52 protein-coding genes and 1 pseudogene are annotated in these 56,906 nt (G+C 38.5%); 31 read left to right on the top strand and 22 right to left on the bottom strand.

Annotated elements, in window-relative coordinates:
* On the bottom strand, nt 1-222 hold a 222-nt coding region (locus EZ444_RS25050; protein WP_455430285.1), incomplete at its 3' end, for an ISAon1 family transposase N-terminal region protein.
* A 573-nt stretch (nt 223-795) separates the two neighbouring features.
* On the opposite strand from EZ444_RS25050, the gene EZ444_RS25045 reads away from it, so the two are divergent.
* From EZ444_RS25045 to EZ444_RS25035, 3 genes are all read left to right on the top strand, one after another.
* Complete coding sequence (locus EZ444_RS25045) at nt 796-1,308, top strand: DinB family protein (protein ID WP_131612540.1); 513 nt, start codon at nt 796-798, stop codon at nt 1,306-1,308.
* A 90-nt stretch (nt 1,309-1,398) separates the two neighbouring features.
* Complete coding sequence (locus EZ444_RS25040; protein WP_131612538.1) at nt 1,399-1,980, top strand: DUF4833 domain-containing protein; 582 nt, start codon at nt 1,399-1,401, stop codon at nt 1,978-1,980.
* Nucleotides 1,981-2,016: 36 nt separating this feature from the next.
* On the top strand, nt 2,017-2,211 hold the full coding sequence (locus EZ444_RS25035; protein WP_131612536.1) for a hypothetical protein: 195 nt from the start codon (nt 2,017-2,019) through the stop codon (nt 2,209-2,211).
* On the opposite strand, the gene EZ444_RS25030 is transcribed toward EZ444_RS25035, so the two are convergent.
* From EZ444_RS25030 to EZ444_RS25010, 5 genes are all read right to left on the bottom strand, one after another.
* The gene (locus tag EZ444_RS25030) at nt 2,200-2,514 is read right to left on the bottom strand and encodes a sensor histidine kinase (RefSeq protein WP_165503722.1); all 315 of its coding nucleotides are present in this window, start codon (nt 2,512-2,514) and stop codon (nt 2,200-2,202) included. The genes EZ444_RS25035 and EZ444_RS25030 overlap by 12 nt on opposite strands.
* Nucleotides 2,515-2,589: 75 nt before the next feature.
* Nucleotides 2,590-3,528, bottom strand: coding sequence for a sulfite exporter TauE/SafE family protein (locus tag EZ444_RS25025; RefSeq protein WP_131612532.1), 939 nt, complete (start codon nt 3,526-3,528; stop codon nt 2,590-2,592).
* 129 nt (nt 3,529-3,657) lie between these two features.
* Nucleotides 3,658-5,013: an MATE family efflux transporter gene (locus EZ444_RS25020; RefSeq protein ID WP_131612530.1), complete on the bottom strand. Its 1,356-nt coding sequence runs from the start codon at nt 5,011-5,013 to the stop codon at nt 3,658-3,660.
* A gap of 129 nt (nt 5,014-5,142) precedes the next feature.
* Nucleotides 5,143-5,766, bottom strand: coding sequence for an AlbA family DNA-binding domain-containing protein (locus EZ444_RS25015; protein WP_131612546.1), 624 nt, complete (start codon nt 5,764-5,766; stop codon nt 5,143-5,145).
* Between the two features lie 19 nt (nt 5,767-5,785).
* Nucleotides 5,786-6,271 (bottom strand): DUF4442 domain-containing protein, encoded by a 486-nt coding sequence (locus EZ444_RS25010; protein WP_131612528.1) that lies wholly within the window; start codon nt 6,269-6,271, stop codon nt 5,786-5,788.
* A gap of 79 nt (nt 6,272-6,350) precedes the next feature.
* Here EZ444_RS25010 and EZ444_RS25005 point away from each other — a divergent pair, with 79 nt between their 5' ends.
* The 8 genes from EZ444_RS25005 to EZ444_RS24970 all read left to right on the top strand — a co-directional run bounded on the left by EZ444_RS25005 (nt 6,351) and on the right by EZ444_RS24970 (nt 15,844).
* Complete coding sequence (locus tag EZ444_RS25005) at nt 6,351-6,656, top strand: phosphoribosylpyrophosphate synthetase (protein ID WP_131612526.1); 306 nt, start codon at nt 6,351-6,353, stop codon at nt 6,654-6,656.
* 65 nt (nt 6,657-6,721) lie between these two features.
* Nucleotides 6,722-6,916 carry a coproporphyrinogen III oxidase gene (locus EZ444_RS25000; RefSeq protein ID WP_131612524.1) on the top strand — a complete coding sequence of 65 codons (195 nt, stop codon included), beginning with the start codon at nt 6,722-6,724 and terminating at the stop codon, nt 6,914-6,916.
* 142 nt (nt 6,917-7,058) lie between these two features.
* Entirely contained in the window at nt 7,059-7,955 is an 897-nt protein-coding gene (gene hemF / locus EZ444_RS24995) for an oxygen-dependent coproporphyrinogen oxidase (protein ID WP_131612542.1), read from the top strand.
* Nucleotides 7,956-8,084: 129 nt separating this feature from the next.
* Entirely contained in the window at nt 8,085-10,700 is a 2,616-nt protein-coding gene (gene gyrA / locus EZ444_RS24990; protein ID WP_131612522.1) for a DNA gyrase subunit A, read from the top strand.
* A gap of 39 nt (nt 10,701-10,739) precedes the next feature.
* Complete coding sequence (locus EZ444_RS24985) at nt 10,740-11,816, top strand: tetratricopeptide repeat protein (protein WP_131612520.1); 1,077 nt, start codon at nt 10,740-10,742, stop codon at nt 11,814-11,816.
* An 85-nt stretch (nt 11,817-11,901) separates the two neighbouring features.
* Nucleotides 11,902-13,050 carry a tetratricopeptide repeat protein gene (locus tag EZ444_RS24980; RefSeq protein WP_131612518.1) on the top strand — a complete coding sequence of 383 codons (1,149 nt, stop codon included), beginning with the start codon at nt 11,902-11,904 and terminating at the stop codon, nt 13,048-13,050.
* 166 nt (nt 13,051-13,216) lie between these two features.
* Nucleotides 13,217-15,376, top strand: a complete 2,160-nt coding sequence (locus EZ444_RS24975; protein WP_131612516.1) for an FUSC family protein — start codon at nt 13,217-13,219, stop codon at nt 15,374-15,376.
* A 57-nt stretch (nt 15,377-15,433) separates the two neighbouring features.
* Complete coding sequence (locus EZ444_RS24970) at nt 15,434-15,844, top strand: organic hydroperoxide resistance protein (protein WP_131612514.1); 411 nt, start codon at nt 15,434-15,436, stop codon at nt 15,842-15,844.
* Here EZ444_RS24970 and bioB read toward each other — a convergent pair.
* Genes bioB through EZ444_RS24950 form a run of 4 tightly spaced genes read right to left on the bottom strand, consistent with a single transcriptional unit; the run spans nt 15,841 to nt 19,974 of the window.
* The gene (bioB, locus tag EZ444_RS24965; protein ID WP_131612512.1) at nt 15,841-16,851 is read right to left on the bottom strand and encodes a biotin synthase BioB; all 1,011 of its coding nucleotides are present in this window, start codon (nt 16,849-16,851) and stop codon (nt 15,841-15,843) included. The genes EZ444_RS24970 and bioB overlap by 4 nt on opposite strands.
* Nucleotides 16,852-16,863: 12 nt before the next feature.
* Nucleotides 16,864-18,213 (bottom strand): magnesium transporter, encoded by a 1,350-nt coding sequence (gene mgtE / locus EZ444_RS24960; RefSeq protein WP_131612510.1) that lies wholly within the window; start codon nt 18,211-18,213, stop codon nt 16,864-16,866.
* A 27-nt stretch (nt 18,214-18,240) separates the two neighbouring features.
* Nucleotides 18,241-19,359 carry a magnesium/cobalt transporter CorA gene (corA, locus tag EZ444_RS24955; protein WP_131612508.1) on the bottom strand — a complete coding sequence of 373 codons (1,119 nt, stop codon included), beginning with the start codon at nt 19,357-19,359 and terminating at the stop codon, nt 18,241-18,243.
* Nucleotides 19,360-19,362: 3 nt separating this feature from the next.
* Entirely contained in the window at nt 19,363-19,974 is a 612-nt protein-coding gene (locus tag EZ444_RS24950) for a WbqC family protein (protein ID WP_131612506.1), read from the bottom strand.
* A 77-nt stretch (nt 19,975-20,051) separates the two neighbouring features.
* Between EZ444_RS24950 and EZ444_RS24945 the strand changes: the two genes are divergently transcribed.
* Nucleotides 20,052-20,894, top strand: a complete 843-nt coding sequence (locus EZ444_RS24945; RefSeq protein ID WP_262711281.1) for a lysophospholipid acyltransferase family protein — start codon at nt 20,052-20,054, stop codon at nt 20,892-20,894.
* A complete protein-coding gene (locus EZ444_RS24940; RefSeq protein WP_131612502.1) occupies nt 20,894-21,907 on the top strand; it encodes a glycosyltransferase family 2 protein in 1,014 nt (337 codons plus the stop codon). The genes EZ444_RS24945 and EZ444_RS24940 overlap by 1 nt, the downstream gene beginning before the upstream one ends.
* A gap of 3 nt (nt 21,908-21,910) precedes the next feature.
* On the opposite strand, the gene EZ444_RS24935 is transcribed toward EZ444_RS24940, so the two are convergent.
* Both EZ444_RS24935 and aroQ read right to left on the bottom strand, forming a co-directional pair.
* Nucleotides 21,911-22,876 (bottom strand): M20/M25/M40 family metallo-hydrolase, encoded by a 966-nt coding sequence (locus EZ444_RS24935; protein ID WP_131612500.1) that lies wholly within the window; start codon nt 22,874-22,876, stop codon nt 21,911-21,913.
* A gap of 6 nt (nt 22,877-22,882) precedes the next feature.
* Nucleotides 22,883-23,302: a type II 3-dehydroquinate dehydratase gene (aroQ, locus tag EZ444_RS24930; protein WP_205945347.1), complete on the bottom strand. Its 420-nt coding sequence runs from the start codon at nt 23,300-23,302 to the stop codon at nt 22,883-22,885.
* 45 nt (nt 23,303-23,347) lie between these two features.
* On the opposite strand from aroQ, the gene xerD reads away from it, so the two are divergent.
* The gene (gene xerD, locus EZ444_RS24925) at nt 23,348-24,247 is read left to right on the top strand and encodes a site-specific tyrosine recombinase XerD (RefSeq protein ID WP_131612496.1); all 900 of its coding nucleotides are present in this window, start codon (nt 23,348-23,350) and stop codon (nt 24,245-24,247) included.
* Here the strand turns inward: xerD and prmC are convergent.
* The gene (gene prmC, locus EZ444_RS24920; protein WP_131612494.1) at nt 24,244-25,107 is read right to left on the bottom strand and encodes a peptide chain release factor N(5)-glutamine methyltransferase; all 864 of its coding nucleotides are present in this window, start codon (nt 25,105-25,107) and stop codon (nt 24,244-24,246) included. The genes xerD and prmC overlap by 4 nt on opposite strands.
* A 47-nt stretch (nt 25,108-25,154) precedes the next feature.
* Here prmC and ribD point away from each other — a divergent pair, with 47 nt between their 5' ends.
* From ribD to mnmA, 6 genes are all read left to right on the top strand, one after another.
* Nucleotides 25,155-26,207 carry a bifunctional diaminohydroxyphosphoribosylaminopyrimidine deaminase/5-amino-6-(5-phosphoribosylamino)uracil reductase RibD gene (gene ribD / locus EZ444_RS24915; RefSeq protein WP_131612492.1) on the top strand — a complete coding sequence of 351 codons (1,053 nt, stop codon included), beginning with the start codon at nt 25,155-25,157 and terminating at the stop codon, nt 26,205-26,207.
* The gene (locus EZ444_RS24910; RefSeq protein ID WP_131612490.1) at nt 26,204-27,061 is read left to right on the top strand and encodes an EamA family transporter; all 858 of its coding nucleotides are present in this window, start codon (nt 26,204-26,206) and stop codon (nt 27,059-27,061) included. The genes ribD and EZ444_RS24910 overlap by 4 nt, the downstream gene beginning before the upstream one ends.
* Nucleotides 27,061-27,675, top strand: a complete 615-nt coding sequence (locus tag EZ444_RS24905) for an IMPACT family protein (RefSeq protein WP_131612488.1) — start codon at nt 27,061-27,063, stop codon at nt 27,673-27,675. The genes EZ444_RS24910 and EZ444_RS24905 overlap by 1 nt, the downstream gene beginning before the upstream one ends.
* 46 nt (nt 27,676-27,721) lie before the next feature.
* Entirely contained in the window at nt 27,722-28,588 is an 867-nt protein-coding gene (locus tag EZ444_RS24900) for a nucleoside phosphorylase (RefSeq protein WP_131612486.1), read from the top strand.
* Nucleotides 28,589-28,676: 88 nt separating this feature from the next.
* A complete protein-coding gene (locus tag EZ444_RS24895; RefSeq protein WP_131612484.1) occupies nt 28,677-28,994 on the top strand; it encodes a hypothetical protein in 318 nt (105 codons plus the stop codon).
* 124 nt (nt 28,995-29,118) lie between these two features.
* A complete protein-coding gene (gene mnmA / locus EZ444_RS24890) occupies nt 29,119-30,210 on the top strand; it encodes a tRNA 2-thiouridine(34) synthase MnmA (RefSeq protein ID WP_131612482.1) in 1,092 nt (363 codons plus the stop codon).
* 6 nt (nt 30,211-30,216) lie between these two features.
* Here the strand turns inward: mnmA and EZ444_RS24885 are convergent, their stop codons facing one another.
* The 3 genes from EZ444_RS24885 to EZ444_RS24875 all read right to left on the bottom strand — a co-directional run bounded on the left by EZ444_RS24885 (nt 30,217) and on the right by EZ444_RS24875 (nt 32,521).
* Nucleotides 30,217-31,164: a bifunctional metallophosphatase/5'-nucleotidase gene (locus tag EZ444_RS24885; RefSeq protein WP_131612480.1), complete on the bottom strand. Its 948-nt coding sequence runs from the start codon at nt 31,162-31,164 to the stop codon at nt 30,217-30,219.
* Complete coding sequence (locus EZ444_RS24880; RefSeq protein ID WP_131612478.1) at nt 31,142-31,900, bottom strand: 5'-nucleotidase C-terminal domain-containing protein; 759 nt, start codon at nt 31,898-31,900, stop codon at nt 31,142-31,144. The genes EZ444_RS24885 and EZ444_RS24880 overlap by 23 nt, the downstream gene beginning before the upstream one ends.
* 108 nt (nt 31,901-32,008) lie before the next feature.
* Nucleotides 32,009-32,521, bottom strand: a complete 513-nt coding sequence (locus tag EZ444_RS24875) for a glutathione peroxidase (protein ID WP_131612476.1) — start codon at nt 32,519-32,521, stop codon at nt 32,009-32,011.
* Between the two features lie 227 nt (nt 32,522-32,748).
* On the opposite strand from EZ444_RS24875, the gene topA reads away from it, so the two are divergent.
* The 4 genes from topA to pbpC all read left to right on the top strand — a co-directional run bounded on the left by topA (nt 32,749) and on the right by pbpC (nt 43,961).
* Entirely contained in the window at nt 32,749-35,331 is a 2,583-nt protein-coding gene (gene topA / locus EZ444_RS24870; protein ID WP_131612474.1) for a type I DNA topoisomerase, read from the top strand.
* Between the two features lie 126 nt (nt 35,332-35,457).
* A complete protein-coding gene (locus EZ444_RS24865) occupies nt 35,458-35,862 on the top strand; it encodes a hypothetical protein (protein WP_131612472.1) in 405 nt (134 codons plus the stop codon).
* A gap of 88 nt (nt 35,863-35,950) precedes the next feature.
* Nucleotides 35,951-41,533, top strand: coding sequence for an alpha-2-macroglobulin family protein (locus EZ444_RS24860; RefSeq protein ID WP_131612471.1), 5,583 nt, complete (start codon nt 35,951-35,953; stop codon nt 41,531-41,533).
* A gap of 37 nt (nt 41,534-41,570) precedes the next feature.
* Nucleotides 41,571-43,961 carry a penicillin-binding protein 1C gene (pbpC, locus tag EZ444_RS24855; protein WP_131612469.1) on the top strand — a complete coding sequence of 797 codons (2,391 nt, stop codon included), beginning with the start codon at nt 41,571-41,573 and terminating at the stop codon, nt 43,959-43,961.
* A gap of 2 nt (nt 43,962-43,963) precedes the next feature.
* Here pbpC and EZ444_RS24850 read toward each other — a convergent pair whose 3' ends face one another.
* The 3 genes from EZ444_RS24850 to EZ444_RS24840 all read right to left on the bottom strand — a co-directional run bounded on the left by EZ444_RS24850 (nt 43,964) and on the right by EZ444_RS24840 (nt 46,071).
* On the bottom strand, nt 43,964-44,641 hold the full coding sequence (locus tag EZ444_RS24850) for a lysoplasmalogenase (protein ID WP_131612467.1): 678 nt from the start codon (nt 44,639-44,641) through the stop codon (nt 43,964-43,966).
* Between the two features lie 114 nt (nt 44,642-44,755).
* On the bottom strand, nt 44,756-45,067 hold the full coding sequence (locus EZ444_RS24845; RefSeq protein WP_131612465.1) for an RNA recognition motif domain-containing protein: 312 nt from the start codon (nt 45,065-45,067) through the stop codon (nt 44,756-44,758).
* A 152-nt stretch (nt 45,068-45,219) separates the two neighbouring features.
* Entirely contained in the window at nt 45,220-46,071 is an 852-nt protein-coding gene (locus EZ444_RS24840) for a dienelactone hydrolase family protein (RefSeq protein WP_131612463.1), read from the bottom strand.
* A 400-nt stretch (nt 46,072-46,471) separates the two neighbouring features.
* Between EZ444_RS24840 and spt the strand changes: the two genes are divergently transcribed.
* The 3 genes from spt to EZ444_RS24825 all read left to right on the top strand — a co-directional run bounded on the left by spt (nt 46,472) and on the right by EZ444_RS24825 (nt 49,855).
* Nucleotides 46,472-47,677: a serine palmitoyltransferase gene (gene spt, locus EZ444_RS24835; protein WP_131612460.1), complete on the top strand. Its 1,206-nt coding sequence runs from the start codon at nt 46,472-46,474 to the stop codon at nt 47,675-47,677.
* Nucleotides 47,678-47,747: 70 nt separating this feature from the next.
* Entirely contained in the window at nt 47,748-48,866 is a 1,119-nt protein-coding gene (locus tag EZ444_RS24830) for a hypothetical protein (protein ID WP_131612458.1), read from the top strand.
* Nucleotides 48,863-49,855 (top strand): NAD-dependent epimerase/dehydratase family protein, encoded by a 993-nt coding sequence (locus tag EZ444_RS24825; RefSeq protein ID WP_131612456.1) that lies wholly within the window; start codon nt 48,863-48,865, stop codon nt 49,853-49,855. Before EZ444_RS24830 ends, EZ444_RS24825 begins: the two co-directional genes overlap by 4 nt.
* Nucleotides 49,856-49,861: 6 nt before the next feature.
* Here EZ444_RS24825 and xseB read toward each other — a convergent pair whose 3' ends face one another.
* Genes xseB through EZ444_RS24810 form a run of 3 tightly spaced genes read right to left on the bottom strand, consistent with a single transcriptional unit; the run spans nt 49,862 to nt 52,434 of the window.
* Nucleotides 49,862-50,071: an exodeoxyribonuclease VII small subunit gene (xseB, locus tag EZ444_RS24820; RefSeq protein ID WP_131612455.1), complete on the bottom strand. Its 210-nt coding sequence runs from the start codon at nt 50,069-50,071 to the stop codon at nt 49,862-49,864.
* Entirely contained in the window at nt 50,046-51,446 is a 1,401-nt protein-coding gene (xseA, locus tag EZ444_RS24815) for an exodeoxyribonuclease VII large subunit (RefSeq protein WP_225874840.1), read from the bottom strand. The genes xseB and xseA overlap by 26 nt, the downstream gene beginning before the upstream one ends.
* Nucleotides 51,415-52,434 (bottom strand): S66 peptidase family protein, encoded by a 1,020-nt coding sequence (locus tag EZ444_RS24810; RefSeq protein WP_131612451.1) that lies wholly within the window; start codon nt 52,432-52,434, stop codon nt 51,415-51,417. The genes xseA and EZ444_RS24810 overlap by 32 nt, the downstream gene beginning before the upstream one ends.
* Before the next feature lie 343 nt (nt 52,435-52,777).
* Here EZ444_RS24810 and EZ444_RS24805 point away from each other — a divergent pair, with 343 nt between their 5' ends.
* From EZ444_RS24805 to EZ444_RS24790, 4 genes and pseudogenes are all read left to right on the top strand, one after another.
* Complete coding sequence (locus tag EZ444_RS24805) at nt 52,778-53,809, top strand: DUF6807 domain-containing protein (protein WP_131612449.1); 1,032 nt, start codon at nt 52,778-52,780, stop codon at nt 53,807-53,809.
* A gap of 32 nt (nt 53,810-53,841) precedes the next feature.
* Nucleotides 53,842-55,200 (top strand): 3-keto-disaccharide hydrolase, encoded by a 1,359-nt coding sequence (locus tag EZ444_RS24800; RefSeq protein WP_131612447.1) that lies wholly within the window; start codon nt 53,842-53,844, stop codon nt 55,198-55,200.
* Nucleotides 55,201-55,213: 13 nt separating this feature from the next.
* Nucleotides 55,214-56,572 carry a Gfo/Idh/MocA family protein gene (locus tag EZ444_RS24795; RefSeq protein ID WP_131612445.1) on the top strand — a complete coding sequence of 453 codons (1,359 nt, stop codon included), beginning with the start codon at nt 55,214-55,216 and terminating at the stop codon, nt 56,570-56,572.
* Nucleotides 56,573-56,718: 146 nt separating this feature from the next.
* Nucleotides 56,719-56,906: pseudogene (locus EZ444_RS24790) on the top strand (IS5/IS1182 family transposase); the annotation flags it as partial.

Genomic DNA, 56,906 nt, shown 5'->3' with positions numbered 1-56,906 from the left:
GGCTACTTTCTGGCCACGAATAGGAAAGTCTTGGATACCAACCTCTGGAAAGAATCCTTTGGATTCAAGATCCTTTTTATCATAACCCTCGGGGGCTATATTCTTCTCTTCAAGGTAGATGTTCAGCATCTTTTCTGCTTTATCTACTTGGGTTAACTCAAAATAATCCAGGATACCTTCCGGTAATAATAAACTGATCAGGGTTTGCTCGGCTTGACTCAAAATAAAAATTGTCGTTTGGTTTACAAATGCAAAAGAAAGAAATTATTTCCTTCCCCCCAAGAATTCCGCTTGATCCGAATTTACAGGGATGAGAGTAAGAATAATGCTTCTAAAATACGCTATAAATGCCATATCTTAGCCTAGAAACAAAATAAGATTAATTAACTAATTTACTAACGACCTAGACATGAAATCTAGCCTAACTATCTGATTACCAAAATTACAAAAGGTCTATAAAAAAAGAAAGAGGCACTCCATCCAGACGTTCCTCTATTCTAACCAAATATAAACCTGTATGAACGGGTTTTCTCTTTAAGTTCTATCAGAGTTGTTAAAACATCTGAGTAGAAGCTGTTGTTTCATTATTTAATAAGACAAATATACGGAGTTATTTCTATATAGTGTACATGATACACTATTGAAATTTCAATTTTATGACACTAAAATAATATTTGTCGCAAACAACCTCTTTTTTGACGCATTTAAGCCCGTTTTTCTCATTTAGTTAACGTAGATTTATTTTAATAATAACATGAAATTGTTACACTTATTACACCATTAAAGAATAAAACCATGAATAAGAATGAAATTGTTAAGGAATTGAAAAGTACAATAACAGAATTTCAGCAGTTAATTTCATCTTTTGATGAACAGCAGCTAAACGCTGTGCCTTTTGAAGGAAGCTGGACACCAGCTCAGGTTGCCCGGCATATCTGCAAGGCAAATTCAGGCTTCGCAGAGGCATTAAATGGCCCCGTTCAAGATACAGATAGAGCGCCAGATCAATCAGTGAAAACTATTGAACGTATTATGCTAGACTTTACAACAAAAATGAACGCACCAGCTTTTATACTTCCCGAAATGAAAGCGTACAATAAGGAACGTCTAATAAATACTTTGGAAGACATAAAGGTTGATGTAAGCAAAGCGGTTACCGATCTGGATCTTACGCAGACCTGCCTGTCATTTGAGTTGCCAGGACTTGGGCAAGTTACCCGATTGGAAGCCGTTTATTTTATGATCTATCATACACAACGACATGCACATCAACTGAAAAACATTAAAAACAAACATGCCGTAAATTAAAATAAGGTAAACCTAATGTAAAATAACCATCGTGCCATTAAGGTATGGTGGTTTTGACTTAAATTTGATCTCCATTAAAATGTAGGAAACATGAAATCTCTAAAATCTAACGCTCATCTTCTCATATTATCTTGGTTTTTCATTGCTTTATTTGCAAATGTTAGTGCTTATGCGCAAGCTGTTGAAACCGGAAATCCATCTCCATTAAAATTTCCTACACCACAGGGGATAGCCAATCAGCTTTTTTACCTTCAAAGGGATCCGAATACGAATACAATTATATGTGAATTGAATGTAAACAAGAACGGAGAGGTAATTGAAAAAGATCCTATAAAGGTATATTGGCTTAGGTACGGTGAAGAAGGGGAGAAAGAGGATTTAAGTTATATACAGCGGAAATTTGCTTACGGTATCCAGGCTAAAGCGATGGGTGATGATCAATATGAGCTAAGATTCGTTTCGCATAAAAATCTTCCCATGTATTTGATGAAATCTGCTGAAGATAAAAAATACCATGTTTACGTTACAGTAAACAAAAAGAAAATCCAGCTAGAGCGCATATTTCTTAGAATACAAGGTGGATCGTTCTGGTTACCTAACGTGAAGTATGTAGAATTAAAAGGAATCAATACCGCTAATAAAACCCCGATAATTGAAAGAATAAAAGTTTAGTTTTTACTATCTTTAAATAACCAAATATTTAAAGTCATGGAAAAAGAAGAGATTAAATCACTACTGGAGATTATAGATCAACAAGTTAGTTCTTCAATACTTGGCGGGATGGAAGAGACCTATGAGGAACTAGAAAGACTGGGTTACATAACCATAGTAAGAGATCGTGTGCAACACTCGGCATCCCTTACACCCGAGGGATTACATTATTTAGAGATGTTAAACAGGTAAGCTTACTGTAAATTTGCTGCCTTTGTTTTTAGCACTTTGAACCTGAATGCTGCCTCCGTGCTTTTCAATAAATTCTTTGCAAAGTACCAAGCCAAGGCCAGTACCAGTTTCATTATTCGTTCCAAGGGCAATCGATTTGTTGTCTATCGTAAACAGGTTTTCTAACGTTGTGTTATCCATGCCTATGCCATGATCAACAACTGTTATACTAATGAATTCCTTTGGTGAACTTTCATCTTTAATTTGCTCAGAAAGCACGTGTACCTCACCTAAATTTGGTGTGAACTTAATCGCATTAGACAATAGGTTTCTGTTAATACGCTTTGTTATTATAGGTTGAATAACAAATTTATTCTTTTATTTGATAAATAAAAGAGTTTACATCATCTTTCCAACTGTCATCCAGATAATACGGATACTTGACAGAATTACAATCACTGCAACTCCAATAAACATTTTTTTGATAGGTAATTTACCAACCAAGCGCGCAGCTATTGGAGCGGCAACTACTCCTCCGATGATTAGGCCAATAATGGATTGCCAGTGACTAACGCCCAAGATAAAAAAGAAGGTAATGGCACTTGCCATCGTTACAAAAAATTCAGTTAAACTAACGGTACCAATCACATATTTTGGGGTGCGACCTTTTGATATCAATGTAGAAGTCACCAGAGGGCCCCATCCACCACCACCAAAGGAATCTAAGAAGCCACCAGCGCCAGCAAGCCATCCTGCTCGCTTTACTTTTTGTTGCTTTGGCTTATGCTTAAAAGCATTGCTAAGTATTTTAATGCCCAGCAATAGTGTGTACACGGAGATAACTGGCCTGATCCATTGAGAAAAAGCCTCTCCAGCATAGCCAAGCAATACCGCTCCAACAATTGCACCCAGTACACCAGGAATTAATAAGGTTTTAAAAAGTTTCTTATTTACATTTCCAAAGCGGTAATGACTAAAACCTGATGCTCCACTAGAAAACATTTCGGCAGTATGAATACTACCAGATATCACTGCAGGACTTAAACCTCCAGATAGCAACAGGGTAGTAGATACTACTCCATATCCCATACCTAAGGCACCATCGACCAATTGGGCGAAGAAACCGACAGCGAGCATCCAAAAGAACTTTTCATCCATTTGAGCGTATACCCCTTGTCCTAAAGCGACTAAGGATTCGTACGTCAAATAAGAGTAAGCCGCATAACCTATAAATAAAACCGCAAGGATAAGCAAGCACAAATAAGCTATTTGGCGCCATTTTTTTTCTTGTGATTTACCGGGAATGGTTATTTCGATTTCGTTCTCTTGTAAGCCCATTATATATAATATCTATCTAATTAGTCGACAATATTAATTCAACTTTTTGAATAAACAAAATAATTCTACTAAAATAATAGACTTTGTCTTAGAATACTCGTTTAGCCGTGAATAGGGGACGTTTTTTCTTTAAGCGATTAGAACTCTGGTTTTCTTTTGAAATCGAATAAACAAAAGGGTAGAAGCGGTAAGTAGTCCGAAGGTTAGTCCATACCAGATTCCATCAACTCCTAAACCTAGCACAATACCAAGCAAGTAGCCCAAAGGTATACCAATCACCCAATAAGCAATAAAGGTAATGAGGGTAGGGATGTTCACGTCGCCAATGCCTCTTAAAACACCGAGACCGACCACCTGTGTACCATCAAATAATTGAAAGAAACCGGCTATAATCAGCAGATGTGCAGCAATATTAATTACTGCCATATCTTCTGTGTAGATATAAGGTAGAATGTTATTGGCCAAGATAAATAACAAAGCTGTAGCACACATAAACATAAGTATGACGTGGTAGCTGGCAATCGCAGATTTTCTTAGGTCAGTAAAGTTTTTCTTACCAAAGTTGTTACCAGTTTTAATGGTTGCTGCTGATGCAATACCGCTAGCCATCATATAGGTTACTGAGGCCAGATTAATAGCCACTTGATGTGCGGCTTGCTCTACAGCGCCAATCGTTCCGATTAATATCGCTGCACCGCTAAATGCACTAATTTCAAATGAATATTGTAATGCAACGGGAGCACCAATTTTTGCAATCTTTAGACTTCTTACTTTATCGATTAAGCCAAGGCGGAAACTTCTGGTGTATGCTGCGAAATATTTTGAACGAAGTACATAAATCGACATCACTATAGCCATTAAAGTACGGTCTATCAAAGTACTTAAACCAACACCTTTAACACCCATTGGCTCAATACCAAACATGCCTTTTACAAAGATTATACCCAGGATGACATTGAGCAGATTTCCCCATATAGAAACAAACATCGCTTGTTTGGTAAAGCCAAGTCCTTCAGCAAACTGCTTGAAAGTTTGGAATATCATTAGTGGAACGATAGATATGGCCAAGTAACCAAGATAAGGCTTAGCGTAAGCAACAACTTCTGGCGATTGCCCTATATGATCAATAGCTAACAAGGTACCGAAATGCACAAAGATATAAAGCAGAATAGACATTAGGATGTTTATGATCAAACTATTGGAAAGTAGTTTACCACATTCATCAAAATTTTTACGACCATTTTCTTGTGCAACGAGAGGAGTTAATCCATATGAAATTCCAAGGCCCAAAACCAAGATGAGCATAAACAAACTGTTTACCAGGGAAACGGCAGCGAGTTGAACGGTACCTGCAAAATGTCCGACAATTACACTATCCGCCAAATGCACTAGCGTATGCCCCAATTGAGACACCACAATAGGCATAGCAAGACGTAAATTATCAGAATAATAAGGTTTGTACCTCGTGTATAAGCTCTTCCACATTTTGGCAAAAGTCGGCTTTTTTGTGCTGATTTACGACTCTGTCGACCTTGTTTATTTCCGAATCCTACTTTAAAACGTTTAAAATAATATTGTAGATTATGAAATGAATTTAAGATGACACGACCTAACTCAAATCTCAGTGAAATATTCTTCCTTTTCGGAGGAATGAGGCCTGATTACACCACTTAAGATCAAACTTACAAGAATCTTTTGAGCTTGCCTGTACGAACTCCGGGTAAGTTTACTAAACTCTTTTAAAGTGATCCGACCTTTCTCTGCAAGGTATTCGAAAAGCGCTGCCTCTTGTTCCGTATAGGTAATCAGTTGTCCGGAAGTATCAGCACTCTTTTTAATGACATCTACAATGATTTTACTAGCAAGCAGACTTTTGTCCTTTACCCGGTAATACACCCACCATTTTTTATTTTCGTCAAGCGCATAATGGGGTTTGGTTTCGCTACGCGCAATACTCACAACAAGTACCAGTTTACCATCAATATGTACTTCTTCAAATTCAGGCTCAATAGCTGGTTTGCAAAACTGATGCGCAGATTTCGTAATCATATAACGCTCTTCGTCTTCTGATTTTACACCTTTGATACTACCATCATCGGCAACGCCGATTAACAGTTGTCCGCCTTTATTATTGGCAAACGCAACCAGACTTTTAGCTATTTTCTCATTGCTGGTAATCGTTTTCTTGAAATCCAACATTGTGCCTTCACCTTCTAAAATTAGTCTCCTGATATTCATCTGTGTACTCCTTAAAGCGTTAATAAGCGATACGCGATTGTTCTCCCTGATGTAAACTCCTGATATAAACTTCATTCATTACTGTAGCACAAAGTTCTCCCTCTGCATTGGTAATTTCCATTGGATAAGCCTTTACAAATTTGCCGTAGGTGTTTAAGGTTTCTATAGCTTCGTTCAGCATATCATCTGTAATGGTAATGGTAAAATACAAATGACCCCGACCGGGTTTTAAATATTGAATTGAAGCACTTTTAAGCCATACACGCACTTTAAAGCCGGCTCTTTGAAGGAGTTGGTCAAACAATAAAGCGTAAAATGGATCTGTTGCTGCATATATGGTTCCGCCAAAAATGGAACCGTTATAATTCTTATTCAATATGCTCTTTGCAATCTTCACATCAACCCCTCGAAAGCCCTTATGAAATTTACGAATCCAAATACGTTGGAACAATAAAGGTGGGTATAAACACAAGGCCCACTTAAGGGTTTTTTCTGATACAACCATGATGCTTAAAGATCAGAAAGATTATTGAACTATAAAATTTTATATATGATGATAAAGTAATTTTTTAGTAAATTAGGGTATGTATATATACGACACCCTTACCGCCGCAGTTGCTGACCTTGAAAAACGAGGTTATGAGTATGACTTTAACCTTTCAGCCGAATTTATTGAGTGCAAAGCGATAGATATTCAGTTGATGCCAGAAGAATTTGAAATAGACGAGTTTTACCGTTTTGAAGGGATGACAGATCCTGATGACAGTTCGGTAATTTATGCCATTTCTTCTCCCGTTGGTAATTTAAAAGGAGTAATCATTGACGCTTATGGCGCTTACGCAGAAAATATATCGCCAGAGCTTTTAGATAAGCTCAAGATGCATCACTGATTTTAAATTATTAAAACCTTTAAGGGATTTGAGTTGTTAAAAAGATGAATTTAAAACAGAACCACATGAAAAAACTAATTTTAAGCATAGCTGTTGTCGGTACTTTAACCTTAGCAGTTTCGGCATGTAATTCTACAAAGAGTGTCTCCGGTGGTACAGACACTATGAAAGTGGATACAACTATAAAGCCAGTTGATACCGTAATGAAGGATACGATAAAAACTCCGCCAGATACAACTAAAATGCCACCGGCACAATAAAAACAAACATTAAACGAGATAGAAAAGAGGTAGATCATCAGTGATTTTTACCTCTTTTTTTATGTCAAAACAATGTACTATCTACAATTTTTAGGAAGATCATTTTTTATTAAGGTTAACTTTGGGCTTAGTTTTAATGGAAATGGTGTTTAAAGATCAAGTAGTAGCGGCCTATCAAAAAATTCAGGATGAGATTTGCAGCAGTTTAGAACTGGCTGAGGGAAAGGCAAAATTTGAAGAAGAGGTTTGGAGCCGGGAAGGTGGCGGTGGCGGCAGAACCCGGATCATGCAACATGGAAGTGTAATTGAAAAGGGTGGTGTTAATTTTTCTGCAGTACATGGGAAATTACCAGATGCTGTTAAAAAAGCATTTAAAGTAGAAAATGATGAGTTTTTTGCCACTGGAGTTTCTATTGTGATGCATCCATCTAATCCCTTCGTACCGATCATTCACATGAATATTCGTTATTTCGAAATGGACGAGCAGACCCGCTGGTTTGGTGGTGGTATCGATTTAACTCCTCATTATGTTATAGATACTGATGTAAGATACTTTCATCATCTTTTAAAGCAAACCTGCGATCAGTTTGATCCTAATTTTTATCCGAAATTTAAAACCAATGCTGATGATTATTTCTTTATCAAACATAGAGAAGAAACGAGAGGCGTTGGCGGTATTTTTTACGATCGACTAAAGCCTGAAAATACGGGCTTATCCTTCGATAACTTATTGGCTTTCTCTGAAGCAGTAGGAAAAACTTTTATCCCCGTATATACAGAGCTGATTGAGCGCAACCGTGATCATGAATATACAGAGCAGGAGCAAGAATGGCAATACTTGCGCAGAAGCAGGTATGCAGAATTTAATCTGGTTTATGATTCGGGCACTAAATTTGGCCTGGAAACGAATGGTCGGATAGAGTCTATTCTGATGAGTCTGCCTCCAATGGCAAAATGGACATATAACCATCAACCTGTTTTAGGTAGCCCTGAAGCATACACGCAAAGTAGGCTCAAAAAGGGAATAGTATGGGCTTAATGGCTAAATAAAGCCAAAATTTCTAGGTTAAAATTTTTCCACAATGCGTCTTTATGGCGCATTTTTTATTAGATTCGCAAGGTTATAAGAATACCGCATTTAAATCGTTCTTAAGGAACATTACTATTTATGGCAGAAGATTTAGAAAATCAAGAAAACGACAAAATAATTAGAATCGATATTGACGAGCAAATGAGATCCGCTTACATTGATTATTCAATGTCGGTTATCGTATCAAGGGCTTTACCTGATGTGAGGGATGGATTAAAACCGGTACACCGTCGCGTGTTATACGGGATGCTTGATCTAGGGTTAGCAAACAATAAACCATATAAAAAATCTGCACGTATTGTTGGTGAGGTACTAGGTAAGTATCACCCACATGGTGATTCATCAGTATACAATACCATGGTAAGGATGGCTCAGGATTGGAGCTTACGTTATTTAATGGTTGAGGGACAAGGAAACTACGGTTCAATTGATGGTGACTCTCCGGCAGCAATGCGTTATACGGAGGCACGTTTCCAGAAGATTGCTGAAGACATGCTTGCTGATATTAATAAAGATACCGTTGATTTTCAACTAAACTTTGATGATTCATTGCAGGAGCCTACTGTGCTTCCGTCAAAAGTTCCAAACTTATTGATCAATGGTTCATCAGGTATCGCAGTGGGTATGGCTACAAACATGCCGCCACATAATATTACAGAAACCATCAACGCAACTATAGCTTACATTGAAAACAATGAAATCACTATAGCTGAATTGATGAAACATATTAAAGCACCTGATTTTCCTACTGGAGCCATTATTTATGGTTACAATGGTGTGCAGGAAGCTTTTGAGACTGGTAGAGGCCGTATTGTAATGCGCGCCAAAGCCGAAATCGAAACTCATAAAGACCGTGAAACCATTATCATTACTGAAATACCTTACCAGGTAAATAAAGCGATGATGATTGAGCGTACCGCTGAATTGGTTGGTGAGAAAAAGCTTGAGGGTATTTCAAACATCAAGGATGAATCGAATAAAGATGGTATCCGTATCGTTTATGAAATTAAACGTGATGCAAATGCTTCTATTGTTTTAAATAACCTATTTAAACAGACTGCTTTACAGACTTCATTTAGTGTAAATAATATTGCGCTTGTTAAAGGCAGACCGCAATTGTTAAACCTGAAAGATCTGATCCATTATTTTGTGGAACACAGACATGAGGTGGTTGTACGTAGAACTAAATTTGAACTTGCTGAGGCAAAGAAACGTGCACATATTTTAGAAGGATTACTAATTGCATTAGATCATTTAGATGAGGTAATCAAATTAATCCGTAGCTCTGATACACCAGAAGAAGCCAGACTGGGCTTAATGGAGAAATTCGGCCTATCTGATATTCAAGCAAGAGCTATCCTTGATATGACCCTTCGTAGGTTAACAGGACTAGAGCGTGATAAGATCAAAGAAGAATACAACGAATTGATGAAATTAATCGATTACTTACAATCTATTTTAGATGATGAAGGTAAACGTATGCAGATCATCAAGGATGAGTTGGCTGAAATGAAAGAGAAGTATGGCGATGAGCGTAGAACGACTATTGTTCACTCGGCAGAAGATATGAGCATGGAAGACTTTATTGAGGATGAAGAGGTAGTAATTACCATTTCTCATGAAGGTTATATTAAACGTACGCCAGCTACAGAATATCGTACTCAAGGTAGAGGTGGTAAAGGCTCTAAAGGAAGTGATTCAAGAAATGAAGATTTTATTGAGCATTTATTAATTGCCTCTAACCATAATTACATGTTGTTCTTTACCGAAACTGGTCGTTGTTTCTGGTTAAGAGTTTACGAAATCCCAGAAGGATCAAGATTAAGTAAAGGAAGAGCAATTCAGAACATCATCAACATTCCTAAAGAAGAAAAGATTAAAGCCTTTATTAAGGTTAAAAATCTGAAAGATCAGGAATATCTGGAAAACAACTACATTATCATGTGTACCAAAAAAGGAACGATTAAGAAAACCTCATTAGAGGCTTATTCGAGACCTAGGGTAAATGGTATCAATGCAATTAACATCAACGAAGGTGATCAGTTATTAGAAGCTAGCTTAACTACAGGTTCGAGCGAAATTGTAATGGCTTTACGTTCTGGAAGAGCTATTCGCTTTAATGAGGAGAAAGTTAGACCAATGGGTAGAACCGCTACTGGTGTACGCGGTGTAACACTTGCTCATGAAAAAGATGAAGTAGTTGGTATGATTGCTGTGGATGATCCAGGTGCAACGGTATTGGTAGTTTCAGAAAAAGGTTACGGTAAACGTACTGACATTGAAGATTACCGCGTTACTAATAGAGGTGGTAAAGGTGTTAAAACTATTAATGTTACTGAAAAAACTGGAAACCTTGTTGCCATTAAAAATGTTACTGATGCGGATGATTTAATGATTATCAATAAATCAGGTATCGTAATTAGAATTGTGGTAAGTGAATTGAGGGTAATGGGACGTGCAACACAAGGTGTACGCTTGATCAACCTGAAAGGTAACGACGAGATTGCTTCTGTAGCTAGAATTGAGCATGAAGAGGATGAAATTGAAGAAACTGAAAGCTATGTAGTATTAGACGGTGAGCCAGCAGGCGAGGGGGAGATTGAAGAAGAACCTACCGATGATACGACAGAGGCTGAGGAGAATGACGAAGAAGAAAGTGATGCTGATGAAGACACTACCGAAGAAGAGAAATAACAACAGATATCAATAATTGTCGAACATAAATATTAGAAAATGAAAAAAGTACTTTTAAGTATTTTGTTTGTAGGTGTTGCCTCACTTGCAAACGCTCAAAAAAGTGAAATTAGTGAGGCTAAAAAGGCATGGAATCTTTTAGGCATCACCTCAGGCAAAAACTTAACGGAGCATCTAAAAGTGCTTAATGGCGGATTGGCTCATGCTGATCTGGCTGTATCCAATGAAAAATCTAAAGATATAGCTGAAGGATGGGGTTATAGAGCGCTATTTGCTTCAAGAATCGCTTTAGTTGACTCTGTTGATTTAAAAAATGCTAAAGCAAAGCAGATCATTGCTGAGGAATCAATTGCTAAAGCTAAAGAGCTAGATAAAAAAGGCTCTGAAAAAGAGAATTTGGAGCAAGCCAAAGTGAATGTAGAGAACGCTGTTAGAAATAGAGCGATCTATGCTTATAAAAAGAAAGATTTTGCTACAGCATTAGAAGCTTTTAATGAAATCACTACTAAAAACCCAAATGATACAAGTATGTATGTTAATGCAGGTGTAACTGCTAAAGAAATACAGAACTATCCAGAAGTAATTAGGAATTTCAAAAAAGCAATTGAATTGAATTATCCTGATTCAAAAGTATTGTACTCTGAGGTGATCAACATTACCTTTGATAAACTTAAAGACACTACTTCTGGATTAGCTCTTCTTAGAGATGCAGCAGCAAAATATCCAGATGATTCATACTTTATTGGTTTAGAGACTGATCTTTACATCAAAAAAGGTGATATCGCAAAATCTCAGGAAATGCTTACAAAGCTGATCGCTAAGGATCCTAAAAATGCAATTTATCAGTATTTAATGGGTGATACTTATTACAAACAAGCTTTAGCTATTCAAACTCAGAGAAATGCTTTAGACGTGAAGAAAACTAAAGAATTCAATGAACTAGGTGTTAAGATGACAAAGTTTATCGATTTATCTGTTCCTTACTACAAGGCAGCTTTAGAGATCGATCCTAAAAATCTTAACGCGCTTGAGAATCTTAAAATCATCTATCTGTTTAAGGATGACAAAGTTAACTACGAATTAATGAATAAAAGATTAGAAGCGCTGAAGAAATAATTTTAGCATCAATAATTGATTAAAAAGAGGGGTAATTTTTATCCCTCTTTTTTTTTTATAAGTTTGTACCAAGAACATGTTTTGTATGAGTAAGATATCTTTTGTTTGCAGCGTATTTCTAGTTTCTATGAGTTACAATGTTGCTTTTGCCCAAAAAAGCCAGCTTCAAATTGCACGTAATAGCGTTGGTAAACTGCAAGTTGCCATCAACACGAAGCAGGACGCTAAAAAGCAGTTAAGTATACTAGGAGAGGGGGTTAAAGCTGCTGATGCCGCTCAAAATGACAAGAAGACGAAGAAATGGCCAGAAACATGGGCGTTGAAAGCGTATTTAAGTGCTTATGTTTCGATCATTGATAGCGATGAAGGAAATGCGGATAGGAATTACATTTATGCTGTACAAGCTATAGATTCTGCCAGAAGATTAGATAAATTTCAAGCCAATTACCGGTTAATTTCAGCGGCAGCTTACAACATCAACATCAGAAAGCAAAAAAAAGGAAGTGTTGCCTTCGCAAATGGCGATTATGCGACAGCTTACGAACTACTTAAGGAAGTGAGTGACTTTATCCCAAAAGATACTTCGCTAGCTATAAATACTGCATTGTCAGCGCTAAATATCCAATATTTCGATAAAGCCTTAGTGTATTTTAAACGCGCAAAGGAAAATGGTATAGTAAATCCATTGGTTTTCCAAAATATGGCAAACATCTATACTTCAAAATTTGAACATGAATTGGCCATACGTACACTTGAGGACGGCATTAAAGTTAATCCGTACAGCGTTTTTTTAACCAATGATTACATTAATCTATTATTGGATAATGAAAAGTACACTGAAGCGATGCGCGTAATTGAATCTACGTTAAAAGTAGAATCGAACAATAAATTGCTTTATTTTTTATATGGTTATTTGCAACAGCATAAAGCTAATAATAGTACAGCAGAACTAGCATACAACAAAGCGCTGGCGATTGATGAGAATTATTTTGATGCACTATATCAATTAGGATTGGTTTATGTAAATTCTGCAAATGAATCACTTAAATCCGGAAAAACTGAAAACCCTCAAAAATTCAAGTCTTTTATAAATAGAGCTGAAATCGCGTTACTACAAGCCCACGAGGTCAATCAAAACGACAAAGCTACTGTGCAACTGTTAATTGACATCTATACGCGTAAGAATAGATTGGATAAAGTCCAGGAGCTTAAAGGTAAACTCGAAGAGTTTTAAAGTACAAAACCCCTATTTGATGATTTAATATTATTAGTTTCATAATTAATATTATGTTAAGTAATAAATTATGATGGCTCCTTATTGCTATTGTACCCCAAAAAATGTTGATATTACTATATATAATGGTCAAGTAATTGATATGCATTAATTATAAATTTGCAGTATGTTAAATCGCCCAATCAGAAGTATTCATGATTTTTTACTAAGTACTTATTTTGCTGATGGATTGCGTATTACACTTGGCGTACTTTGTCCCTCGCTTATTATGGCACAATATGGTCATATTGAGTATGGTATGACACTGTCACTTGGCGCCTTATGTGCCAGTGTTGTAGATACACCAGGACCAATTCTACATCGCAGAAATGCGATGCTCGTTACAACTGGATTAATTACTTTGACTTTTATCATTGTCGGTCTAACCAACAGCAATGTCTATTTTACTGGAGTACTTCTTGTGCTTTTCAGTTTTATTTTCTCCATGTTCTTTTTATATGGATTAAGAGCTGCGTCTATTGGTACTGCTGTTTTGCTGATTATGGTTTTAAGTATCGATGACATCAGGCCTTGGCGGGAAGTTTTGTTTTCTTCAGCACTTATCTTTATTGGCAGCATCTGGTATACCCTATTGAGCTATTTTTTCTATAGGATCCGCCCCTATCGCATTGTACAGCAAACTTTAAGCGATTCTATTCATGAAGTAAGTCTATTTTTGAGAGCAAAAGCTAAATTTTACCATCAAAACATTGATTATGATGATAATTACGCCGATTTGTTGCAGCTTCAGGTCCTTGTTCATGAAAAACAAGATGCTGTACGTGAGATTTTATTTAAAACTCGGGAAATTGTAAGAGAATCTACGCCTGAAGGAAGGTTTTTGTTATTGGTTTTTGTCGATATGGTCGACTTATTCGAGCAAGTCATGTCAACCTACTACAATTACAAGCAATTGCATGAGCAATTTGATTCTACAGGTATTTTAAAGCACTATGAATCAGTTATTATAAAGATTGCTGATGAATTGGACGATATTGCTTTTTCGTTAAAAACAGGCGGGATTCCTAGTCTTCCAACTTCTCTTATTGAAGATGTAGAAACTTTAAGAAATGAGATTACTCAACTGGAGCGTAATAATACGGATGGTAAATATAATACCTTAGGCATTATTGCACTCAAGAATATAGAAGTCAACATTGAAAATATCCTGTCACGGGTTAAGACAATCAACAGTTATTTCAATAAGAAAGAAAAGAAAAACTTAAAACCCAGGGAAATAGAGGTTGAGAAATTTGTGACCAGACAAAGTATAGATCCTGAACTCTTCTATGACAATATAACCTTCAGCTCATCTACTTTTAGGCACTCACTTCGAGTGGCTATCGTAATGTTGATCGGTTTTATTGTAGCCAAGTCATTGGGATTTTCTCATAGCTATTGGATATTACTTACGATCCTGGTGATCTCCAAGCCTGGGTTTAGCCTAACCAAAAAGCGGAATTACGAGCGGATCATCGGAACAGTAATTGGTGCGTTTATTGGAATGGGCATACTGGTTTATATTAATGATAAAAACACGTTGTTTATTATTCTCCTCTTCTGTATGATTGGGGCCTATAGTTTTCAGCGCAAGAATTATGTGGTAAGTGTATTGTTCATGACACCATATATCCTGGTTCTATTTGACTTTCTGGGTATGGGAAGTTTATCCATAGCACGTGAGCGAATCTACGATACATTAATCGGTTCTGGTATTGCATTGATGGCCAGTTATTCGCTATTTCCTTATTGGGAACGTGAAAAGCTTAAGGAAGCAATGCTGGATACTTTAAAAGCCAACATGAATTATTTTGAACAAGTTGTACTGTTGTATACAGATGATACGCATAACCTGACCAATTACAAGGTTGCCCGTAAAGAAGTATATGTAACAACCGCCAATTTAGCCTCACTATTTCAACGCATGTTTTCGGAACCTAAAAGCAAACAAGTTTTGATGGCTGAGCTTCATCAGTTTACGGCATTAAATCACCACCTCTCCTCTTATATAGCTACCCTTTCCTTGTATAAAAAGGAACATGCTTTCATTGTTGAGGATTTTGAAACACTTAAACCTGTTATTCAAAACACGGATTATCTATTAAATATGGCTGTAGAGAACCTACAGGCAAACAACGGTATCACCAGTAACGTTCCTTTGATTAGGCGAAATATCAGCGATCCAGCGGAAAATCAAAATGATGAAGTGATGGTTGCTGAACAGATTGATTTGATTCAAAAAGTAGCTTATGACATCTTCAAGTTGTCAGAAAAAATCAAAATATAAAAAACTTTAAGCCTTTTTTAGCTGTTGTATCAGGAGTTACAAGAACAATAGAAAATTATGGAAAAGTTATATACAGCCTCGGTTACGGCTAAAGGTGGCAGGAATGGTCATATCAAATCAAGCGATGGTACTATAGAATTTGAGGTAAGAAAACCAAGAGAAATGGGCGGACAAGGCGGCGCAACCAATCCTGAACAATTATTTGCAGCGGCCTGGGGACCATGTTACTTAGGCGCTTTGGCAGCCGTTGCTGAGCGAGATGGTGTTGATGTTTCCGAAGCTACCGTAGAAGTACATGTTTCCTTTAATAAAGATGGAAACGCATTTTTTTTATCAGCTGATCTTGATGTTCATATTCCGGGTATCCCTACAGATGAAGCGCAAAAATTAGCTGATAAAGCAAATCATGCCTGTCCTTATTCTAAGGCCACTAAAGGTAATATTGAAACTAGAGTAACAGCTATTTAATTAGCTGTTACTTCTTCAGTTTTGTTAATGGTATTTTTTGGTCTACCATTCTTAAATGCTTCTCTTGTTTTCAATCCAAGCAATTCAAACATAGCCATATCATCTACAAACGCAGGATTTGGCGTCGTTAATAATTTATCACCTGCAAATATGGAGCTTGCTCCTGCCATAAAGCAAAAAGCTTGTTCTAAAGTACTCATTTCATTTCTTCCTGCAGACAAACGTACAACAGAGTTTGGCATAACAATACGGGCTGTAGCGATCATTCTAACCATATCCCAGATTGGAACACGTGGCTGATCTTCTAGCGGCGTACCTTTTACAGGAACAAGCGCATTTACTGGAACAGATTCTGGATGAACCTCCATATTGGCTAAAGTCTGCAGCATTGAAACTCTATCTTCAGGTGTTTCACCTAAACCGATGATTCCACCACTACAAACCGTTAGCTTTGCTTTACGCACGTTTTTAATGGTATTTAAGCGATCATCATAAGTTCTCGTAGAAATGATACGTTTATAATCATCTTCTGAAGTATCAATGTTGTGATTATAAGCATATAGGCCAGCATCAGCAAGTTTTTGAGCCTGACTTTCTGTTAGCATACCTAAAGTACAGCAAACTTCCATATCCATCTCATTTACGGCTTTAACCATGTCTATAACGCGGTCAAAATCACGGTTGTCGCGTACTTCTCTCCATGCAGCTCCCATACATAGACGTGATGCACCACCCTCTTTTGCTTTTACGGCAGCACTAACCACCTGACTTACCTGCATCAGTGGCTGAACCTCTAGATCTGTGTGGTAACGTGCTGCTTGCGGACAATAAGAACAATCTTCAGCACAGCCGCCTGTTTTAATAGAGATTAGAGAACTAACCTGTACCTCTGAATAGTCTTTATTTTCACGATGTATAGTTGCAGCTTCATAAACTAAGTCTAGAAAAGGCTTATGGTAAATAGCCGAAATTTCTTCTTTAGTCCAGTTGTGTTTTGTTGGTTGCATATAATTGGTTAATTAAAGTAAAAGTTTGCTTGCTAGTCCTAGCAAGAGTAAAAATCCAAAAACGTCTGTAAAAGTTGTAATAATTATTGAAGATGCAATGGCTGGATCGATTCCAACTCTTTTTAGGGCTAATGGAATGCCCGCACCAGTTATGCCTGCGATTAATAAATTGCCCGTCATCGCTAAAAAAATAACCAATCCAAGCATTGGATTGGAATCAAAATATAGTGCGAATAAAAACACGATGGCGCCAGTACAAGCCCCATTAATTGATCCTACGGTGAATTCTTTTAATACGGTTCTGTAAGCTTGGCTATCCGTTAGGTCGTATAAGGAAATCCTTCTAACCGTTACCGCCAATGCCTGTGTAGCTGCGTTGCCACCCATACCTGCAATAATGGTCATGTAGGCAGGCAACACCACGATTTGTTTTATGGTGTCGTCAAAATGACGTACAACAGAGGACGCTAAAAATGCTGTACCGAGGTTTAAAATAAGCCAAGGCAAGCGCGATTTTACGGCTTCGACCCAGTTACCACTTAGTTCCTCATCTTCAGATACTCCGGATATTTTCAGGAAATCTTCCGTATTTTCATCTTCCAGAACGTCAATAACGTCATCAAACGTAACCCGACCTAAAAGCTTATGATCCTTATCCAATACCGGAATACTGGTAATGTTATATTGGGAAATCAATCGGGCTACCTCTTCCTGATCCGTATCAGGGTACACCCAAGCTACTTCGGCCTTTACAAGCTCCGTAATTTTGGCATTTCCTTTCGCCTTAATGATGTCCTTTAAAGAAACGATCCCCTGAAAAACATTATCATTGTCTACGACAAAAATCGTATAGAATTCTTCAATTTCCTCACTTTGCCTGATGATTTCATCAATGGCATCCTTTTTTGTTAGGTTAAGATTGATACGGATAAACTCCGTATTCATCAAACCACCGGCGGTTTCTTCGTGGTAGCTGAGTAGATTTCTGATGCTCGAAGCATCATCCTCGCTCAGGTCGGCAAGAATCTCTTTTTGCTCGTGTTCTTCCAGCTGGGAAATGATGTCTGTTGCATCATCATAGTCCAGCTCTTCAACGATTTCAGTACGCTTATCCGGATGTAATTGTAGTAAAAGTTCTTCAGGGTGAGACTCTTCGTGCATTTCCGAGATCACCTCGGAAGCAATTTCTACATCCAGTAAATTGATGATTCTTTGCTGCTCTTCCGTGGTTAAATTCTCAAATAAAATGGCAATTTCGGAGGCGTGATACTCCCCCAGAATAACTTTTAGTTGTTCATCACCACCGCTTAAGGCAAGCTTAATTCTGGATACGTCCGTCTTATCTAGTTCGAAGGATTGCATGAGGCCGTAAAGGTAAGAATAACCATGTTATTTAAACCATCCTTTACGCCAGAAATATATGATTTGTAAAACAGCAATGAGGCCCATGATGATCATGGTGTACAAATAGCCATGTTCCTGATAAAGTTCGGGCATGTTTTGTGGCAATACTTTTCCAGTTACAGGATCTTCAATCGCAAAGTTCATCCCGTAAACACCTGCAATAAAGGTTAGCGGAATGAAAATGGACGAAATGATGGTGAGCACTTTCATAATCTCATTCATTCTGTTGCTAATGATGGACAGGTACATGTCAATATTGCTAGCTGAGATTTCTTTCAATGACTCGACCATATCAATGAGTTGTATACAATGATCATAGGCATCCCGGATATACATTTTAGTCTGATCTGGGATCAGTCGGCTGTCACTTCTCAGTATGTCATTCAATTTATCCCGCTCTGGCCAAACCACTCGTCTTACATTGATCAGGTTTCTTTTAACAAGCTGGGTATCGTACATTACGCTTCTGTCCGGCTTATCAAATAAACGATCCTCTATCAGATCTAATTCTTCACTCCATTCCCCTAATATTACAAAATAGGTATCGACAATAATATCCATTAAAGCATACATTAAGTAGCTGCTACCTGCAATGCGGATGTTTCCTTTTCCGGCGATTAACCTTGCGCGAACGGGATCTAAACAATCTTTGTACCCCTCCTGGAAGGTAAATAAAACATTTTCCTTTAAAATAAAAGAAAACTGGTCATTGTCCAGATTCTTTTGCTCATCAAAATGAAGCATCCTACTGATTGCAAAATCATAGGTGCCATATTCTTCGAATTTTGGACGTTGATATGGACGTGTAATGTCTTCTAAAACCAATTTATTGATTCCAAAATCAGCACTAAGTGTATCAAATAGATCAATGGATTTAAAGCCTTTAATTTCTATCCAGTAGTTAAACTCCTTATTCGCAACTATTTCCGTTAAGTTTTCAATATTATCCAATTCCTTAACTTCATAAAAATGTACATTATAGGTATGGAAGACAATAACAGGCTTTAAAGACTGTTCATCAATAAATACAACGCCTGGACTAGCGCCGACTGTTGGTATGGAGTAATGCTTACGTTTTCGCTTATGCTTTGCTGATTTGCTCATACATCATAAATATGATTTGGTTTGCGGGCCTTGATTAAACAACAGATCAACAATGCTTAAGTTTGGCTTAAAGCCTTCCCTGTCGTCGAAAACCTGGAAATAAGGTTTGAAATCTTCGGTATTTATGGCATTTTTAAAATGTATTTTTGCTCGGAAATCCAATGCCGGATCTATTTCCTTTACATATTCTGTGGTAAAACCAATAGTCGGTTCTTTTTTAAGCTGTTTAAACAACCATTGCAAAAGCTCAAGGTTATAATCAAACAAGTATTCAAATTTCTGATGGTAGAAACGCGAAAATTCATCTTCATAAAACTCAAAGTATGCAGAGTTCCTGTAGCAGCTCTCAAAGCTCTTCCAATGTAGCCTTTGCCAGTTAAAATCATTACTAATTTTAACATCTTTCATCTTAGTGTGTACGTTTGCGCCACGAATTACAGGAATTATTAAATCCAAATGGCCATTGGGTGAATATATTCTAGCACGGTTTCTATACGTTTGCTTGGGGAAGTGTTCTTCTTTTTCTAATAAAAAATTGTAATCAAAGTCTTTCAAACCAGAGAAGTAGCTAACTGGCGGAAGATAAAAAAGAGGGAATATAGCTGAACTTTGCATCTGATATTTTATGTTTGCATTCTCAATTCGCCAAATTAATGATAAAAAAAAGCTTTTCTTACATAGGAATATTTTTTTTGAACTTTTTATCCCTACTGCCCTTATCGCTGCTATATCCACTCGCAACTTTAGGGTATTACATCATATATTATATATATCCGTACCGCAAGAAAGTTGTTCACGAGAATCTTTCTAATGCTTTTCCTCAGAAATCTGAAGCGGAGATTGTAAGTATCGAAAAGAAGTATTTCAGATACCTCTGCAACCTTATGGTCGAGGTGGTGAAAATGAGTTCTATCTCCAGATCAGAACTTAAAAGGCGGGTAAAATTCAAGAATCTGGATCAGATAGAGCAGTATTTTAATAAAGGTGAAAGCGTTTTGGCATGTACAGGGCATTATGGCAACTGGGAATTATGTATGTTGGCTTTGGGTGCCGAATTATCGAAACCTGAGTATGTAATTTATAAACCTTTAAGCAACCAGATCTTTGATGCCTGGTTTTACAGGATTCGTACCCGGTTTGGCAATAAGTTCATTCCAATGCGTCAGACATTGAGGTCTTTAACTGCCGTTAAAAACGAACCAACTATGTTTTGCTTTGCCGGCGATCAAACGCCTGTAGGTCATGAGACTCATTATTGGATCGATTTTATGCATCAGCCAACACCAGTATTGTTAGGGCTTGAAAAAATCGCGTTACAGGCCAATAGGCCAATATTTTATTTCGAGGCAAAAGTGATTAAAAGAGGTTATTACGAAGTGGATTGTATTCCGCTGTGCCTTAACCCAAACGCAACCAAGGAGCATGAAATCACCCATCTTCAGTTTGCCCTATTAGAAAAAACGCTTAATGAAGCGCCAGCTTACTGGCTTTGGAGCCACAGGCGATGGAAGCATAAACCAGTTAACGCAGGATAATGACAGTACCAAGTGTAGCAGTAGTAATTTTAAATTGGAACGGAAAGGCGCTGCTTGAGCAGTTTTTACCCAGTGTAGTAAAGTCTGTCTACCCCAATTTACAGCTTATAGTGGGCGATAATGCCTCAACAGATGATTCCATCGCTTTTGTAAAAGCAAATTATCCTGATGTAAAAGTAATTGTAAACGATCATAATTATGGTTTTGCTGAAGGATATAATAGATTATTAGCTCAAGTTGAAGCTGATTATTATGTTTTGCTAAATTCTGATGTTGAAGTTCCCGAAAATTGGATTCAGCCGGTTATTGATGCCATGGAAATGGATGATAAAGTAGCTGTTGCACAACCTAAAATTAAGTGGCAGAAGAATAAAAGCCAGTTTGAGTATGCTGGTGCAGCTGGTGGGTACCTTGATTTACATGCTTTCCCGTTTTGCAGGGGACGCTTGTTTGATACCGTGGAGATAGATACAAATCAATATAATGACCAAATTGAGGTGTTCTGGGCTAGCGGTGCCGCCTTGTTTATCAAAAGCAAGTATTGGAAAGAAGTTGCTGGACTAGATCAGGATTTCTTTGCACACATGGAAGAGATAGATCTCTGCTGGCGCATAAAAAACCTGGGTTATAAAGTTATCTATTGTCCTACAGCCGAAGTTTATCATGTTGGTGGAGCTACTTTAGATGCAAACAGTCCGCATAAAACCTATCTTAATTTTAGGAATAACCTGATTTTAATGCAAAAAAATCTGCCCGCAAACGATGCGTACTTCAGAATCTTTATTCGGATGTCCCTGGATTTTGTAGCCTGGATACATTTTCTTTTGCAAGGTAAAACCGATTTTGCCTGGGCAATAAATAGAGCGCACTATCATTTCCTTTGTAGTTTACAAAAGAACGGTGCAAAGCGTAGTGATAAGCAAATACCCTTTTTAAAGCATACCGGACAATACCCTTCTAGTATTATTTGGGCTTATTTTGTTAAAAAGATCAGGTTTTTTAGTCAGCTTTAGGTGCTATTTCTTTTCTGGAATAAAGGATACGGCTCCTTCCCGATTGGCTACACTAAAAATTGCTTTGTAAATATAATCGCAAACCAGTTTTTCACCAGGTACATTTATGTGTGCAAAATCATCTTCAGGCGTATGATATTGTGGATGACCGCCTGTATGGAAGCCCAATACTGAAATGTTCTTTTTAAAGAATGATACATGATCAGAACCCCCCACATCATAAGCAATCACAATTGGTTTTATGCCAATCTGGGGTCCTAAGCTATTCATAAGCTCCATCCCTCCATTAAAAGAGGCTGCACCACCCATATACAGATTCTTCTCGCCGTTCATCCTGCCCACCATATCCATATTCATCATCAACTTGATAGTGGACAATGGAATAACAGGATGCTCGACAAAATATTTCGACCCCAATAAACCTTGTTCTTCTGCACCGAATGCTATAAGTAGCACACTTCGTTTTAAATCTTTCTTATTAGCTTGTAGTTTCTCTGCAATTTCCAACAATGCTGCTGTTCCACTTGCATTGTCATCGGCACCAAGGTGTACACCAACAGTGTCGGGCTTTTTTGACGAAGGACCACCCATCCCCAGATGGTCGTAATGAGCACCTAATACAATGTACTCCTGCTTTAAAGCCGGATCATTACCTTCAATAAAAGCTATAACATTTTGAGTTTTAACAATCGGGGTATCTGTCACCCCTTTTTTAACCCTGATCTTAGCAGAGAATTCTTGTATATAACTACTGCCAAAAGGCTTTATGCCGGCCCTTCTAAAATTTTTAATCAGGTAATCAACGGTCTTTTTGTTCTCCCTGGTTCCCGGAAAACGGCCAGCCATCTTTTTAGAAGCAAGAAAAGAAATATGTGCAGCAATCTCATTTTCAGTGATGTCAGATTGAGCAAAAGCGCCATAACTAATCACCGAACAAAGCGTAGTCAGTAAATACTTTTTAACGGACATACTTAATTAACCTTTTAACAAGCTCTCAATAGCCAAACGATAGCCATCCATACCAAAGCCAGTTAAAACGCCTTTGCAGTTTTTGCCGGTAAGCGATACATGGCGATACTCTTCACGTGCATAGATGTTAGAGATGTGAACCTCTACCACAGGAGTTTTAATGGCAGCAATGGCATCTGCAATCGCTACAGAGGTATGTGTGTAACCACCAGCATTAATCACAATACCATCGTAAGTAAAACCAACCTCATGAAGTTTATTAATCAGCTCACCTTCTACATTGCTTTGAAAATAGTCTATTTCAATAATGCTGTATATATCGCGCAGCGTTTTAACATATTCGTCAAAACTCTGGTTACCGTAAATACCGGGCTCACGAAGTCCTAAAAGGTTTAAATTTGGGCCATTAATAATTTGTATCTTCATCATTTCAAACTTAGCCTTAAAAACTAAGAGTATAAAATTTTTTTTGTGATTAATAACCCCTACCTGCAGTCGTACCGTAACTACCTTAGATTGGAACGTTCCCTTTCCAGTAATTCAATTGAAGCTTATCTGGGCGATCTAAACAAATTGTTTCAATATTTTGAATCATTAGGTCAAACACCACAGGTAAAGGAGATTAGTAGCGCTGACCTAAAGTTTTTTATATCCTGGATTAATGATTTAGGTATGTTAGCGAGCACACAAGCACGGGTGGTCTCTGGATTGAAATCCTTTTTTAGTTTCCTGATGTTAGAGGAGCTTATTGCTGACGATCCCTCTGCCCTGTTGGAAACGCCAAGGTTGACTCGTCACCTCCCTGACACTATTGATATTCATGAGATCAATGCAATGATTGACGTGATCGATGCTTCAAAACCTGATGGAATGCGCAATAAAGCCATTCTTGAAACCCTATATGGTTGCGGACTAAGGGTGTCTGAACTCATTAATCTTAAAATATCGGACGTGTTTGAAGAAAATGAATATATACGTGTCACAGGGAAAGGGAATAAAGAGCGTTTGGTGCCTATAGGAAGTACTGCCTTAAAATACATCAACATCTACCGTCAGGAAACAAGAGTACATCTTCCTATCAAAAGAGGCTTTGAAGATTATATTTTTTTAAACCGTAGTGGTACTCGCCTATCTCGAATCTCAGTTTTTAGCATTGTTAAAACGCTGGCAGAGAGATCTGGATTAAAAAAGAGCATCAGTCCACACACCTTTCGTCATTCCTTTGCTACACATCTGATAGAAGGCGGAGCCGATTTAAGAGCTGTACAGGAAATGTTAGGTCATTCTAGTATTACGACCACCGAAATCTATACCCACCTGGATAGAGATTACCTGCGTGGTATTATTACAGAGTTTCATCCCAGAAGTTAAAGTTGTGCACGCTCACACTTTATCATTCTGTCTTTACCCTGCATATCTTTTCTTAATTCTATGTTAATAAATGATTTAGCAGCGAGCATCTCCATGGTTTCCTTAGCATAATGCTCATTGATTTCAAAGAATAACAAGCCCATATCACTTAACGACACCCATGCAAAATCTGCAATAGCTTCATAAAACATCAACGGCTTTTCGTTAGGCACAAACAAAGCCAAATGTGGTTCATGATCCAATACGTTATTCTGCATTTGCTCTTCCTCTTTCTCGGTAATATATGGTGGATTGCTAACGATCACATCAAATTTTTGATTAGTTGTAAACTCGCGTATATCGGCTTTAATGAAATTAATATCTACCTGATTTAAAGATAAATTAGCTGAAGCTATATCTATTGCATCTTCAGATACATCCAATGCAAAAACCTCGCTTAAGGGAAGGTTCTTTTTCAAAGAAATTGCAATACAGCCACTTCCGGTTCCAATATCGATAATACGTAGGCTAGAACCTGTAATATCTGCCAGTGAACAACAATCAATCACCCATTCTACCAACTCCTCCGTTTCAGGTCTGGGTATCAATACAGCCGGACTAACTTTAAAAGGTAAGCCATAAAACACAGTCTCTCCAAGTATATATTGTATTGGTTTACCGGCTTTTAACGCTTCCAGCACTTTTAAATAAGCGGTTTCCTGCTGTTCCGAAAGTACTTGTGAGCCCTTTAGAATAGTGTCTGCCCTACTAAAACCAGAAATATGATCAGCCGTAATGTAAAAGATGGACGAAACCTCCTCAGCACCATAAATGTCCTGTAGTTGTATTGTAAAATGTTGCAGTAATTCTTTTAAATTCATACCTCACAAAAGTAATTAAATCAAACAATATACCTTACTTTGCCTTAATGACGGATGAGTTATATATGCAAAGGTGCCTTGAACTAGCTAGTCTAGGCATGGGTAATGTAAGCCCAAACCCGCTTGTTGGTTGTGTAATTGTTAGTGATGGCAAAATCATTGGCGAAGGTTATCATGAAAAATTTGGTGAAGCCCATGCCGAAGTCAATGCTATAAAGTCTGTTACCGAAAAATATGGCGATCAGGCTGCTGCCCTTCTGGCAAATGCGACGGCTTATGTGAGCCTTGAACCCTGTGCGCATTTTGGCAAAACCCCACCCTGCGCAGATTTACTGGTAAAACATCGACTTAAAAGAGTTGTTATAGGCAATAAAGATCCCTTTGAAGGTGTAGATGGAAAGGGTATCGAAAAGCTTAAAAATGCCGGTATCGAAGTCGTGTCTGGTGTTTTAGAAGCCGAATGCAGTAAGCTAAACCGACGTTTCTTTACCCGTATTCGCAAACAAAGGCCTTACATCATATTAAAATGGGCGACTACCGCTAATGGTTACTTTGCGCCAGAAAATAGCGTACAAGAATGGATAAGTGGCCCTATGGCCAAAACGCTTGTGCATAAGTGGCGTACCGAAGAAGATGCTATTCTTATTGGAAAACGCACCGCCATTGTCGATAATCCAAAGTTAAACGCAAGAGCATGGGAAGGAAAAAATCCTTTGCGAATCCTAATAGATCGTAATTTGCAGGTTCCTCAAGGCAACCACATCTATAACGGCCTGGCCAAAACGGTCATATTTAATGAGCATAAAACTGAAGTGCACAACAATATCCATTATATACAAATGGAAGATATGCAGTATTATCTACCTCAAAAAATAGCCTTTCAGCTATATCTAATGGATATTCAGTCAGTCATTATCGAAGGTGGGGCAAACATTCTTCATCAATTTATTGATGGAAACCTATGGGACGAGGCACGGGTTTTTACAGCAAGTAAAATCTGGCGAGCAGGCGTCCGGGCGCCACAAATTAATGGCTACATTGCCGATCAGTTCACACTTAACAATGATAAAGTAACGATCTTCCTAAATAATCATTCATGATATTCCTCCTGTTCAGTATTTGCTGTAGTGTTACAGTCGCCGTATTATTAAAGCTCGCAAAACGTTATAAAATCAACATCACACAAGCCGTTACCTGGAACTATCTCTTTGCCATAGTTTTAAGCCTGATCTTCTATAAACCAAGTTTAACTGATTTGGTATCTGCACCGATCGATGGTGTCTATATCGCTTTAGGTGTGTTATTGCCGATTGTATTTTTGTTCCTAGCCGGATCAGTAAGAAATATCGGAATTGTAAAAACTGATATTGCACAAAGATTGTCATTGTTTATTCCGCTTCTGGCGGCATATTTCCTGTTTAACGAGCATTTCAGTACCTTGAAAATAGTTGGACTATCTATTGCTATTGTGGCTATACTTTTCACTTTATACAAAAAGACAGCGCAGAAAAATGAAGGTTTAAATTGGTTATACCCAATCTTTGTCTTTATAGGCTTTGGTATTATCGATATTCTATTCAAAAAGGTTGCACAAATTAAGTCCATCCCCTATACAAGCTCATTAATTGTTATTTTCATCCTTGCTTTTATCATCTCGCTCATTTACATTTTCTATTTGTGGCTTGTTAAAAAGGAAAAATTACAGTTGATCAACTTCATTTGTGGCTGTATTTTGGGCTTCTTTAATTTCTTCAATATCCTTTTTTATCTTAAAGCGCATCGCGCAATGGCAGATAACCCTTCAGTAGTATTTGCTGCGATGAATATCGGGGTGATTATTGTAGGCAGCCTTGTGGGGATATTCATTTTTAAAGAGAAATTAAACAAATTGAATTATTGGGGCTTATTTTTAGCTCTTGTTGCGATCATACTCATCACCAATCCGTTTGCCTAATGTTATTCGACGATACTTATAAAACCATTGCCGGACCTTCCGAAGGGGTATTTAGAGACCGTGGGAGCAAATTTATAGGCTATGCCTACCCCATTCTATCCGAGGAAGAGGTAAAAGCTATTCTCTTAAAATTAAGATCAGAACACGCCAAAGCCAGGCATTTTTGCTGGGCTTTGCGATTAAGTCCGGATAGAGGCGTATTTCGTATTCAAGATGACGGTGAGCCGTCTGGTACTGCCGGTAGACCTATCTTAAATACCATGCTTTCTGCCGATGTAACCAATATACTAATTGTTGTGGTACGTTATTTTGGTGGAACCTTACTTGGCGTCCCTGGACTTATCAATGCCTATAAAACGGCCGCAGTGGAAGCGCTTCAAGCGGCCGAGATCATAGAGAAAACAGTAAATGACATCTATGAGCTACAGTTTGATTATTTGGTGATGAATGATGTGATGAGGTTGATCAAAGAAGAAAAACTAAATGTATTGTCGCAGGATTTTGATAATGCCTGCAGCATAAAAATTGAGATCAGAAAGGCCAGTCTAAATTCCATCCTAGGCAAAATAGAAAAAGTTGATGGGCTTAAAGCCAAATACCTTTTTACAGCCTAAGTGTTTACCCCCTTTATTATAGTCTTAGTTTTTATTAACTTTAATTATGGGACAAGAATTATCAGCCGCAGATTTAATTATCAATCCAGATGGCAGTATTTACCATTTAAACCTTTTGCCAGAGGACATAGCCGAAACTGTAATTACTGTTGGCGACCCGGATCGTGTGGGCGAAATATCCAAACACTTCGATAATATCGAACTTCGCAAAGGCAAACGTGAATTTATCACCCATACCGGTTACCTTGGCAAAAGGCGTATTACTGTCCTTTCAACGGGGATTGGCACCGATAATATCGATATTGTATTTAATGAGCTGGATGCTTTGGTAAATGTCGATTTTCACACTCGTCGTGTAAAAGAAAACCTTACCTCTTTAAATATCATCCGAATTGGCACATCTGGCGCGATACAGCCTGATGTACCGATGGGTACTATACTAGCTTCATCTTTTGGACTAGGATTGGATGCATTAATGAATTATTATATTCACGAGTTATCAGGTGATGAACACAGTTTACTAGATGGCATCAAAACACATTTATCCCATTTAAAAGGTATTACTCCCTACGTTACTGCGGCTGACAGTAGCTTATTAAAGTCAATAGCGAATGGTATGGAGCAAGGAATAACAGTCACAGCTCCGGGATTTTATGCGCCTCAGGGTAGACAAGTGAGAGCCAAAAATGCAGTTCCTAATCTTATTGGTCTGCTCAATTCTTTCAGGAATATTGATCACCGAATTACTAATCTGGAGATGGAAACTGCTGGTATTTATGCATTAGCAAAAGTACTTGGACACAAAGCTTTATCTGTAAATGCAATATTGGCCAGCAGGGTCAATTTCGAGTTTAGCAAAGAACCTAATAAGGTAGTTGATAAAGCGATAAAAATGGTTTTGGATAAGCTCTAGCGCACTTTAATACCTTGAAAATTGCAACGTATTAAAAACAAAACGGCTTAATAAGCGTTATTTAAGTATCTATTTTAATTGAAATTATATGTTACAACAAGCAAAAGAGAAGTTTACCTTATCCATCATAGAATCATTAGCGAAGTACGAAACAAAAGACTTGAACACCGGTAAAAGATTGATATCTGTCATTGCAGGTGTGTATATGCTACAAAAAGGCATTCGTAGCCTAAGCAAACATACTTTTCGCGGCATCGAAGAGATAGCTTTAGGAGGTGTCTTGTTATTCAGCGCGACAAGTGGACTTAATAAAAAGATCATCAAAAAGCCGTTGAATCCATCTGATGTTAGAAGAAACCAGATTCAAGGTAACGACCCTAAATCGGGCGTGCCTGCTTTTGTGTAACCTCATTTTTTTCTTCTTTTACACCCAATTGACTACCCCTACTCAAAATTCCGCTTAAAAAGCCTTACTTTTGCGCCTTGTATTTATATGCCGGGCCTTGAACCCGAGTCAGTATTAAAAAATTATGAGTAAACGCGGTAGAATATTAGTCGCCATGAGTGGCGGTGTTGATAGTTCAGTAGCAGCTGTAATGTTGCACGAACAAGGGTATGAAGTAATTGGCTTAACCATGAAAACATGGGATTACGCTACTTCAGGAAGTAGCAGTAAGGAAACCGGATGTTGCAGTCTGGATAGCATTAACGATGCCCGTACATTAGCTGTAAATTATGGTTTCCCGCATTACATCCTTGATATCAGAGACGAGTTTGGTGATTTTGTAATCGATAACTTTGTTGATGAATACCTTGCAGGTCGTACCCCTAATCCATGTGTTTTATGTAATACCCATATCAAATGGGAAGCCTTATTAAAACGCGCTAATAAATTGGACTGCGAGTTTATCGCAACCGGACATTACGCAAACATCCGTCAATTGGATTCAGGTCGTCATGTCATTTCAAAAGGTAAAGACGAAAATAAAGACCAATCTTATGTATTGTGGGGTGTTTCACAAGAAAACCTTGCGCGTACACAGTTCCCATTGGGTTCTTTTGCCAAATCTGACATCAGACAGATGGCTTTAGATATGGGCCAGGAAGAATTGGCTAAGAAAAGCGAAAGCTACGAAATCTGTTTCGTGCCTGACAACGATTATCGTGCCTTCTTAAAACATAAAGTAGAAGATTTGGAGCAACGTGTTGCTGGTGGTAATTTCATCACCAGTAATGGCATGGTTGTAGGTCAACATAAAGGTTATCCATTCTATACCATCGGACAAAGAAAAGGTTTAGGAATTGCCTTTGGTGAGCCGATGTTTGTTACTCAAATCCTTCCAGAAAGCAATACCGTAGTATTAGGTAGAGCTGACGAACTGGAACGTAGAGAAGCGCTGGTAAGAAACGTAAACCTGGTTAAGTACGAGAATATTTTAGCACCTATGGATAATGTAGTGACAAAAATACGCTATAAAGACGCTGGAATGTTAAGTACAATTGTGCAGGAAAACGACAAAATGCGCGTAGTATTTGATCACAATGTATCAGCCATTGCACCAGGACAATCTGCAGTGTTTTATGAAGGAAACGACCTTTTAGGTGGCGGTTTCCTTTGCTAAGGATATTTAACTATCTAATTCGTTTGAAATAATATAAGGTGAAGCGGTTTTAATCCGCTTGCCTTTATACCGTTCAAAATAATAATCTATTCTTCCCAAATTGATGCCCGCAAAGCCAACCTGGTTAATGGTGGTAATGCGGCCACTTAGGTTCTGTACATCTTCGGGCTGATCCATAAAAGTGTGGGTATGTCCGCCGATAATCAAGTCAATATTTCTATTGTTTTTTGCCAGTACCTGATCTGACACTTTAGCTGAAACATATTTATAACCCAAATGAGATAAGCAGATTACAAGATCACACTTTAAATCTTGCTTTAGCAAATCTGCCATTTCATTTGCCTTTGCAACAGGATCAATAAAAACGGTATCACCATAATTCTTACCCTCAACCAAACCTTTCAGTTCAATACCAATTCCAAATACCCCAATCTTCAATCCACTCTTTTTAAATATCTGGTATGGTTTTGTAGCCCCTTTAAGTAAGGTATTCGTGAAATCGTAATTGCTACACAATATTGGAAAATTTGCATGGGGTAATTGCTTATTAAAACCAGCCAGACCGTTATCGAAATCATGATTCCCCATAGTTGCAGCATCATAGCCCATTGCAGTCATTAGCTTAATTTCCAACTCACCACCGAACTTATTAAAATATGGTGTTCCTTGAAAAATATCACCAGCATCAAGCAATAATACGTTTTCTTCTTTGGCTCTAATCTGTTTGATCAGTGCCGAACGCCTCGCTGTACCACCTAAACCTTGGTTTTTTGAACCATCCATAGGAAATGGCTCTATCCTACTGTGAACATCATTGGTATGCAATATGGTTAACTTAAGCACGTCGCCAGCAGCAAAGCCATTTAATGAGCTTAAGCTCAATGCAGTGGCAGCAGCGGCTATCCCTCCTGTTCTGATAAAATCTCTACGATTAATCTTTAGTAATTCTTCCATCTAATTTAGGGTTAATGGTTTTGCCAGCAGCCTGATTTTCTTTTACATAGTTGATAAGTGCATCGCGAACTTTTAAGCCGAGAACCTTTCTTTCAATAGGATTCTTAAAACCCAATGCATTGTCGCCGCCACCTGCTATATAATCAGAGGTAAGCACGCGGTAAGTTTTATTTGAATCAAATGCTTTACCGTTGATAAATACATCAACAGGCTTCTTGTCTACTATCTTCAAGCGTAAACCAGCAATAGGTTGCCCATTTGTAGCTGCGATAAAATTTAGCAATTGCTGCACATCAGTGCCTTTTAAAGTAAAAGCAACCAGCTCATTTTCAAAAGGCATCAATTCAAATATATTGGATAATTTAATCTCCCCTTTTGGCACATCTACTCTAATTCCCCCTTTTGTAGAAGGCATAGAAAAGTCAATAGTCGGATCGTATTTTAAAGCCTGTTGCAATACAGCATCAGAGAAGAAGTCTCCTAATATGGTTTCAGGAAGATCATTGTTTTTTACCATCAGTGCATCAGAATAGCCAAGAATCTGGTTCATTTCCGCATCAAGCTGCTTTTTATATGGTAAATAAGTTTTAATCACGGTGCTGTCGACCGCTACATCCTTGTTAATTGGATACTCTGCCCTGTTGGCTTTCACCAACTGATAGCCAGATGAGCAGGAAGCGACTAAAAGTACAACCGATAGTGCTAAATAATTCCGGAATGACTTGATATAATCCATAGTTAATTTGCTTACAAAAATACATGAAACATATAGAATATGAAGTTAAAAAAAAGAGAAATCCGGGTTATGGATTTCTCTTTTTTTTAACAACAAAGCGATCTTTGTTTACAAATTCTTCGTGATGGCTTCATCTAAAGGTTTTACTTTAGATCGGAAACGATGTACCAGTTGTCCTTTTTCGTTGATCAGGAATTTCTCGAAATTCCAGTTGATATCTCCTGTAAAATCAGGGTTCTCAGCAGTGGTCAGGTATTTGAACAAAGGTGTAATGCCATCCCCTTTTACACTGCTTTTCTCGGCTAGCAAGAAGGTAACATTAAATTTTCCTGTACAAAACTCTTTAATTTCAGAATTGGTCGCTAATTCTTGTCCGCCAAAATTACCAGCCGGGAAACCGATCAATACTACATTTTTACCGTATTGCTTTTGCAATTTCTCCAAATCTTCATATTGTGGTGTATACCCACATTTTGATGCGGTATTTACAATAAGGATCTTTTTGCCTTTAAACTTCGACAACTTTACTTCTTTACCATCAATGGTTTTAAAAGAGAAATCGTAAACGCTCTTTGCCGGAGGGGTAAAAAGCATAGTTAGTAATATTAATAATGTATTCATGTCCTTTTGTTTTTAGGGTATGTACGAAGTTATGTAGAAATAGTTTAAAAATTTATAATGATAACGTAAAATACGCAGGACAGCTTTATAAAGCAAGATTGTTACATGCTTAATTATTACTATATATCGGATTAAATGAGCCGTTTACAAATATATTTATTATAAAAAGTCTGTCGAATTTTGAAATTAGCCTTATTTATAGCTTTATTTGCAGAAAAACGGTCTGAATGGCGAAGAATTTACTAATAGTTGAGTCACCTGCGAAAGCTAAAACCATAGAAGGGTATTTAGGTAAAGATTTCCTTGTTAAATCAAGTTACGGGCACATCCGGGATCTGGTAAAGGGAGATATGGGTATAGATATATCCAATAATTTTGCCCAGACATATGAAGTTCCATCTGATAAGAAGCAGGTAGTAGCCGAACTTAAGAAATTAGCTAAAGACGCAGAAATGGTATGGCTCGCATCCGATGAGGACCGCGAGGGAGAAGCCATATCATGGCATTTATATGAAACATTAGGACTTAAAGAAAACAAGACAAAAAGGATTGTTTTTCATGAGATCACTAAACCGGCTATATTAAAAGCAATAGAAACACCACGCTCAATAGATTACAACCTGGTACATGCACAGCAAGCCAGACGTGTATTGGATCGATTGGTGGGTTTTGAACTTTCTCCTGTACTTTGGAAAAAAATTAAACCTTCCCTATCAGCGGGACGTGTACAGTCTGTTGCTGTTCGCTTGATCGTAGATAGAGAACGTGAAGTAAATAAATTTAATGCTGCTGCCGCTTTTAAAATTACGGCCGAGTTTTCGACTGGTAATGGAAAAGAGCTGGTAAAAGCTGAATTGCCACAGCGATTTGAAAAGGAAGCTGACGCAGAAAAATTCCTTAACGACTGTGTAGGCGCTGGTTTTTCTGTAGACAGCTTAGAGACTAAGCCCGCAAAACGTAATCCAGCAGCACCTTTTACAACCTCTACTTTACAACAGGAAGCTTCGCGTAAGCTAGGTTACTCCGTAAGTAGAACGATGCAGATTGCGCAAAGGCTATATGAAAGTGGACGAATTACCTATATGAGGACGGATTCGGTAAACCTTTCTGAAACCGCATTACAGGCTGCTGCTGCTGAGATCAAATCTGCTTATGGTGATAAATACCATCAGCCAAGAACTTATAAAACTAAATCTGCAGGTGCACAGGAAGCTCACGAGGCCATCCGCCCTACTTATTTTAATCACCATACCGTACCTGGCGATAGTTCAGAACAACGTTTATACGAGTTGATCTGGAAACGTGCCATCGCATCGCAAATGAGTGAGGCATTATTTGAAAAAACAACAGCTCAAATTGCCATAAGTACAAGGAAAGAGCAATTAACTGCTGAAGGTGAAGTGATGAAATTTGATGGCTTTTTAAAGGTATACCTTGAATCGTCGGATGAAGAAGACGGGGAAGATTCGGAAGGTAACAATATGTTACCTCCACTTTCACGTGGTCAGGAGCTTACTTTAAGAGTGATGAATGCAACTGAGCGTTTTTCAAGACCTCCAGCACGTTATACTGAGGCTTCGTTGGTTAAGAAATTAGAAGAGTTAGGTATTGGTAGACCATCTACCTATGCACCAACCATCTCTACCATTCAAAACCGTGGCTATGTGGTTAAAGAAGACCGTGACGGTCGTCAGCGCGCCTTCGGAGCAATTGAGTTGATCAATGGTGTCGTTACTAAAAAAACAAAAACAGAAATTACAGGGGCAGAGAAAAGTAAGCTCTTCCCTACCGATATAGGTGAAGTGGTAAACGATTTCTTGGTAGAACACTTTAAAGGAATTGTAGATTTTAACTTTACAGCCAATGTAGAGAAGGAATTTGATGAGATTGCACAAGGTTTGCAGGAATGGACAAAGATGCTCCACTCCTTCTATACGCCTTTCCATTTAGAAGTTGAAACCACATTAGAAACTGCCGACCGTGCGAATGGTGAGCGTTTACTAGGTGTTGATCCAACTTCCGGAAAAAATGTATATACCAAAGTTGGTAGGTTTGGACCATTGGTTCAGATTGGTGAGAATGACGATGAAGAGAAACCGCGTTACGCGAGTTTAGCTAAATCGCAATCGGTAGGTACTGTAACGCTTGAAGAAGCTTTAGAACAGTTTAAATTACCTTTCCAATTGGAAGATTATGAAGGCAAAGAAGTTTCTGTAGGCGTAGGTCGTTTTGGTCCGTATGTGAAATGGGGTGAAGCTTATATCTCTATTCCTAAAAACGAAGAGCCTTTATCAATTGATCAGAGCCGTGCAATAGAGATTATTAGCGAGAAAATTACTGCTGATGCACCAGTTGCACATTTTCAGGGAATGCCGGTAACTAAAGGAACAGGAAGATTTGGACCATTCATTAAATGGAATGATCTATTTATCAATGTGCCTAAGGCTTATAATTTCGACCAATTATCTCAGGTTGAGATTGAAGAATTGATTGGTAAGAAAATAGAAAAAGAAGCCAACAGGTTTATTCAACAATGGACTGCTGAAAAAATTGCAATTGAAAATGGCAGATGGGGACCGTTTATCCGTTTTGGTAAAGAAATGCTGAAGCTGCGTAAAAACCCAGCTACCAATGATAAGTATACGCCTGAAGAATTGGCTGCCATTTCTTTAGATGAGGTTAAAAAACTGATCGTTGAGCAAGTGCCTAATGCATTTGAGCCTAAAAAAGCAAAAGCTAAAAAAGCGACTGGCACTAAAACTGCTGTAAAAAAGAAAGCTCCGGCTAAGAAAACTGTGACGAAGAAATAAGTATACGACTCGTCATCCTGAATTTATTTCAGGATCTCGAAAGAGAAAGGCGGTTTTGCAGGTGCGAGATCCTGAAATAAATTCAGGATGACGACCGACTGACGAATTGCATAAAAAATAAAATCAATGAAGAAGGATCTTCCTGAAAATATAGTTGAAGATGTGGCAATGGCCGTAGTACTGATCGGTGAAACGCCTGAGGTTAAAAACTGGACGGTTTATATTGTAAACCTGAAAGATGTGGCTCTGGATAATGTGCTGATCAGCTCTAAAGGATATGGTGAAAAGGACGGAAAAATGGTTAAAACATCAATCCTCCGCCATTTTATAGGTGATTTGAAACCGAAGTCCTTTGCCAGTGTGGAAGCCATAGATACTGAAGTCTTCGGCCTCACCAATGAGTATTGGCTAAGCTATTATGTAGACGGCGTTATTTACGATAAGAAGTTTATTTTCCTCCCGGAAAGTATAGTTGATGAAAATCTAATTCATGTTCCTCTGGTAAACAAACCCGGGGTAATGATTAAATAATAATCTAAAGGTGTGCTAGAAAATAGCACACCTTTTTTGTTAGATACTTTTCTTATTTTGTGGCCATCTATTATCCTAATTGAAATACATGAAAACTACCCCGCCCTCGTTTTTCCAAAAAAACAAAAAAGGTATTGTTATTGGTCTTATAGCCTTCGTTCTGGCCGGAATAGGCTCTTATTTCTTCTTTAAAAAAGAAAGACCTAAAGATTATAACCAGCAATATTCTAAATACATTGAAGCCTATACCTCGGGTACGGTTTCTAAAAAGAGCTATATCAGGGTCCATCTGGCCAATCAGGTGAAAACCATGAGTGATATTGGCGTGGCCGATAGCAGAGACTTGTTCAGCTTCTCTCCTTCTGTAAAAGGTAAATCGTATTGGATTGATGCGCAGACTGTCGAATTTAGACCTGAGGAAAATCTGAAAGCTGGCGAAACTTATGAAGCTACTTTTAACCTAAATAAGGTTACTGATACCGAAGAAGGGCTTGAATCATTTGAATTTGATTTTAGAGTGATTAAACCGGGAATGTCTTTAACTCAAAACGGGCTGGTTTCACAAAATAATACTTCATTGGATTATATGAAATTGACTGGTGAAGTAACAACATCTGATCAGGAAGATACTAAGTCGATAGAAAAGGCCTTGAAGGTTGATTTTCCATCTTCACTTAAAGTAAAATGGCAGCACGACCCCGCTAAAAACACTTCTACTTTTACTGTAGATAGCATTAAAAAGACTAAGCAAGAGAATAAGTTAAGTTTGATTTGGTCTGGCGAACCTATTGCTGCAGATAGCAAAGGTGAAGAAACTGTTATTGTGCCCGCAGTTGGTGTGTTTAAGGTATTGAATATGCGTGCCGTTCAAGATCTTGAAGATTTTGCACTCGTTCAATTTTCTGAGCCTATAAGTGTAGGACAAGATTTAAACGGACTTGTTTCTTTGGCAGGATTAACTGATCTGCGTTTTACCATAGACGCGAGTCAGATAAAAATCTATTCGCCGAACACACTGGAAGGAAATTATACACTCACCGTAAATGAGGGTGTTGAAAATATCAATGGTAAAAAGCTAGAGGCTGGTAAAACGGCCAATGTTGTTTTTGAGAACAAACTGCCGTCGGTGGTTATTGCTGGTACTGGTACCATTATTCCCAATTCAGGTAAGCTGGTACTCCCATTTGAGGCAGTTAACCTAAAGGCTGTAGATGTAACGATTATCAAGATTTACGAAAACAATATTCCGCAGTTCTTCCAGACTAACAATTATAAAGATGGTGGCGAGTTGCGCCGTGTGGGTAAGCCTGTTATTCAGAAAACCATCAGATTGGATGAGGATAAAGCCCTTGATCTGCATAAAAAGCACCGTTTTACGCTGGATCTGGATAAGATTATCCGCACAGAACCGGGTGCGATGTATCGCGTTACCATAGGGTTTAGAAGAGCATACAATGTCTACAAATGTGCAGAAGCTGAGTCAGCTGAAGGCGATAGCGATAATGACTATGAACGTTACGGCGAGAAAATCGATGAAGATGATGAGTTTTGGGAACGCTACAACAGTTATTATCCAAACAATTACAGATGGGAAGATCGCGAGAATCCTTGTACCCCATCCTATTATACAAACGAACGTTGGGCGAGTCGCAATTTAATGGCATCCAATATTGGTTTGATTGCCAAAAGAGGTAACGACAATAGTATGCTGATCATTGCGACTGATTTACTGACAGCAAAAACATTAAGTGGTGTAACATTGGAATTGCTGGATTACCAGCGTCAGGTGATCCATACCGTGACAACAGATGCTGATGGTATGGCTTCTTTTGATTTGAAAAGAAAACCGTTCTTGTTGGTCGCAAAAAATGGTAAGGAACGTGGTTATTTAAAGCTCGATGATGGTAATTCACTCCCATTGAGCAGGTTTGATGTTGGTGGTGATGTGGTACAGAATGGCCTTAAGGGCTTTATATATGGCGAACGTGGTGTTTGGCGCCCTGGAGATTCGGTATTTCTTTCTTTTGTATTAGAAGATAAATTAAAGAAACTACCTGGTGGATACCCAGTTACTTTTGAGCTTTATAATCCACAAGGACAATTGATCAAACGCAGTATTAACGGTAAACCTTTAAATGGTTTCTATGCCTTTAAAACGGCTACAGAAAGTACTGCGCCAACTGGAAACTGGTTGGCAAAGGTAAAAGCTGGTGGTGCTACCTTCACTAAAACCATCAAAATTGAAACAGTAATGCCTAATAGGCTTAAGATTAATTTTGACATTGGTAATCGTACTTATCTGGGCTCAGGCGGCTCTTCTACTGCTAGCCTTTCTGCTACCTGGTTGTTTGGTGCTGTAGGTAAAAATCTTAAGGCAAAAGTTGATGTGAATCTAAATACCATGAAAACTACTTTCAAAGGCTTTGATAGTTTCACTTTCGATAACCCAACCGTAGTTTTTCAATCACAGGTGAAAACCATTTTTGAAGGTACTTTAAGTGAAAACGGTACAGCAACTATAAATACCAATTTAAACGAGAACAACAGTGCTCCCGGAGTGCTTAAAGCTAACTTTACGACTAAGGTTTTTGAAGCTGGTGGTAATTTCAGCATTGATAACTTTAGTATTCCCTATCATGTGTACACCAATTATTATGGAATTAAAACTCCAGAGGGTGATAAAATGAGTGGAATGCTACTTACCGGACAAGATCATAAGATTGATATTGTAAATGTAAATCGTGATGGTAAGTTATTGCAGGGCAGTAAAGATGTTGAGGTAGAGCTTTATAAAGTACAATGGCGCTGGTGGTGGGAACAGGATAACGAAAACTCCTTTGCCAATTTTACCCAAAACTCATATAACAAGCTGGTAACAAAAGAAAATATAACCCTAACTAATGGTAAGGGGAATTGGAAGTTTAGAATAGATGAGCCAGAATGGGGTCGTTACCTAATCTTGGTAAGAGATTTAAATGGTGGTCACGTAACCGGTAAATCGGTATACATAGACTGGCCAGGATGGGCACAGCGTGAGCAAGGTAGCAACCCTACTGAGGCTTCAATGCTTTCGTTTACAGCCAATAAAACTAAGTTTCAGGTTGGTGAAGAAGTAGTGTTAACCATCCCTTCCGGTGAAGGTGGCAGGGCTTTAATCTCCATAGAAAATGGTAGTAAAGTACTAAAGACGTTCTGGACGGACACCAAAAAAGGACAAACGCAGTTTAAGTTTAAGGCCGAAAAGGAAATGGCTCCAAACGTATTTGCCAATGTAACTTTACTTCAGCCACATGCACAGACGGTAAATGATTTGCCTATCCGCATGTATGGAGCGATTCCTTTAATGGTTGAAGATCCTCAGACGATATTGAAACCGATCATTAAAATGGCGGATAAGTTGAAGCCAGAAACGGAAAGCAGTATTACAGTTTCTGAGCAGAATGGTAAAGCAATGACTTATACCATTGCTATTGTAGATGAAGGTTTACTTGATTTAACCAGATTTAAAACTCCTGATCCTCATGCCGTATTCTATGCTCGAGAAGGTTTAGGTGTAAAAACCTGGGATCTGTTTGATTACGTGTTGGGCGCGTGGGGTGGTAATTTGGAGCGTATCCTGAGTATAGGTGGTGACGGCAGCATAAACAAGAATTTAAACCCAGCCAAAGCCAATCGTTTTGTGCCTGTTGTGAAATATTTAGGTCCTTTTGCTTTAAGTAAAGGCAGTTCGCAAACACATAAATTTAAGTTACCACAATATATTGGTGCAGTAAGGGCAATGGTAGTAGCTGGTCAGGATGGCGCTTATGGTTCGGTAGAGAAGTCTGTCCAAGTTAAAAAACCACTGATGTTATTGGCTACTGTGCCGAGAGTAATTGGTCCAGGTGAGAGTTTCACATTACCAGCGACCGTATTTGCTACAGAAAACAATTTGAAAAATGTTACTGTACAATTGCAACTGCAAAACTTACAGGTACAGGGCAATAAGACGGTTCAGTTGAACTTTAAGCAGCCAGGAGAGCAAATGGCTTACTTTGAAGTTAAGGCTCCTGAGATGACCGGCATTGCTAAAATAAAATTGATCGCCCAAAGTGGTGCAGAAAAAACAAGTTATGATGTAGAACTGGATATTCGTAATCCAAATCCTTTTGTAACCAATGTAGTATCTGCAGTGATAGAGCCTGGTCGTAATTGGGGCACTAAATATCTTCCTATAGGCATGGCAGGCACCAATTCGGGTAGTGTAGAAGTCTCTTCTATCCCACCGATCAATCTTAAAAAACGATTGAGCTATTTAGTTCAATATCCACATGGTTGTGTGGAGCAAACCACATCAGGAATCTTCCCACAGTTATATTTAAACAAGTTGATCCCTTTAACAGAACGGCAAAAAGCGGAAACGGAACGAAATTTAAAAGCAGGAATTAACAGGTTACGTGGCTTCCAGACTACAGACGGTGGTTTAGGTTATTGGCCGGGTGCAAGCAGTTCGGATGAATGGGGTAGCAATTATGCCGCGCATTTCCTTGTTGAGGCGCAGAATGCAGGTTATACAACGCCTGTTGGGATGTTGGATGAGTTGCTCCGTTATTTGAAGGTTAAGGCTGCGAACTGGTCTCCAAACAGCAATAACTTTTATGGTGGTGATCTTTCACAATCTTATCGCTTGTATGTACTTGCATTAGCCAAAAGAACAGATATGGCTGCTATGAACAGGTTAAGAGGCTTTCAGTACCTATCTGTAAGTGCTAAGTGGCGATTGGCTGCCGCATATAAACTTGCTGGACAAGCTGATGCCGCAAATAACCTAATTAAAGATTTACCTATTGAGGTAAAACCTTATAACCAATTGGGGGGCACTTATGGCTCTGATATTAGGGATGAAGCCATGATATTGGAGACGCTTACATTGCTTGGTCGTAAGGCTGAAGGTGCTAAATTAATTCAATCTTTAGCCATTAAATTGGGTAAAGATGATTGGTATAGCACGCAAACTACAGCATACAGTTTGCTAGCTATCGCTAAATTCTGTGGTGCCAATACAGCTTCGAATAATTTACAGTATAGCTATACCATTGATGGCAAGAGCAGTAAAGTCAATTCTAATCAATTCCTGAATAGCACTGCACTAAGCTTTAAAGCGGGTAATGGCATTGCCATCAGCAATACGGGCAATAGAGTGTTGTTTGTGCGCTTGATTTTGGAAGGACAGCCGGCAGCGGGACAAAATAACTTCCTGCCTAATAATCCTGAAATCTTGGATATGAGCGTGAGCTACAAATTGCTGAATGGTAAACCGCTTGATCCTGCTGTACTAAAACAAGGAACAGATTTTTATGCGGAGGTAGTGGTTAAGAATCCGGGAAAAATGGATTATTATGAGCAAATGGCTTTAACACAGATTTTCCCGTCAGGTTGGGAGATCATCAATACCAGGGTAAATGATAACGAAAGTATCCTTGCGGCTTCGCCTTACACCTATCGTGACATCAGAGATGACCGTGTGTTTACGTATTTCAATTTAAGAGAGAACGAGTCAGTGACTTATAAGGTGTTGTTAAATGCTTCGTATATCGGTAAGTATTATTTATCGGCCGTACAATGCGAAGCTATGTACAACAATAGCATTAGTGCTACTGAAGGTGGGAAATGGGTGCAGGTAATTAAATAAATTCAGGATGACGTCCGCTTCAGGAAAGTAAAAAAGAATGTCTAAGAAATATACTGCAATCCTAATTTCCGACGGCATTTGCCTACTGCTGCTCTTGTGGTTTTGGCTTGCTCTGCCTTCTCAATTGTTTATCAGCCCAACTTCTTATTTAGTTGAAGCATCCAATGGAGAACTATTAAGTGCATCAATAGCTAAAGATGGACAATGGCGTTTTCCTGAAGCAAATACCGTTCCCCAAAAGTTTGCGCAGTGTATTGTTGCTTTTGAAGATAAACGCTTCTATCAGCATCCCGGAGTGGATTTGCTGGCTATGAGTAGAGCCATGAGGCAAAATATGAAGGCTAAGAGCGTAGTCAGCGGTGGCAGTACATTAACTATGCAAGTGATCCGGCTGTCTCGCAGAGAAAGTAGAACTGTGGTGCAAAAACTAATAGAAGTGTTGTTGGCCTTAAGGTTAGAAATCACCCATTCCAAACAGGATATTCTAAAACTGTATGCCTCAAATGCGCCCTTTGGCAGCAATGTAGTCGGGCTTGAAGCTGCTTCATGGCGTTATTTTGGCCGTAGTCCGGAAACGCTCTCCTGGGGCGAAATGGCTACGCTTGCAGTATTGCCAAATAGCCCATCACTAGTACACCCGGGCAAAAACTCCGTTAAACTGATTAAAAAGCGTAATGACTTGTTGGATAAAATAGCCGGGCTAAAATTTATTGATCAGACTACGGCCAACCTATCCAAACTAGAGCCTATTCCAGGAAAGCCTCAGGCTTTACCTCAGACTGCCCCTCACCTGCTTAATCGCTTTAAAACCGAGCGACTTGCATTGAAAAACAAGAGTACAAGAGTTACTTCGACATTAAACTATGATTTACAACTGGAGATTAATTCTTTACTTAAAAGGTATAACAACCGCTATCGGGCTAACGATATCAATAATATTTCGGCTTTGGTATTAGATGTAAAGCATGGCACGGTAGCGAGTTATGTAGGTAATATTTATCAGCCTGAAAATAAAGAACTGGAAAGTCATGTAGACATGATCAGGGCGCCACGTAGTCCAGGAAGCACATTAAAGCCGCTGCTGTATGCGAGCATGATGAATGACGGATTTATATTACCGCGGACACTGATACCTGATATTCCAACGCAAATAGGTGGCTATTCTCCACAGAACTACGATTTAGGTTATGATGGGGCTATTCCTGCTGATAAAGCATTGAGTCGTTCCTTAAATATCCCTTCAGTTAAAATGCTGCAAAACTATAAGTATCAGCGATTTTATGACCAGTTAAAAAAGCTCGGCTTCAGTACGCTTAATCAGCCTGCAGATCATTATGGTCTGTCGCTTATTCTTGGTGGTAGTGAGGTCACGATGTGGGATCTGGCAAAGACCTATATGGGCATGGCCCGAACTTTAAACCATTTTAATGATTACAAAGGCAGGTATAATCCCCGTGACTACGATGCACCTGGTTATATTAAAGGTAAGAATGCAGCGCGTAAAGCGTATTTTGAAGCTTATGAGACGCAAGTAACTTCGGTGCTGGATCATGGTTCAATATGGAACACCTTTAATGCAATGGAAGAGCTAATGCGTCCAGGTGAAGAAGGTTTATGGGAACAGTTCTCTTCTTCTCAAAGGTTAGCATGGAAAACAGGAACTAGCTTTGGTTTTAGAGACGCATGGGCAATAGGGCTAAATCCAGATTATGTGGTTTGTGTTTGGGTGGGAAATGCTGATGGTGAAGGCAGGCCTGGATTGACAGGTATTGATGTAGCTGCACCGGTGTTGTTTGATATTTTTAAGCTGCTACCTAATGCGAATTGGTTTACCCCCCCTAAGACTAAGCTTAAGAAAATGCGGGTTTGCCGCCAAAGTGGTTATAAGGCTGGTGAATATTGTAAGGATGTAATTGAAGAGCTTGTATCACCTGCTGGTGAAAAAACGGTGCTCTGTCCTTATCATAAATTGATTCATTTAGATAAAACGGGTACTTTCCGTGTTACGGATGCATGTGAATCTCCTGCAGATATGTTACATGTATCATGGTTTGTATTGCCACCCGCCATGGAATATTATTATAAGATCAAAAACAGCGAATATAAATTGCTTCCACCTTTTAAGCCTGGTTACGGTGATGTTGGAAACAACTACGTTATGGATATGATTTATCCAAAGGACTATGCTAGCATTTATGTGCCGGTAGAGTTTGACGGTAGTCGTGGAAAGGTGGTTTTAAATGCTACGCATCGCAATTCGGATGCTAAGATATACTGGCATATTGATGGTGAATATATTGCTACTACCAAAAATTATCATCAGCTGGCTGTAAGTCCAAGCCCGGGAAAGCACACGCTTACACTTGTAGATAACAAAGGTGAAAGGCTGGTACAAACCTTTACAATTTTAGACAAGGAAAAGAAATAAGATTAGTTGGTCTGAATCAGTTTTCGTTCTACAGCACCAATGGTAATCAGGTACTGAGCAATCATGTAGGTTGCCATAATCCAGGCATCTGCATGATCAATAGGCTGTACAAATTTGTTGTAAGCCAGGATGGAATCAGATAAAAGGAAAACTAATGCACCAAAAAAGATCAGTTTAAAGCTAGAGCTGTTCACTCGGAGGTTGCGGAAACAGGCCATCATCATCATCATACTGATCACAAAAACATAAATCATTACTGGGAGTTTCATGATCCCTAGGTGTGGCCGTAAATAGAAATAATAGCCAATGGCAGCTATTGCACAAAGTAAAATAGCAATCCTTGCTCCCTTTTTGTCTAATTCGGGTGCTGATTTAAAATCAAGGTAAAATGCGCTGATGTAAAAGATATGGCCAAGCAGAAATGCAGCAAGACCAAATAGGAAATAGGATTCGCCTTTCGCTGTGTACATTAGTAATACATCGCCAGCAAGAGCGAAGATCAATCCTGTAAATAAGCGTTTATGGAAACGGCCTTTTAATCCCGTACTCACATATAGCATGATGAGCAGGGATAGCACAATGCATGGTTTTATAAAATAAGCTAGATTACCGCCAAAGGTCAGTTGCAGGATAAAGATCAGTCCAAATATGATATTAAACGTAGCGTATTTCTTCAGCATTTGTCCTTTTTAAATTAAGCCAGACGACATCTATACTAAAAAGCAGCAGTTTCGACATAAGTCATAACTGCTGCCCTATATAGATTGATACTAGAATCTGTAGAAAGAAAAAGCTTAGTAGCTTTTTTCTGTACGGTTGCTACGTCTAAAGCCACCACCACCACCTGCGCCACCGCCTGTGTTTGGTTTTTCTTGCGCTTCAGCAACTTTAATACGGTTACCATTGTAATCACCACCGTTCATACGTTTGATCGCTTCTTTTGCCTCTTCTTCAACAGGCATTTCCACAAAACCAAAACCACGACTTTGACCAGTCTCACGATCTTTGATTATCCTAAGTGATTTTACTTGACCGAAATCACCAAATACGGCTGTTAATTCATCTTCCCCTACTTCTAAAGGAAGGCCTGTAATAAATATCTTCATTAATGTTTAAAAATTTGTACAAAAGTAAGCATTTTTTTGCTTAAAATTCATGTTTAGTGTCAGTTATAAGTATAATTATCTGACAAACGTATAAACGTGTGCGAGTTAAAATTGTTTTGCAAATCTGATTTTAGCGAAGATTTTTATTTACATCAGCTAAGTTTAGCCTTAAAGAGTGAAATGGTTCTTTGCCATGCCAGCGTAGCTGCCGCCTCGTTATACCGGGTTGGCGAGGTGTTATTATTGAAAGCATGATTTACGCCTTCATACATAAAAAGCTTATAATCAACATGATCTTTCTTTAATGCAGCTTCGTAAGCTGGGATTCCTGCATTAATTCGTTCATCTAGCCCTGCATAGTGTAGCATGATGCTTGCCTTTATTTTAGCCACATCCTCAGTTTTGGGCTGTGCGCCATAATAAGCGACAGCAGCGAGTAATCTTGGATCAGCAACAGCTAATTTATTAGACATACCTCCACCCCAACAAAAACCGACGCAGCCCGTTTTTCCATTTCCATCTTTCCTATTACGCAAATATTCTAGTCCCAATAGGTAATTCTGAAGGTTTTTCTCTGGGTCAAGTTTACCAATCAGGTCACGTGCTTTGTCTTCATCAGCGGGTGTTCCACCAAAAGGCGAAAGTGCGTCTACCCCTATGGCGAGGAATCCTTCGGCGGCTACCCGCTTGGTAACATCAATGGTATGTGGATTTAACCCTCTGTTCTCATGGATAACTAGTACACAACCCAATTTTTGCTTATCCTTAGGCTTTGCCAGAAAAGCTTTCATCTCTCCATCGGCTCCTTTATAGGTAATATTTTCTGTATGTAGATTGTCATCATTAATGGTCGCCGCTGCCGCATAATTGTTCTCCAGCAGTGGTAAAACAGATAAAGCCAGGGCTGTACTCCCGGTAAGGATGGCTAATTTTTTCATAAAATCCTTTCTGCTGATGCCGCTATGTGTGTACTCATCGTACAGCGTAATAATTTTTTGATCCATAAGACTTGATTTTTAATGTAAAAAAGAAAACAATATAAAGTTAATTTGGTTGTCGATAATTGCACATTCCTGCATTTATTAAAAATAGTTGACCCCACTTTGTCTGATTTTTGCAAAAGAGTTCTTATTTTTGACAGGTTATTATAGATCGAATTTGAATAAATTATAAGAAAATTGTAAATTTTATATTAAAAAGTAATATATTCAAACTTGGTTCACTTCAAGTTTTGTTTTCTGTGTTTATGATCTTAGCTTTGGGGACTTTTACGAATTGACAAAATTGTTAATTTAGTCAGTAAAAAAAATGATGCGGTTTTACTAAAGACAGAACAAGTAATGCCTCATATGAAAATATAATATCAACTAAAGAGTTCTGTGATCTAAACATACAAGTACCAGCATGCGTAAAAAATTACACGATAGGATAGCAGCTTTTAAAGACGCTACGGCAATTAAGGAAAAAGGTTTATACCCTTATTTCCGTGCAATTGAATCAGCCCAGGACACAGAAGTCGTAATAGACGGGAAGAAGGTGCTGATGTTTGGCTCTAACTCCTATCTGGGTTTAACTAATCACCCTAAGATTAAGGAAGCTTCCAAAGCTGCCATCGATAAATACGGGACAGGCTGTGCGGGTTCAAGATTTTTAAATGGAACATTGGATATACATATTGAGCTTGAAAAAAGACTTGCTGCATATGTAGGTAAGGAAGCTGCTGTATTATTCAGCACAGGTTTTCAGGTTAACTTAGGTGTTATCTCTTGTTTGTTAGACAGGAATGACTACTTAATACTCGACGAATACGATCATGCTTCTATTATAGATGGCAGTCGTTTGTCTTTCTCAAGATCTATTAAATATGCCCACAATGATATGGATGACTTGCGCAAGAAATTGAGCAGGTTACCTGAAGATGCTGCGAAGCTGATTGTAGCGGATGGTATTTTCAGTATGGAAGGTGATTTGGTAAACTTACCAGAGATTGTGAAAATCGCTAAAGAATTTGGTGCCAACATTATGATGGATGATGCTCATAGTTTGGGTGTGATTGGTTTTAATGGTTCTGGTACAGCTTCTCATTTCGGTTTAACAGATGATGTTGACTTGATCATGGGTACTTTCAGTAAGTCACTTGCTTCGTTAGGTGGATTTATTGCAGGTACAGAAGAAACGATTGAATATGTAAAACACAGAGCACGATCTTTAATGTTCAGTGCAAGTATGCCTCCTGCTGCTGTAGCGAGTGTAATTGCTGCGCTAGATATTATTGAATCTGAGCCTGAGCGTATTGATAAATTGTGGGCAAACACAAATTACGCTAAGAAATTGCTTGTTGAAGCTGGATTTGATATCGGACATACCGATAGCCCTATTATCCCGGTTTACATCAGAGATAACGATAAAACCTTTATGGTTACCAATATTCTAAGTAACAATGGAATTTTTGTAAACCCGGTAGTGTCACCTGCTGTTCCATCTGATTCATCGCTAATTAGATTCTCTCTAATGGCAACACATACTTTCGAGCAAATTGAAGAAGCCGTTGAAAAGCTATCTGCTGCCGCAAAAGAAGTCCAGGTAAAATCATTCCAGGAAACAATATAAAACATCCTATCAAAGGCTTAATTGTAACAGATTAAGCCTTTGACTTTTTAAAACCAAACCACATAAACTAATGAAGAATATTGTTGCCGTTAGCACCAAGAAACAATTAGCAACATTTATAGATTTTCCGCACGACTTATACAAGGGAGATCCCAATTATGTACCTGAGTTATTCATAGCCCAACGAGATCTTTTAACTACCCACCCTTTTCATAAACACTCTTCACTGCAGTGTTTTTTGCTTTATGATGGGGAACAGGTGATTGGTCGAATTGCAGCTATATTAAACAATAACTATAATAAACTGAACAACACCAGTGATGGCTTTTTTGGTTTTTTTGATTGTATAAACGATCAGGAAGCCGCTAATTTATTATTGGATACAGCTCAGCAATGGGTAAAAGATAAAAGCGTAACAGGCAAGATCCTTGGTCCAGTTAACTTCTCTACGAATGAATCTTGTGGTTTATTGATTGAAGGTTTTGATTCCCCGCCAGTTGTAATGATGCCTTACAATGCTCCTTACTACGCACCTTTACTGGAACAGTGGGGCTTGCAAAAGAACGTAGATTTAATTGCCTGGAAATTTAATGGCGACAACTACGATGACCGTTCGGTGAAATTGATGGACAGCCTTGAAGAACGTTTAAAGCGAAGTAATGTCACCATCAGAAAAATCAACATGAAGAATTTTAAACAGGAAGCAGCTAGCCTGCGCGAAGTTTATAATAAAGCATGGGATAAGAATTTAGGTTTTGTGCCATTAAATGATGAAGAGTTTGATTACCAGGCTAAAGATTTAAAATTGGTTCTTGATCCTGATTTTTGTTTTGTGGCCGAACAGGATGGTAAATTGGTTGGTTTTGGCGCTGCTATTCCTGATATGAACCAGATTCAGATCAATATTAAAAAAGGTCGGTTACTGCCTACAGGAATTTTCAAATTGCTATTTGGAAAGAAGAATGTTACTGGTATCAGGATATTACTTTTAGGTGTGGTTGATGGCTATCGTAAAATGGGTATTGAAGCCTGTTTATATGGTAATATCATTAAGTCTTATCGTGCAAAGAACTTTAAATATGCCGAAGCAGGATGGACATTGGAACATAATGATTTGGTAAATAACGCGATTAAGGCGATAAAAGGTGATCCTTATAAAAAATATAGGATCTATGAGAAAGCAGTATGAGTAAAAAAAGGGTATTAATTACCGGTGCGAGTGGTTTTGTGGGTTATCATTTGATTGAAGAAGCTTTAAAAGCAGATCTTGAAGTATATGCGGCCATCAGGCCAAGTAGCGACCGGTCACATTTAAAAGGTTTTAATGTACAGTATGTTAATCTTGATTACAGTACCGTTGATCATTTAAAGCGGGAACTGGAGGATAAGCAATATCATTATATCATCCATGCTGCTGGTATTACCAAAGCAAAAACCAAGGCGGAATACGATCGTGTTAATGCAACCTATACCCGTAATCTAGCTACTGCTGCACTAGAGGCGAATATCAATTTAGAGAAATTTATTTTTCTAAGCAGTTTAGCCGCCTTGGGTCCACTACCTGATTTATCGGCTGAAATTCAAGATAGTAACACACCTCAGCCGGTAACAAATTACGGCGCCAGTAAAATGTTGGCCGAACAGTATCTGGCTGAATTTACAACACTTCCATTATTAACTATACGTCCCACGGCCGTTTACGGCCCTAGAGAAAAGGATCTGTTCATTTTGTTTAACAGCATTAACAAAGGACTTGAACCGCATATTGGCAGCTTTAAACAGCAACTCAGCTTTGTATATGTTAAAGATCTGGTTAATGTAATAGTAAAGGCTCTGACTGCTACAGCTGTTCATCAGCATTACAATATCTCCGACGGTGAGATATACGACCGTTATGCCTTGGCTAATTTTACAAAAAAGGCATTGAACAAGAAAACCTTTAAGTTTCACCTTCCTGCACCATTGGTAGGCTTGCTTGCGGCCATTATGGACTTTATATATGCAGGGAGTAAAAAGACGCCTGCCTTAAATAAAGAAAAGATGGCTGAACTTACAGCTATTAATTGGGCATGCAGCATTAAAGGTGCTCAAACAGATTTAGGCTATACTCCAGAATATAACTTGGAGAAAGGTATAATGCAGACCATTAAATGGTATAAATTAAATAATTGGCTATAATTGCCTTTAAGCAGGTGGGTTCTCCATCTGCTTAATAATTTTGTTCACTTCAGTTTCTGTCGCACGGAGTTTGGTCTGGCAAAATTCAATCAAATCTGATGCACGTTTTACCTTTTCTGCTAAAACATCTACCGATACTGCTTCTGTTTCTATTTCCTGAGCTATTTCTGTAAGCTCTTTATAAGCGCTTTCATAGGTTAAATTCGTCGTTTCCATCTAAAGTTGATTTGGAGTTTACTGTTGTTTTAATTTCTGCCGAAGCCAATCTGACGGTAAGTGCTGTTCCCGGTTCAATATGATCGGCATTGCTTACAATCTGGCCATTTACCTTAAGGATGGCGAAGCCCTTATTTAATATGTTTTGTGGACTCATTAACCTAACCAACGATTGAAAATGGCCAATATATCCGCTTTTATTAGCAAAATACATCCTGTTGTAAGCTTTTAGATTACCGATCACATTACTCAGGTCTTTTTGCTTGTTGGAAATCATGATCTTAGGATTGGTCAATACCAACCGCGATAAGTTAAGGATATTCCTATGCTGCTCGTGCAACAGGTTACGGGTAGTGCTGATTGTGATCTGATTGATGTGCGTTAGCCTATCCTTATGATAATTGATCAGCTGATAAGTTTTGATCAGCACTATTTTTTGCAAACTAACCAGCGCTTCTTCAAATGCACGGTTGTGCGCAATGATCAATTCTGCAGCTTTTGTTGGTGTTTTCGTAGACGTATGTGCCATTAAATCGGCAATGGTTTCGTTCTTTTGGTGCCCTATTCCTGTGATGACAGGTATTGGGAATTTAGCAATCGCCCTGCTCAGATCATAATTATCAAAAATAAGAAAGTCCATCTGTGCGCCACCTCCCCTGATAATCACTAGCGCATCATAAGGTTTCCCGGATTGAAATACTTCTACAATTTTAGCCAGAAAAGGCTTTGCATTAGTTTCACCCTGCATTAAAGTAAAGTAATCATCAATTTGAAAACGATAACCAAAGGAGTTATTGTCCAGGGTATGCTTAAAATCCTGATAACCGGCTGAAGTAGCTGATGAGATGACCGCAATATGCTGCAAAACTTTATTTAAAGCTAAACTATTGTTTCGGGTAACATAGTGATCACCCGATTTCTGTATAAAATCAGGATTTTCCTTGAGTAGCCTTTCCAGCGTTTCTTTTCTTTGCTGCTCAAACAGGCCCAAAGTAAAATTGGTATCTATGTCAACAAGGTTTAACTGTAGTCCGAATGCCGGATTGTACTGTACAGAAACCTGAATGAGTACATTGATGTCGTTTTTAAACTTTTGACCTGTGGCCTGTTCAAAATTGGAAATGTTTACAGAAGCATTTCCCCAGGCTCTGCCCGCTATCTTGGTCAGGATTTTCGCCGAAGTTTTATCTTTTTCTACGAGTTCAAAATAGTGATAATTGCTTTGCTCTTTATAGGTATGGCTGGTTACATCTGCAATTACCCAGAAAGTCCGGTTACCAAATACCCCATCAATTGTCTGCCGGATCTGATTTGTCAGTTCCGAAAGCCTTATGGCAGCAGGGTTAGATTGATACGAGTGAACTTCCATTTGCATCTACATTGAGTATGTGTTTTGTGCCACATTTAAGTGCAAAGTTATTCTTTTGGTGGCCTACAGGGAAATCAAAACACACTGGATAACCATATTCCTTAATTTTTTCTGTAATCACCTCATATACAGTTCTGCCAAATTCTTCACCTGGATCATCTGGTTTTACTTTAAAGCCGCCAATGACGAGTCCTTTTAACTTTGCCAGTTTTCCACTGCGTTTCAGGTTCCAAAACATTCTGTCAATACTGTACAAGTACTCACCTGTATCTTCTACAAAAAGGATCTTTCCATCGGTATTGATATCCGATACTGTTCCAGCAAGAGTTTCTATAATACTAAGGTTGCCACCAATCAGGGGAGCCTCTACCCTGCCCATTCTATTGTAACTTTGGGCTACTGCCTTATATTTAATTGGTTGCCCACTTAATACTTGCCTAATGGAAAGTATGGTTTCTATTTGTATCGGCTCAGCCAATAACCAATCCTTAGGAAAGCTATTACACATTTTAGAGTGGATTGAGGCTATATTTAGCTGACTACTTAAGTGACAATGCAATACAGTAATGTCGCTAAAGCCAATGATCCATTTTGGTTTAGCCTTAAACCTATCGAAATTAAGCATATCAATGATTCGTATCACGCCATAACCACCTCGGGCACACATAATGGCCTTGATATTGGGATCGTCTAGCATTTGCTGAAGGTCTTGAACGCGCTCCGCATCAGTTCCACCCATACAGTAATCTCTTTTACCAATAGTACTACCAATCTGTATTTTAAAGCCCCAACTTTCCATCAACTGTATGGCTGGCTGTATCTCCTCCATGGTCATGTAGCCTGCCGGAGTCGTCACTCCAATGGTATCACCGGGCCGTAAATACGGTGGTATCACAGCGTCTTTACTTGATATGGCAGGATTACTCCATGCTTTTAAAGTGCTCATTGTTGAGCCAGCGATTGCGAGGGAAGAAAGAAAATGTTTGCGGTTCATTGTCTTTGTTTTAGGACTAACAATGATAAGGCTTATTGCCGATAATTTTTAAAAATTTACTCAATCGTTTTCGTAATTTTTTGGGTATAGAGGGCAATTAAAGAGTTGATTATATTTTAAGAAAGGTATATTTAGCTAAAACTTAACCAATAAATGATAGTGTTTCATTGTTTAAATCGATCGTCATCCTGAATTCATTTCAGGATCTCGGAAGAGAAAAACCGAATAGCCTGTGCGAGATCCTGAAATGAATTCAGGATGACGATGCGTATAGCATGATCCAGATTAATGATTCAGCTTGAACGGGCTTACAAGAAACAACTAATTTTAAAACCAAATGTAAATGAACAAATACCTGATCCTTGGCTGCTGCTTTGCGAGTTTGCAGCTAACCGCCCAAACCAAAAAAGTAAGCTTTCTTGAAAATGCAAAACAGCAAAAGGTTGATGTTTTGATTGATGGTAAGCCTTTTACAAGCTTCCTCTATCCTGATAATCTGGAAAAACCAATTTTATATCCTTTACAAACAGCCAGCGGCCTGACAGTAACTAGAGGCTTTCCTTTGAATAAACGTGGCAACGAACGTACGGATCACCCCCATCATGTGGGCTTATGGTTCAATTATGAGAGTGTAAATGGACTTGATTTCTGGAACAATTCCTACAACATTCCTGCTGCTAAGAAATCATCTTACGGATGGATTAGGAATGTGAAAGTTGCGGCTGTTAAGGATGGCAAGACTAAGGGTAGTTTAAACTATACCGCAAACTGGGAAAGACAGGATAAAAGGGTGCTGCTAAAAGAGGCAACTACCTTTGTGTTTAGTGGTAATGATGATACAAGAACTATTGATAGGGTAACTACGCTCACTGCGCAAAAGGATACAGTTTACTTTAAAGATGTTAAGGATGGAATGTTGGGTATTAGGGTGACTAAAGAATTGGAATTACCATCTGATAAGGAAGAATCTTACACTGATAATAAAGGTATCGTAACCAAAATCGCACCTACTAAAAATGGAGCCAATGGCGATTACCTGACGAGCGAAGGTAAAAAAGGTAATGATGCCTGGGGAACACGTGGGAATTGGTGTGTATTGTTTGGGGTAAAGGAAACTCAACCGGTTTCTATCGCGGTTGTTGATCATCCTAAAAACCCAGGCTACCCTACTTACTGGCACGCCAGAGATTATGGTTTGTTTGCTGCCAACCCGCTTGGTCAAGCTATTTTTAGCAATGGCAAAGAACATATGAACCTGACCTTGAAACCTGGTGAATCGGTTACTTTCCGTTATCGTATCATCATCGGATCAGGCAAAAAGCAAACTGCAGAACTACTGAACAAACAAGCGCTTGATTTTGGAAAACAAATTTGACCTATAAAATATAAAACCAATAATTAACACAAATGAAGACTAGATTACTAATTTTAACAGGCTTGATGCTGGGGACGTCCCTAACGTCCTTACATGCACAAAGCGGCAAATGGCAAAACCTATTTAACGGAAAAGATTTAACGGGCTGGAAGCAGCTGAATGGGAATGCAAAATATGCGGTTGTAAATGGAGAAATTGTAGGGACTACAGTTAAGGATACACCTAACTCCTTTTTAACTACAGAAAAAAACTATGGTGACTTTATTTTTGAGGTTGAATTACTAGTAGATAATTCAATGAATTCTGGGATTCAGTTTAGAAGTTTGAGTAAGCCAGATTACAACAATGGAAGGGTTCATGGTTATCAAATGGAAGTTGATCCTTCGGACAGAGCTTATAGTGGTGGTATATATGATGAGGCTCGTCGTGGATGGTTATACCCTACCGACATTAATCCTAAGGCAAAAACGGCCTTTAAAAAAGGAGAATGGAATAAATACAGAATTGAATGCATTGGCAATTCAATCAGAACCTGGGTTAACGGAATCGCTACAGCCAATTTGGTTGACGATCTAACGCCTTCTGGTTTTATCGCTTTGCAGGTACATGCTATCGGTAAAAATGATGAACCTGGTAAGCAGATCAGATGGAGAAATATCCGTATTCAAACTGAAGGATTGAAACCTACAAAAACGGATAACATTTTCGTAGTGAATACAATTCCGAATAACTTATCTGCTGCAGAAAAGGCAAACGGTTATAGCCTTTTATGGGATGGAAAAACCACTAATGGATGGAAAGGCGCTTATAAAAAAGGATTTCCAGAAAAAGGTTGGGAGATAAAAGATGGCTTACTGAGTGTTGTTAAGTCTAACGGAGCTGAATCAACCAATGGTGGTGACATCGTTACAGAAAAGCAGTATGGTGCTTTTGCATTGAAGTTTGATTTTAAATTGACTGAAGGTGCCAATAGTGGGATTAAATACTTCGTAACCCTTACTGAAGGCAATAAAGGCTCTGCTATAGGTCCTGAATATCAAATCCTTGATGATGTAAGACATCCAGATGCAAAGTTGGGTAAGAACGGTAACCGTACTTTGGGTTCATTGTACGACCTGATAACGAGCAAAAAGATACCTAACTCGCAAAGAAAGATTGGTGAATGGAATAAAGGTGTAGTTATAGTCTATCCAAATAACAAGATAGAATATTATTTAAACGGCTTTAAAATCCTTGAATATGTTAGAGGATCGGCCGAATTTAACGCCTTGGTTGCGGAGAGTAAATATAAAAACTGGAAAGATTTTGGGATGGCACCTAAGGGACATATCCTGATTCAAGACCATGGTGATAACGTTTCCTTTAGAAGTATTAAATTAAAAGAACTTTAAAATTTTAGCAACAATGTTAGATTCAAGAAGAAAATTTATTAAACAATCTGCTATTGCAGCAGCAGGAACCTATTTAGGAACCATGGGCATAAGTGCAAAGAGCTATGGTAATATCATAGGTGCAAATGATCGCGTAAGAGTTGGTGTAGTTGGCTTTTCGGATCGTTTTAAAGACTCACTTTTGCCTTCATTTTTAAATCACCAGAAAGAATTAAATTTTGATATCGTAGCGGTATCTGATCTTTGGAACTACCGCAGGGGTTTAGGTGTGGAGACTTTAAAATCTAAATTCGGTCATGATATTACCGGTTGTCGTAATAATGATGAGCTATATGGGTTAAAAGATATTGACGCTGTGATTGTAAGTACCGCGGATTTTCAACATGCTACTCATGCTGCGGAGGCTGTGAACAATAAATGCGATGTATATTGTGAAAAGCCATTTGCAGAAACAATGGAAGATGCGCGTATGGCTTTGAAAGCTGTTAAAGCGTCTAAACAAATTGTTCAAATTGGTTCGCAGCGTAGAAGCGGTAACAATTACCATGCAGCTAATAAATTCATTAAAGATGGTAAGTTCGGAGATATCACAATGGTTGAACTGAGCTGGAATGTAAATCAACCAGGCCGCTGGCGCAGACCTGACCTGGTAGCAAAATTGAAACAAGAGGATACAGATTGGAAACGTTTTTTAATCAACCGCCCTTTTGAAGCATGGGATCCAAGAAAATATCTAGAGTACCGCTTGTTTTGGCCATACTCATCAGGGATGCCTGGACAGTGGATGTCGCACCAAATTGATACTGTACACTGGTTTACAGATTTAAAACATCCAAGAAGTGTGGTAGCCAATGGTGGAATTTACCAATGGAGAGATGGTCGTAGAAACTGGGATACTACCACTGCCGTATTTGATTATGGCAAGCCGAACGATCCTAATAATGGTTTTCAGGTAGTTTTTACTTCTAGAATGCATAATGGTGATGAGCGTCCAGCAGAAATCTATTATTCAAATGGTGGAGAATTAAATCTGAATACCAATACCGTTTCTCCTGTTGGTGGTTTAAATGCCAAAGCGGCTTCAGCAATGAAGATGCAACCGAATTTACTGCCTGAGCTAAAACTTACTGAGACGGTAGAGCAGGTTGCTGCCTCGGCCAATACTGGTGGGGATAAATTGACCTCTGCACACATGCGCAACTGGATGGAGTGCATTAGAAGTCGTAAGCAAACAAATGCACCTGTTGAAGCAGGTTATTATCATTCAATAGCGACCATTATGACGAATGCTGCTGCAAGAACTGGACAGAAAGCCACGTTTGATGAAGCAACACAGGAAGTAATGGTGGGTGGAAAGCCATTTAAGTATTAAAAATTACTTCTCATAAAAAAAGGGCGTTTGAATGATCGAGGGCACTGAAAAAGTCCTTTTAAATATTTGGAGTCCAAAAAGAGCAGAAGAACTATGGTTATCTGCTCTTTTTTTGTACCTTAAAAGTAGGTTTTAAAAGGTGCCCAATGTTAGCTCATCAACAAAAGATTCAATTCAGTGCCTACTCAGGATTGTATGATTTGATCATTCCCAAAGACAATTTACTTCGAAAGATCAACGATCTAATAGACTTCAGTTTCATTTATGATGAACTGCTCGAGAAGTACTGCCACACCAATGGACGTACTGCGGAGAGTCCCATCCGTATGTTTAA

This window comes from Pedobacter hiemivivus (assembly GCF_004331685.1).
Lineage (GTDB): Bacteria > Bacteroidota > Bacteroidia > Sphingobacteriales > Sphingobacteriaceae > Pedobacter > Pedobacter hiemivivus.
This window is presented reverse-complemented; position numbering and strand designations above follow the sequence as displayed.

Bases quoted from the DNA above. Each gene is read 5' to 3' on its own strand.
- EZ444_RS25045 (WP_131612540.1), top strand. From the start codon at position 796: ATGAATAAGAATGAAATTGTTAAGGAATTGAAAAGTACAATAACAGAA.
- EZ444_RS25040 (WP_131612538.1), top strand. From the start codon at position 1,399: ATGAAATCTCTAAAATCTAACGCTCATCTTCTCATATTATCTTGGTTT.
- EZ444_RS25035 (WP_131612536.1), top strand. From the start codon at position 2,017: ATGGAAAAAGAAGAGATTAAATCACTACTGGAGATTATAGATCAACAA.
- EZ444_RS25025 (WP_131612532.1), bottom strand. From the start codon at position 3,528: ATGGGCTTACAAGAGAACGAAATCGAAATAACCATTCCCGGTAAATCA.
- EZ444_RS25020 (WP_131612530.1), bottom strand. From the start codon at position 5,013: ATGTGGAAGAGCTTATACACGAGGTACAAACCTTATTATTCTGATAAT.
- EZ444_RS25015 (WP_131612546.1), bottom strand. From the start codon at position 5,766: ATGAATATCAGGAGACTAATTTTAGAAGGTGAAGGCACAATGTTGGAT.
- EZ444_RS25010 (WP_131612528.1), bottom strand. From the start codon at position 6,271: ATGGTTGTATCAGAAAAAACCCTTAAGTGGGCCTTGTGTTTATACCCA.
- EZ444_RS25005 (WP_131612526.1), top strand. From the start codon at position 6,351: ATGTATATATACGACACCCTTACCGCCGCAGTTGCTGACCTTGAAAAA.
- EZ444_RS25000 (WP_131612524.1), top strand. From the start codon at position 6,722: ATGAAAAAACTAATTTTAAGCATAGCTGTTGTCGGTACTTTAACCTTA.
- hemF (WP_131612542.1), top strand. From the start codon at position 7,059: ATGGTGTTTAAAGATCAAGTAGTAGCGGCCTATCAAAAAATTCAGGAT.
- gyrA (WP_131612522.1), top strand. From the start codon at position 8,085: ATGGCAGAAGATTTAGAAAATCAAGAAAACGACAAAATAATTAGAATC.
- EZ444_RS24985 (WP_131612520.1), top strand. From the start codon at position 10,740: ATGAAAAAAGTACTTTTAAGTATTTTGTTTGTAGGTGTTGCCTCACTT.
- EZ444_RS24980 (WP_131612518.1), top strand. From the start codon at position 11,902: ATGAGTAAGATATCTTTTGTTTGCAGCGTATTTCTAGTTTCTATGAGT.
- EZ444_RS24975 (WP_131612516.1), top strand. From the start codon at position 13,217: ATGTTAAATCGCCCAATCAGAAGTATTCATGATTTTTTACTAAGTACT.
- EZ444_RS24970 (WP_131612514.1), top strand. From the start codon at position 15,434: ATGGAAAAGTTATATACAGCCTCGGTTACGGCTAAAGGTGGCAGGAAT.
- bioB (WP_131612512.1), bottom strand. From the start codon at position 16,851: ATGCAACCAACAAAACACAACTGGACTAAAGAAGAAATTTCGGCTATT.
- mgtE (WP_131612510.1), bottom strand. From the start codon at position 18,213: ATGCAATCCTTCGAACTAGATAAGACGGACGTATCCAGAATTAAGCTT.
- corA (WP_131612508.1), bottom strand. From the start codon at position 19,359: ATGAGCAAATCAGCAAAGCATAAGCGAAAACGTAAGCATTACTCCATA.
- EZ444_RS24950 (WP_131612506.1), bottom strand. From the start codon at position 19,974: ATGCAAAGTTCAGCTATATTCCCTCTTTTTTATCTTCCGCCAGTTAGC.
- EZ444_RS24940 (WP_131612502.1), top strand. From the start codon at position 20,894: ATGACAGTACCAAGTGTAGCAGTAGTAATTTTAAATTGGAACGGAAAG.
- EZ444_RS24935 (WP_131612500.1), bottom strand. From the start codon at position 22,876: ATGTCCGTTAAAAAGTATTTACTGACTACGCTTTGTTCGGTGATTAGT.
- aroQ (WP_205945347.1), bottom strand. From the start codon at position 23,302: ATGAAGATACAAATTATTAATGGCCCAAATTTAAACCTTTTAGGACTT.
- prmC (WP_131612494.1), bottom strand. From the start codon at position 25,107: ATGAATTTAAAAGAATTACTGCAACATTTTACAATACAACTACAGGAC.
- ribD (WP_131612492.1), top strand. From the start codon at position 25,155: ATGACGGATGAGTTATATATGCAAAGGTGCCTTGAACTAGCTAGTCTA.
- EZ444_RS24910 (WP_131612490.1), top strand. From the start codon at position 26,204: ATGATATTCCTCCTGTTCAGTATTTGCTGTAGTGTTACAGTCGCCGTA.
- EZ444_RS24905 (WP_131612488.1), top strand. From the start codon at position 27,061: ATGTTATTCGACGATACTTATAAAACCATTGCCGGACCTTCCGAAGGG.
- EZ444_RS24900 (WP_131612486.1), top strand. From the start codon at position 27,722: ATGGGACAAGAATTATCAGCCGCAGATTTAATTATCAATCCAGATGGC.
- EZ444_RS24895 (WP_131612484.1), top strand. From the start codon at position 28,677: ATGTTACAACAAGCAAAAGAGAAGTTTACCTTATCCATCATAGAATCA.
- mnmA (WP_131612482.1), top strand. From the start codon at position 29,119: ATGAGTAAACGCGGTAGAATATTAGTCGCCATGAGTGGCGGTGTTGAT.
- EZ444_RS24885 (WP_131612480.1), bottom strand. From the start codon at position 31,164: ATGGAAGAATTACTAAAGATTAATCGTAGAGATTTTATCAGAACAGGA.
- EZ444_RS24880 (WP_131612478.1), bottom strand. From the start codon at position 31,900: ATGGATTATATCAAGTCATTCCGGAATTATTTAGCACTATCGGTTGTA.
- EZ444_RS24875 (WP_131612476.1), bottom strand. From the start codon at position 32,521: ATGAATACATTATTAATATTACTAACTATGCTTTTTACCCCTCCGGCA.
- topA (WP_131612474.1), top strand. From the start codon at position 32,749: ATGGCGAAGAATTTACTAATAGTTGAGTCACCTGCGAAAGCTAAAACC.
- EZ444_RS24865 (WP_131612472.1), top strand. From the start codon at position 35,458: ATGAAGAAGGATCTTCCTGAAAATATAGTTGAAGATGTGGCAATGGCC.
- EZ444_RS24860 (WP_131612471.1), top strand. From the start codon at position 35,951: ATGAAAACTACCCCGCCCTCGTTTTTCCAAAAAAACAAAAAAGGTATT.
- pbpC (WP_131612469.1), top strand. From the start codon at position 41,571: ATGTCTAAGAAATATACTGCAATCCTAATTTCCGACGGCATTTGCCTA.
- EZ444_RS24850 (WP_131612467.1), bottom strand. From the start codon at position 44,641: ATGCTGAAGAAATACGCTACGTTTAATATCATATTTGGACTGATCTTT.
- EZ444_RS24845 (WP_131612465.1), bottom strand. From the start codon at position 45,067: ATGAAGATATTTATTACAGGCCTTCCTTTAGAAGTAGGGGAAGATGAA.
- EZ444_RS24840 (WP_131612463.1), bottom strand. From the start codon at position 46,071: ATGGATCAAAAAATTATTACGCTGTACGATGAGTACACACATAGCGGC.
- spt (WP_131612460.1), top strand. From the start codon at position 46,472: ATGCGTAAAAAATTACACGATAGGATAGCAGCTTTTAAAGACGCTACG.
- EZ444_RS24830 (WP_131612458.1), top strand. From the start codon at position 47,748: ATGAAGAATATTGTTGCCGTTAGCACCAAGAAACAATTAGCAACATTT.
- EZ444_RS24825 (WP_131612456.1), top strand. From the start codon at position 48,863: ATGAGTAAAAAAAGGGTATTAATTACCGGTGCGAGTGGTTTTGTGGGT.
- xseB (WP_131612455.1), bottom strand. From the start codon at position 50,071: ATGGAAACGACGAATTTAACCTATGAAAGCGCTTATAAAGAGCTTACA.
- xseA (WP_225874840.1), bottom strand. From the start codon at position 51,446: ATGCAAATGGAAGTTCACTCGTATCAATCTAACCCTGCTGCCATAAGG.
- EZ444_RS24810 (WP_131612451.1), bottom strand. From the start codon at position 52,434: ATGAACCGCAAACATTTTCTTTCTTCCCTCGCAATCGCTGGCTCAACA.
- EZ444_RS24805 (WP_131612449.1), top strand. From the start codon at position 52,778: ATGAACAAATACCTGATCCTTGGCTGCTGCTTTGCGAGTTTGCAGCTA.
- EZ444_RS24800 (WP_131612447.1), top strand. From the start codon at position 53,842: ATGAAGACTAGATTACTAATTTTAACAGGCTTGATGCTGGGGACGTCC.
- EZ444_RS24795 (WP_131612445.1), top strand. From the start codon at position 55,214: ATGTTAGATTCAAGAAGAAAATTTATTAAACAATCTGCTATTGCAGCA.